Genomic DNA, 45,545 nt, shown 5'->3' with positions numbered 1-45,545 from the left:
CCGAAGGGGCGCCCTGAGATCTCAGGGCGCCCCTTCGGCGTACGCACGTCAGGAAGCCGGTCGGCCAGCAACGCGGGTGCGGAAGCGGCAGCTCCCGGCGATGTCCGCCCCGGCGGCGTCAGGCCTCTCGGCGGTGCCGGGGCCCTGTCGCCTCGTTCGCCTCGACGGCGGCCGCGCGGCTCTCCTTCTCGGCCTTCTCCTCGGCCTCCATCTCCGCGAACACGTCGATGGGCGCGGGCGCCTTCGCGAGGAAGACCCAGGTGAGCCAGACGGCGAGCAGGAAGGGCGGGATCTTCAGGGCGATCAGGACCCAGCCGAACTGGGTGGTGTCGGCCCACCAGTACAGCGGGAAGAGCACCGCGCACTTGGCGAGCAGAATCAGGCCCCAGGCCCAACTGGCCTTCGCGTACGCCTTCTTGCGGCCCGGATTGCGCTTGCGCCAGGAGAGGTTCTCCTTGAAGACCGGGCCGAGGATCAGACCGATCAGGGGGACGCCAGCGAGGGTCGTGACGATGTAGGCGATGGCCAGGCCGAGCGTGTAGAGCATGCCCGGCAGATAGAAGTCCTTGGCGTTGCCCGTCATCATCGCGAAGACCACGCCGAACGCGACGCCGAAGACGCCGCTGAAGGCGTGCTTCACGGTGTCCCGCATCACCAGGCGGACCACGACGAGCAGCACGGACACCGCGAGGGCCGCGATCGCCGCCCAGTGCAGATCCTTGTTGATCGTGAAGATGGTGACGAAGAGGAGGCCGGGCACCACGGTCTCGACCATGCCCCGCACGCCACCGAACGCCTCGAAGAGCGCGGCCTCGGTCACCGCCCTCGAATCCTGCTGGGCGTCTTCGGTCGGCTTGTCGAGCGACGTCACCGGCTACTCCCGTCCGAGCGGTCTGAGTTCGTACTTCGGATTGAACAGCACCCTACGGCCTCGGCTCATGGAGATCCGGCCCGATGCGATGAGTTTGCGCCCCGGCTCTATGCCGACTATGGAGCGCCGGCCGAGCCAGACCACGTCGAGGGCCGCCGAACCGTCGAACAGCTCGGCCTCCAGGGCCGGCACTCCGGCCCGCGGGCGCAGAGTGACCGTGCGCAACGTACCAGTGACGGTGACGATCTGTCGGTCCTGGCAGTCGCCGATGCGCGTGCATCCGGCGGTGTCGGTGTCCTCCCGCAGCTCCTCGGACTCCAGGTCCTCCTGGGACGAGGAGAGCCGGTCGAGCATGCGCCGGAACCGGCCCGCCGGCTTTTCGGAACGAGGGATCGCGCTCATATCTGAAGCGTACCGGGGTCCCCTGACACGAGCGGAACAGGTGCGCTCACCTGTGCCGTCCCCTGCTCTGATTCCCGCCCGGGCTACTTCTCGAACCGGTATCCCATGCCCGGCTCGGTCAGGAAGTGCCGCGGGTGCGAGGGGTCCGCCTCCAGCTTGCGGCGCAACTGGGCCATGTAGACCCGCAGGTAGTTCGTCTCCGTGCCGTACGAGGGCCCCCAGACCTCCTGCAGCAGCTGCTTCTGGCTGACCAGGCGGCCGCTGTTGCGCACCAGGACCTCCAGGAGGTGCCACTCCGTGGGGGTCAGGCGCACATCGCGTCCGGCGCGGTTGACCTTCTTGGCGGCCAGGTCGACGGTGAAGTCGCCGGTCTCGACGATCACGTCGTCCTCGCCGCCGCCGGTCGGCTCGGCCCGGCGCACGGCGGCCCGCAGCCGGGCCAGCAGCTCGTCCATGCCGAACGGCTTGGTCACGTAGTCGTCGGCGCCCGCGTCGAGTGCCTCGACCTTCTCGTCCGAGGAGTGCCGGGCGGAGAGCACCAGGATCGGCACCCGGGTCCAGCCGCGCAGGCCCCTGATCACCTCGACGCCGTCCATGTCGGGCAGTCCGAGGTCGAGCACGACCACGTCGGGGTGGCGGGCGGCGGCGAGCCGGAGCGCGGTGGCGCCGTCCGGGGCCGCGTCGACCTCGTACTTGCGTGCCTTCAGGTTGATCACGAGAGCACGGGTGATCTGCGGCTCGTCGTCGACCACGAGCACCCTCGTGGGCGTCTGGGGGTCATCCCCGGTTAGGCGCCGCATGGGGCCTGCCTTTCTGCTGTCGCCATGACCACGCCTTCTGCCGCCGCGGTGGCTGCGGTACCCGCCGCCGCGGAGGCGGCCGGGCCGGCTGTCGCACCGGCCGCCCTGTCAACTGTCGCAGTGGCCGGCCCGTCCGCTCCGGCTCCGGCTCCGGCTCCGGCTCCGGCTCCGGCCGGAATCTCCCCGGGTACGACGGCCCGGCCGCCCGTGTCCGCACCGGCCGGGGCCTGATCCGCCTCCCCCGCCACCACCGCCCGGCCGTCCATGCCCCTGCCGGCGAGTCCGGCGCCTTCGCCGACCGGTCCTTCCGCCGCCGCGCTCGCCGGGCTCCCACCGCGGTGCACCGCCCGGAGCGTCAGCACCATGGTGAGGCCGCCGCCGGGGGTGTCCTCGGCGTCGAGCGTGCCGCTCATGGCCTCGGCGAAACCGCGGGCGACCGCGAGCCCGAGCCCCACTCCGGCTCCGCGCGGGGCATCGCCGTAGCGCTGGAAGGGCTCGAAGATACGGTCCTTGGCGTCGTCCGGGACCCCGGGGCCGCGGTCCACCACCCGGACCTCCACGCGTTCCGCGAGGGCACTGGCGGCGACCAGGACCCGCTCGCCGGGAGGGCTGTACTTGACGGCGTTCTCGACGAGGTTGGCGACCGAGCGCTCCAGCAGGCCGGGGTCGACGGCGACCATCGGCAGGGTCTCCGGGATCTCCAGCTCCACGCTGTCCTCGGGGACCCCGCCGAGCGCCATCGGCACCACCTCGTCGAGGTCGACCTCGCGGATCAGCGGGGTGACGGTCCCGGTCTGGAGCCGGGACATGTCCAGCAGGTTGCCCACCAGGTGATCGAGCCGGTCCGCGCCGTCCTCGATGCCGGCCAGCAGCTCCGCCCGGTCCTCCTCGGACCACTCCACGTCGTCCGAACGCAGCGACGAGACGGCCGCCTTGATCCCGGCGAGGGGGGTCCGCAGGTCGTGGCTGACGGCGGCCAGCAGCGCGGTGCGGATGCGGTTGCCCTCGGCGAGCGCCCGGGCCTGGTCGGCCTCGGACTTCAGGCGCCTGCGGTCGAGCACGACGGCTGCCTGGGCGGCGAAGGCAGCAAGCACCCGCCGGTCCTCCGCGGGCAGCACCCGGCCCGACAGGGCGAGCGCCATATGGGCGCCGACGGGCACGTCCACGTCCGCGTCCTCGGGGCGGCCGACCCGCTGCCCGACGCTGCCCGCGCAGGTCCACGGGTCAACCTCGCTCGTACGCTCCAGAAGCGCCGCCGACTCCATCCCGAAGGTCTCCCGGACCCGCTCGAGAAGGGCTTCCAGGCTGGTCTCACCGCGCAGCACGCTGCCCGCGAGGAAGGACAGGATCTCGGACTCGGCGCGCAGCCGGGCCGCCTGATGGGTCCGCCGGGCCGCCACGTCCACCACCGACGCCACGGAGACGGCGACGCCGAAGAAGACCGCGATGGCGAGGATGTTCTTCGGGTCGGAGACGGTGAACCGGTGCAGCGGCGGGGCGAAGTAGTAGTTCAGCAGCAGGGAGCCGAAGGCGGCGGAGGCGAGGGCGGGCAGCAGACCGCCGAGCAGGGCTGCGGCGATCGTCAGCGACAGGAACAGCAGCATGTCGTTGGCGATGCCAAGGCCGGCGTCGATGTGCGTGAGCAGCAGGGCGAGGAGGGCGGGGCCGCCGACGCCGGTCAGCCAGCCGCCGGCGATCCGTGAGCGGCCGAGGCGTGCGCCCCGGGCGACCGGCAGCCCGCGCCCCTTGGCGACCTCTTCGTGGGTGACGATGTGCACGTCGAGGTCGGGGCCCGACTCCCGGGCGACCGTGGCGCCGACACCGGGTCCGAAGACGTACTGCCAGGCCTTGCGGCGGGAGGAGCCGAGCACGATCTGCGTGGCGTTGGCCCCGCGGGCGAAGTCGAGCAGGGCGGCCGGGATGTCGTCGCCGACGACATGGTGGAAGGTGCCGCCGAGGTCCTCGACCAGGGTGCGCTGGACGGCCAGTTCCTTCGGGGAGGCCGAGGTCAGCCCGTCGCTGCGGGCGATGTAGACGGCCAGCACCTCGCCGCCCGCGCCCTTCTCCGCGAGGCGCGCGGCCCGGCGGATCAGCGTCCGCCCTTCCGGCCCGCCGGTCAGCCCGACGACGATCCGTTCGCGCGAGCCCCAGATCTTCGAGACACGGTGTTCGCTGCGGTACTCGGTGAGATACGCGTCGACCCGGTCGGCGACCCACAGCAGCGCCAGCTCGCGCAGCGCGGTCAGGTTGCCGGGGCGGAAGTAGTTCGACAGTGCCGCGTCGACCTTGTCCGGGCGGTAGACGTTGCCGTGGGCCATGCGGCGGCGCAGTGCCTCGGGCGACATGTCGACCAGCTCGATCTGGTCCGCCCGCCGGACGACCTCGTCGGGGACGGTCTCGCGCTGCCGTACGCCGGTGATCGACTCGACGACGTCCCCGAGCGACTCCAGATGCTGGATGTTGACCGTGGAGACGACGTCGACGCCGGCGGCCAGCAGCTCCTCGACGTCCTGCCAGCGCTTGACGTTGCGCGAGCCGGGGACGTTCGTGTGGGCGAGTTCGTCCACCAGGGCGACGGCGGGGGCGCGCTCCAGTACGGCGTCCACGTCCATCTCGGTGAACCGGGAGCCCCGGTGGTCGAGTTCGCGGCGCGGGATCTGTTCCAGGCCGTGCAGCATGACCTCGGTCCGCGGCCGGTCGTGGTGCTCCACGAAGGCGACGACGCAGTCGGTGTCGCGCTCCACGCGCCGGTGCGCCTCGGAGAGCATCGCGTACGTCTTGCCGACGCCCGGTGCCGCACCGAGATAGATCCGAAGCTTGCCGCGTCCCATGGCCCCATTGTCTTCCCGTGACAGCCGCCCACGCAGCGTCGACCCTACGGCCAGCGAGCCGGACAAATGGGACGAGATGCTGGTCGGGGGATGTCCTTGACGCAACCCTGACGCCGGGCGAGCCCCCGTGGGCGCCGGAGGACCGCGCCGGCCCGGCGTGGTCAGTGCTCGACGATCTCCCCGTCGCTCAGCTCCAGCACCCGGTCGGCCAGCCCGAGCAGGGTCGCGTCGTGCGTGGCCACCAGCGCCGTCACCCGCTCGCTGCGGACGACCGCACGCAGCAGCTCCATGACGGCGATGCCGGTCTCCGCGTCGAGCTGGCCGGTGGGCTCGTCGGCGATCAGGAGTGCGGGGTTGTTGGCCAGCGCCCGGGCGATGGCCACGCGCTGCTGCTGACCGCCGGACAGCTCGCCGGGCCGCTGCGCCGCGTGGTCGGCGAGGCCGACGAGGGAGAGCAGCAGCTCGACGCGCTCCTCGCGCTCGCGCGGCTCGGTCCGGCGCAGCCGCAGCGGTACGCCGACGTTCTCGGCGGCCGTGAGGATGGGGATGAGACCGAAGGACTGGAAGACGAAGCCGATCCGGTCCCGGCGCAGTTCCAGCAGTCCGTTCTCGTCGAGCCGCGCCAGTTCGCGTCCGTCGACGCTGATGCTGCCCTCGTCCGCCGTGTCGAGGCCGCCGACGAGATTGAGGAGTGTGGTCTTGCCCGACCCGGAACGCCCTTTGAGGGCGACGAGTTCACCGCGGGGCACCTCGAAGGAGACGCCCCGCAGCGCGTGTACGGCGGCTGCTCCGGTGCCGTACGAACGATGCACGTTCTCCACGCGCACCATGGTTTCCGTGACGATCCGGTTCATGATCCTCCCCCGTCGGCCGGGCGCCAGTATCGTCACCTGGTGCCCGGCCGGGCAATGGGTCAGCTCGGGTTGTCCCCGTGCGTCAGCGTCTCCCATGCCACGAACAGGTTGTTGCTGCCGGCCGGCCGGTTCTGCTTGGTCAGCGCCTCGGTGTTGGCCATCGCGTAACCCAGCCGGTTGTGCATGGCGTTGTAGCCGACCTCGGTGACCGGCCCGAGCCCCAGGGTCAGCGAGCCGCCGCACAGCCAGCTCGGCGCCGCCTCACCCAGCTGGTACTTGGACTGGAAGCCGAGCGCCTGTCGCAGCCGCTCGCCGACGTCGGTGGTGTAGAGGTCGGTGCCCTGGATGCGGCTGGTCTCGGCGACGTGCGAGATCGCGGAGATGCCGTACCCGGTGTGGACGAAGTCCCGGCAGGTCTCCTGGGTGAGCCCGGTGACGAAGGTGGACTGCCCCTGCCAGTAACTGACGATCTTCGCCGTGGTGTTGAGGTTCTGGCTCGGCACGGTCTTCGGGACGGACCCGTCGGAGGAGAGGTAGATGTACGCGGCCGTCCGCGTCCGGAACGTCGCCATCGCCTTGTCGTACGAGGTCTTGTCCTCCAGGAAGACGGAGATGCCGATGGCGGCCTCCATCATCGACAGTTCCCAGTTCCCGTTGGAGTTGGAGCCGTTGATGATCTCGGGGAGGTAGACGTTGCGCAGCATGGTCGCGAAGCGCGCGGAGTTGGTCCAGGTGCCGGTGTACGTGTACTTGATGATCTCGGCGGCCTTGGGCCACGAGGAGCCGGCCCAGCCGGTCTGCAGCGGCGCGTTGCTGTTCGTGTGATCCTTGATCGTGGCCGACCAGGCGTCCATCAGCTCGATGGCCTTCTTCGCGTACCGGTCGTCTCGCGTGATGTACCAGGCGAGGGCGTCGGTGTACGCGGCTATCGCGTCCTCGCGCTCGTCCGTGCAGCCGTAGTTGGGGTTCGAGTACGAGCCGCACTCGACGGTGGCACGGGGCGCGGGGGTGCGCGTCAGCGAGGCGTACTTGCTCGCCAGCATCTGGTCGTACGCGCCCTTCCAGGGCTGGGTGCCCGCGAGGACCTTGGTGCGGGTGAAGTCCAGCTGGCTCTTGGAGACCGTGACCCCGGGGTGCGCGAAGGTGGCCGGGGCGGCCTCCGCCCGGTGGGTGCCGGGCCAGGCCATGAGGGCCGCGACGAGGGCGGCCGTGACGGCGGCGACGGTGGCGAACATGGCGGGGCGTGTTCTGCGGCGGTGCCTTGGGGGGGTCTCGGGCATGTGGGGGGCCATCCGTTCTCGTATGTGAACCACGCACTGAGTTCTGAACACACGCACTGGCCGGTGACCATAGGTACGGACCAGACTTCCGTCAAGACCTGAAGAAAGAGAAGCAGCTCAACTGCCGTTCATGAGGGAGAGCTTGGGCACGAGAGTGCGGGCACGCGAAAGGGCCACACCCGGTGGGGGTGCGGCCCTTCTGCTGTGACTCCGTACGACGGCTAGCGGACCTCGGTGATTTCCGGTCCGCGCTGCAGCTGCCCCATGCCGCCGGAGAAGCGGGACCCGGCCTGCTCCTCCTGCTGGACTCCCTCGGGGACCATCTGCGCGTCGTTCGGCAGCTTCAGGACGATCGGGTCGCGCGGGGCCATCGGGCCCTCACCGCGGACGACGACCGTGTCCCGGAAGATCTGCTCCAGCAGGCCCGCGGCCCCGGGCTGTACCGCACCCTGCCCGGAGATCACTCCACGCAGGAACCAGCGGGGGCCGTCCACTCCGACGAACCGCACGACCTGGAAACCGCCCGTGCCGTCCGGCAGTTGCACGGGCACCTGCGCCCGCAGCTCCCAGCCGAGCGGGCCCTCGACCTCGTCGATGACACCACCCTGCTGTGTGATGCCGGAGGCGATCTCCTCGCGGACCTCACCCCAGATGCCCTCACGCTTGGGCGCTGCGAAGGCCTGCAGCTGGATCGCGCTGTCCTTCAGGACGACCGTCGCCGCGACGATCGCGTCACCCGCGACCTCGACCCGCAGCTCCATGCCCTCGACTCCGGGCACGAAGAGACCGCCGAGGTCCACCCGGCCTTCGGCCGGATCGCGTACCTCGGAGTCGTCCCACGGGCCGTCGGGGCGGGGCTCGGGCTCGAGCCGCACACGCTCACGCTCGGCTGCTTCGTCCGTCTCAGTGTCGAACTCGTCGACGACCTGCTCGGCCTCGCCCGCCGCGTCCTCGGCGGCACTGCCCTTCTTGCGACGTCCGAACACGTCACTGTCCTTCCCGGTCGGATACGACCGATGCGTATCGATTCCCACCCGCCCCGCCGCCCACGGCGGCATGGCCGCCGGTGGACCCGAAGCCCCCTGCGGCCCGCGCCGAGTCGGGAAGCTCCGCGACTTCCTGGAAGCGGACCTTCTCGACCTGCTGGACAACCAGTTGGGCAATCCGGTCGAAGCGCTCGAACCGCACGGACTCGTGCGGGTCGAGATTCACCACGATCACCTTGATCTCCCCACGGTACCCGGCATCCACCGTCCCCGGGGCATTCACGAGGGCGACACCGCAGCGGGCGGCGAGGCCGGAGCGAGGGTGTACGAAGGCCGCGTACCCCTCCGGGAGCGCGACAGACACTCCGGTCGGCAGAACGGCTCGTTCGCCGGGCTTCAGTTCACAGCTCTCCGTGGTCCGCAGATCGGCTCCGGCGTCACCGGGATGTGCGTACTCGGGAAGCGGTACTTCGGGATCGACGCGCCGGATCAGCACGGCGATCTCCTGTCGGGCGGTCGGGCTCACGGGTTCACCTCGAAGGCGCGGGTGCGCCGAATCTGGTCCGGGTCGTCCATGGCCGCCCGGATCTCCTCGGGCCGGCCGTTGTCGATGAAGTGGTCGACCTTCACCTCGATGAAGAGGGCGTCCGCGCGGACCGCCACCTGACCCTCGGGCCCCCCGATCCGTCCGGTGGCGGTCGAGTAGATCTTGCGGCCGGCGACGGCGACCACCTCGGCCTCGAGATACAGCAGGGTGCCCACGGGCACCGGCCGTACGAAGTCGGTCTCCAGGCGGCCGGTGACGGCGATGGTGCGCAGCAGCCAGTTCAGCGAGCCGAGCGTCTCGTCGAGCGCGGTGGCGAGTACGCCGCCGTGCGCGAGGCCGGGAGCGCCCTGGTGGGCGGGGCGCACGGTGAACTCCGCCGTGATCTGGACGCCCTCCCCCGCACGTGCCTCGAGGTGCAGCCCGTGAACCTGTCCCTCACCACACCCGAAACACCGTCCGTAGTGCGCGCCGAGGAGCTCCCCGGGGGCCGGGGCGTCAGGGTGCCGCACCGGCGCGACGGCGTCGGCCGGGGGCTTCAGAGCTGCGGAAGTACCACTCACAGCCGCAGACCTTACCCGCGCGTCGGCCCTGGGCGGACACCGTGCCAAGCTTGGCTCCATGCAGCTCTCCGCCTCCCCCTACGAAGAACGACTCACCGCGCCCCGCAGCTGGTGGCTGATCTGCGTCCTGGTCGGGATCGCGATGGCGTTGATCTTTCTCCCGTTCGGCACGCTGCCGCTGCTCGGCGCGCTGGTCGGCGGCACCGCCGTCTCGGCCGTCGTGGCCAGCTCGTACGGCTCGATCCGCATCCGGGTCGTGGGTGACTCGCTGATCGCGGGCGAGGCGAGGATCCCGGTGGCGGCGCTCGGCGAGGCCGAGATCCTCGACCCGGAGGAGACCCGGGCCTGGCGCACGCACAAGGCGGACCCGCGTGCCTTCATGCTGCTGCGGGCGTACATCCCGACGGCGCTGCGCGTCCAGGTCACCGACCCGCAGGACCCGACGCCCTACCTGTACCTGTCGACGCGGGAGCCGGCCCGTCTGGCGGCGGCGCTGGAAGCGGCCCGCAGGGCGGCGTAACGCCGCTCCCGGCCCGGGTCGGTGCCCAGCCGCCGCCGGGATCAGCGCCCCAGTTCCTTGGGGATCTCCCCGGGCCGCAGCGGATCGGCCGGCTGCTCCAGGGACGGCAGTGCCGGAAGGGCGTCCCACGGCACCTGGGCCTTGCGCAGATCCTTGCGGATCCGCTCGGCGAGACGCTTGGTGTCCCGGCGGTTCATCACCGCTCCGACCGCGGCGCCGACCATGAACGGCATCAGGTTCGGCAGGTCCCGGACCATGCGCTTCATGATCTGCTGGCGCAGCTCCCGTTTCATCTGGCCGCCGAGTGCGGAGTTGATCGTCGACGGCTTGGTCACGTCGATGCCGCGCTCCCCGGACCAGGAGCCCAGATACGCCGTACTGCGTTCCTTGAGGTTCCCAGGTGGTCTCCGGCCGTAGACCTCGTGGAGTTCGGCGATGAGCTTGAGTTCGATGGCGGCGACGCCGGTGATCTCGGCCGCCAGTTCTGTGGGCATGGCGGGCGGCACGGGCAGCATCGCGGCCGCTCCGATTCCCGCTCCCACGGTCGATGTCGCGTTGGCGGCGCCCGCGACGAGTTTGTCAGCGAGCTGCTCGGGGCCCAGGCCCGGGAACTGCCTGCGGAGGGTCGCGAGGTCCCGTACGGGAATGCGCGGGGCGTTGTCGATGATGCGGTCGGCGAGATGAGCCAGGCCCGCCCTGGCCCGGCTGCCGCCCTTGCGGAAGCTGTTGGTCACCCCGTCCCGGACGACCGCGGCGCGTCGCCTGGCGGCGGGCGCAGGGGTCTCCACGGGGGTGTCAGCGCCGCCGGTGGGGGGCGCCGGTTCGAGCGAGGCTGATCCTGGTCGGGAAGAGCCCCGCTCGTCGTCACGCAGGCTGTCAGAGCCGTCTGACGGCCCTTCGTCCGCTCCCGCCTTGTGGGAGCGGCGCTTCCAAGGTGGGGTCGAGCCAGTCACGGCCGACCCTGCCTCAGTCGCAGTCGCGGCAGATCGGCTGACCGTTCTTCTCGCGGGCCAGCTGGCTGCGGTGGTGCACCAGGAAGCAGCTCATGCAGGTGAACTCGTCCTGCTGCTTGGGCAGCACCCGGACGGCCAGCTCTTCGTTCGAGAGGTCCGCTCCGGGCAGTTCCAGGCCTTCGGCGGCCTCGAACTCATCGACGTCTACCGCCGAAGTCGACTTGTCATTCCTCCGGGCCTTGAGCTCTTCAAGGCTGTCCGAGTCGACGTCGTCGTCGGTCTTGCGTGGGGTGTCGTAATCCGTTGCCATGTCGCTCTCCCCCTCTGGGTGTCTGCGGTGTCTCCAGCGCACGTAACGCGTGAGAGGCCGGACTTGTGCCCGACCCGAGGCGGAGATTTTGCCTCACATCAAGGTCTGTTACTCAATCGACACCCAACCGGACTCCTCATGAGTGATCGGCTTGGATGGCGATCGGGACCGTACACGGTCCGAATGTCGCACTTCAAAGCGGTCTCCCCGTGTACTTCCCGTGATCAGGACTCCCGAAAACCCGGATTTTCCCGGCTTTACGGCAGGTCACATGATCACGGAGAGTATATGGCCGGAAAATCGCCCTTGTGATCGATCACACAGGGATCTCCCGGACGGGTGACCCGAAAATTCCGCGCAAAGCGAACATCCTCGTGTGTCGGCGACATGGTCTCAGATAGGAAGGGTCACTCGCATCACGAGTCCACCTCCCTCGCGTGGCACGGCGGCGATGTGGCCGCCGTGAGCGCGGGCCACCGACCGCGCGATGGACAGGCCGAGGCCGACGCCCTTGTCGCTGCCCGTGCGCTCCGTACGCAGCCGCCGGAAGGGCTCGAAGAGGTTGTCGATCTCGTACGCGGGCACCACGGGCCCCGTGTTCGAGACCACCAGGACCGCGTGACCGTGCTGGATCTCCGTCGTGACCTCGACCCAGCCGTCTTCCGGCACGTTGTAGCGCACGGCGTTCTGGACGAGATTCAGGGCGATCCGCTCCAGGAGGACGCCGTTGCCCTGGACGATCGCGGGAGCGCGCTCACCGCGGATCTCCACGCCCTTCGCGTCCGCCTCCGACAGCACCTGGTCGACGGCGCGCGAGGCCACCTCGGCGAGGTCCACGGGCTTGCGCTCGACGATCTGGTTGTCGCTGCGGGCCAGCAGCAGCAGGCCCTCGACGAGCTGCTCGCTGCGCTCGTTCGTCGCCAGCAGGGTCTTGCCGAGCTGCTGGAGCTCAGCCGGCGCCGCCGGGTCGGACAGATGCACTTCGAGGAGGGTCCGGTTGATCGCGAGCGGTGTGCGCAGCTCGTGCGAGGCGTTGCCGACGAACCGCTGCTGGGCCGTGAAGGCCCGTTGCAGCCGCTCCAGCATGTCGTCGAAGGTGTCCGCCAGTTCCTTCAGCTCGTCGTCCGGGCCGTCCAGCTCGATCCGCCGCGACAGGTCCGAGCCCGCCACCGCGCGCGCGGTGCGGGTGATCCGCCCGAGCGGGGAGAGGACCCGGCCGGCCATCGCGTAGCCGAAGGCGAAGGCGATGATCGCCAGGCCCAGGAGGGCGAGGAGGGAGCGGCTGAGCAGGTTGTCGAGGGCGACCTGGCGCTGGTGGTCGATGCAGGTGCTGATCGCGGCGTTGAACTGATCGAGCGGCAGGTTGGTGGCGCCGTCGACCGCGGGGCAGGTCGTGCTGGTGACCCTGATCGTGTTGCCGTCGACGATCTTGAAGAGCGGTTCGTTTCCCGTGTTCAGCGCCTGTGCCGCGAGCAGGTAGATGATCGACAGCAGCAGAATGCCGGCGATCAGGAACATGCCTCCGTACAGCAGCGTGAGCCGTATCCGGATGGTCGGGCGCAGCCAGGGGAAGGGAGGCTCCTGCCGTCTGGGGTCCCAGGTGGGCTTGGGAGGCGCCGTGGGAGGCGCGGGTGTCGTGGCCACGGGGGCTCAGATCCGGTAGCCGGAGCCGGGCACGGTGACGATCACCGGGGGCTCGCCCAGCTTGCGGCGCAGCGTCATGACGGTCACCCGTACGACGTTGGTGAACGGGTCCGTGTTCTCGTCCCAGGCCTTCTCTAGGAGCTGCTCGGCGGAGACGACGGCACCCTCGCTGCGCAGCAGCACCTCCAGGACGGCGAACTCCTTCGGCGCGAGCTGGACCTCCTTGCCGTCGCGGAAGACCTCGCGGCGGTTCGGGTCGAGCTTGATGCCGGCGCGCTCCAGGACGGGCGGCAGCGGCACGCTCGTACGACGGCCGAGGGCGCGCACGCGCGCGGTGAGCTCGCTGAACGCGAAGGGCTTGGGAAGGTAGTCGTCGGCGCCGATCTCCAGGCCCTCGACCCGGTCGCTGACGTCTCCGGACGCGGTGAGCATCAGCACGCGCGTGGGCATGCCGAGCTCGACGATCTTGCGGCAGACGTCGTCGCCGTGCACCAGCGGGAGGTCGCGGTCGAGGACGACCACGTCGTAGTCGTTCACCCCGATGCGCTCCAGGGCGGCCGCGCCGTCGTACACGACGTCGACGGCCATGGCCTCGCGGCGCAGTCCGGTGGCCACCGCATCGGCGAGCAGCTGCTCGTCCTCGACGACGAGTACGCGCACGTCGCTGTCCTTCCTGTGTCCACCCGCGTAGCGCCCCTCGGGCACGCGCGGGCAGGGTCTGATGGGGTCCCCACGACTCGGGCGCAGGCGGGAGCGGAGGATGACGCCTCCATCCTGCCCTTTTCGGCCATAAGTCGGCTGTAAGGCGGGGGCGGCAGCCGGGAATGCCAGTTTTTCTCGGCCGGTTGAGGTTTCCACGGAAGAGAGCGGGGGGAGGACGGCTTTACACCCCGCGATCACGCTCTGTTTGTGGCACGCCACCTTGTGGCAGCCGACCGCTTTCCGCAGAGCGGGCGTGGGTGTCCGGCACCGTCGCCGCCCGGCCGGGCTGCGCTGGGCACCCCATCTGGAGACGTGATCGCCCCTTCCGAACGGCACACCCCCGTGCCACCGACCCACGACCCAGGACGAGGGGGCGCAGCATGGACGCTTTCACCGCAGGACTTCTGCAGCGCATAAGGGCGACCGAGTCCGACCTGACGCGGGCTCGCGAGACAGGCGACGACTTCCTCGCGGAGGTCGAGCAGGCCGAGCTGGACGACCTGCACCGCCTGGCCTCCGAGCACGGTGTGGAGGTCGGCGCGACTCGCGTCTGACGCGTTCGTACGAGTCGTACGAGAGCGGGGCCCCGGCATCGATCCAGTGCCGGGGCCCCGCTTCGTCGTACCGCCGTCCATCACGGCGTGCACCGCAGGTCGTGTGACGTCAGTCGTGCCAGGCGCCGAGGTCCTCCAGGCGGGCCTGGAGGGGCTCGAAGAGGCCGGGCGGGGCCGCGACGGTCAGTTCGGTGGACAGGGGCTCTCCGGGGCGGCCACCGGTCAGCGCGCCCGCCTCGCGGGCGATCAGGTCGCCCGCCGCGTAGTCCCAGGGGTTCAGTCCGCGCTCGTAGTACGCGTCCAGGCGGCCCGTCGCCACGTCGCACAGGTCGATCGCCGCCGAGCCCCCGCGGCGGATGTCCCGCACCTCGGGGACCAGCCGGCGCAGGACCTCGGCCTGCCGGGCCCGGCGCTCGGCGAGATAGCCGAAGCCCGTGCCGACCAGGGCGAGCCCGAAGGCCGGCGCGGGCCGCACGCGCGCGGGATGCCCGTTCACCTGAGCGCCCTCGCCCAGGACGGCACGGTAGGTCTCGCCGCGCAGGGGTGCGTGCACCACGCCGACGAGGGTCTCGCCGTCCTTGCGGGCCGCGATGGAAACAGCCCAACTGGGCAGCCCGTAAAGGTAGTTGACCGTCCCGTCGATCGGGTCGATCACCCACTGGACACCGCTCGTGCCCTCGACGCTCGCGCCCTCCTCGCCGATCACGCCGTCATCCGGCCTGCGGTCGGCGATGAGGCCCGTGATCAGCTTCTCCGAGGCGATGTCCATCTCCGTGACGACATCGACGGCGCTGGACTTGGTGGCGGCCACGCCGAGGTCGGCCGGGCGGCCGTCGCGCAGGAAGTCGCCCGCGCGGTGCGCGGCTTCCAGCGCGAGCTCCAGGAGCTCGGCCTTGAGCTGGTCGTTCACGGGGTCGGTCACGTCGCTCCTCATGCGTACGGGCTGTCGGCGCCCGCGGCGGCGGGCCTGGGGGCGCGGGCGGGGCAGCAGCCCACCGGACACAGGTCGTGGCTCGGGGCGAGCTCTCCGAGGGCACAGGGCGCCACCTGACGGCCGGCCTCGACGGCGGCGCGCTCCAGGACGAGATCACGGACGGCCGCGGCGAACCGCGGGTCGGCGCCCACCGTGGCCGAGCGGCGCACCGGCAGGCCCAGCTCCTCGGCCTTGGCCTTCGCCTCCGTGTCGAGGTCGTAGAGGACCTCCATGTGGTCCGAGACGAACCCGATGGGCGCCATCACGACGGCCGGGACCCCGGCGCCGTGCAGCTCCTCGAGGTGGTCGCAGATGTCGGGCTCGAGCCAGGGGATGTGCGGGGCTCCGGAGCGCGACTGGTAGACGAGCCGCCAGGGGTGCTCGATCCCGGTCTGCTCCCGTACGGCGTCCGCGATCAGCCCCGCCACGTCCAGGTGCTGCCGCACGTACGCCCCGCCGTCGCCGTGGTCCTCGACGGGCCCGGAGGTGTCCGCGGCCGCGACCGGGATGGAGTGCGTGGTGAAGGCCAGGTGGGCGCCCGCCCGGACGTCCTCGGGGAGCTCGGCCAGGGACTTCAGGACGCCGTCGACCATGGGGCGCACGAAGCCGGGGTGGTTGAAGTAGTGCCGCAGCTTGTCGGTCCTCGGCGGCTCCAGGCCCTCGGCCTCCAGGGCGGCCAACGCCTCCGCGAGGTTCTCGCGGTACTGGCGGCAGCCCGAGTAGGAGGCGTAGGCGCTGGTGGCGAGGACGAGGATGCGGCGCCTGCCGTCGGCGGCCATCTCGCGCAGGGTGTCGGTCAGATAAGGCGCCCAGTTGCGGTTGCCCCAGTACACGGGCAGGTCCAGGCCGTGCTCCGCGAAGTCCTTGCGCAGGGCGTCGAGCAGTGCGCGGTTCTGGTCGTTGATGGGGCTGACCCCGCCGAAAAGGAAGTAGTGCTGTCCCACTTCCTGCAGCCGCTCCCTGGGGATGCCGCGTCCCCGCGTCACGTTCTCCAGGAACGGGACCACGTCGTCCGGGCCCTCGGGGCCGCCGAACGAGAGCAGGAGCAGGGCGTCGTAGGGACTGGCGTCGAGCACGTCTGGCATGTCTCGATCCTGCCACCCGCCTCCGACAGCCGGGATCCCGGCCCGCGTTCGGGCGTGCGTAAGGGTTACCTGACCCGTAAGCTGTATCGGCTAGCTTCACGCCTTACCGGCCCCCCGGAGACCCCTCGTGCCCAGCCCGTACCGTGCCCTGTTCGCCGCTCCCGGCTCCAAGGGTTTCTCCACCGCGGGCTTCCTCGGACGGATGCCGCTGTCGATGATGGGCATCGGCGTGGTCACGATGATCTCCCAGCTCACCGGGCGGTACGGCCTCGCCGGCGCACTGTCGGCGGCCATGGCACTGGCCGCCGCGGTGATGGGTCCCCAGGTCTCGCGTCTGGTGGACCGCTACGGGCAGCGGCGGGTGCTGCGCCCCGTGACGCTCTTCGCGCTCGTCGCGGCCGCGGGCCTGCTGATCGCCGCGCACTACGAGTGGCCCGACTGGGTGCTGTTCGTCTGCTCGGCCGGCATCGGCTGCGTGCCCAGCATCGGCGCGATGATCAGGGCGCGCTGGGCGGCCCTCTACCGGGGCACTCCGCAGCTGCACACCGCGTACTCCTTCGAGTCCGTGGTCGACGAGGTCTGCTTCATCTTCGGGCCGATCATCTCCATCGGGCTGTCCACGGCCTGGTTCCCGGAGGCGGGCCCGCTGCTCGCCGCCTGCTTCCTCGCGACCGGCGTCTTCTGGCTGACGTCCCAGCGCGGCACCGAGCCCGTGCCGCATCCGCACGAGCACCACTCCCGCGGCTCGGCGCTGCGCTCGGCCGGGCTCCAGGTCCTGGTGGCCACCTTCGTGGCGACCGGGGCGATCTTCGGCGCGGTCGACGTGGTCACCGTGGCCTTCGCCGAGGAGCAGGGCCACAAGGGCGCGGCGAGTGTCGTCCTCGCGCTGTACGCGGCGGGTTCCTGCGCGGCGGGAGCCGTGTTCGGGCTGCTGCGCTTCTCCGGGGCGCCGGAACGCCGGTGGCTGCTGGGCATATGCGCGATGGCCGTGAGTATGATCCCCCTCCTACTGGTCGGAAACTTGCCGTTCCTGGCCGTGGCGCTGTTCGTTGCGGGCCTGTCCATCGCACCCACGATGATCACGACGATGTCCCTCATCGAACAGCACGTTCCACGCGCGAAACTGACCGAGGGAATGACCTGGGTGAGCACCGGACTCGCGGTCGGGGTCGCGCTCGGCTCCTCCGTGTCCGGCTGGGTGATCGACGCCGCCGGGGCGAAGGCCGGGTACGGGGTTCCGGCGGTGTCCGGAGCCGTCGCGGTCGCGGTGGGTTTCCTCGGGTATCGCCGGCTCAACAGGCCGGTTCCGCAGCGGGGAGGGACCCATGAGCAGCACAGCGAGCGGGAAGAACGCCACGTGGCGTAACTGGGCCGGGAACGTCACCGCCCGTCCGGTGCGGGAGGTCGCTCCCGCCTCCGTCGAGGAGCTCTCCGCGGCCGTGCGCCGGGCCGCCGAGGAGGGCCTGAAGGTGAAGGCCGTCGGCACCGGGCACTCGTTCACCGCGGCCGCGGCGACCGACGGCGTCCTGATCCGCCCCCAGCTGCTGACCGGCATCCGTGGGATCGACCGCGAGGCCGGCACCGTCACCGTCGAGGCGGGCACACCGCTCAAGCGCCTCAATCTGGCTCTCGCCCGGGAGGGTCTGTCGCTCACGAACATGGGCGACATCATGGAGCAGACGGTGTCGGGCGCGACCAGCACCGGGACCCATGGCACGGGGCGCGACTCGGCCTCGATCGCCGCGCAGATCAAGGGACTTGAGCTGGTCACCGCGGACGGCTCGGTGCTCACCTGCTCCGAGAAGGAGAACCCCGAGGTCTTCGCGGCGGCCCGGATAGGCATCGGCGCCCTGGGGATCATCACCGCGATCACCCTCTCCGTAGAGCCCATTTTTCTGCTCACGGCGCGCGAGGAGCCGATGACCTTCGACAAGGTCACCGCCGACTTCGACGAACTCTTCGCGGAGAACGAGCACTTCGAGTTCTACTGGTTCCCGCACACCGGCAACTGCAACACCAAGCGCAACAACCGCAGCGCCGGCCCCGAGAAGCCGGTGGGGCAGCTCAGCGGCTGGATCGAGGACGAGTTCCTCTCCAACGGCGTCTTCCACGTGGCCAATCTGTTCGGCCGGGCCGTGCCCGCGGCCATCCCGGCGATCGCGTCGGTCTCCAGCCGCGCCCTGTCCGCGCGGACGTACACCGACATCCCCTACAAGGTCTTCACTTCGCCGCGCCGGGTGCGCTTCGTGGAGATGGAGTACGCCGTCCCGCGCGAGGCCCTCGTCGAGACGCTGCGCGAGCTGCGGACGATGGTCGACCGCTCGGCCCTGCGGGTCAGCTTCCCCGTGGAGGTCCGCACGGCGCCCGCCGACGACATCACGCTCTCCACGGCGTCCGGCCGGGAGAGTGCGTACATCGCCGTGCACATGTTCAAGGGCACCCCCTATCAGGCGTACTTCACCGCCGCGGAGCGGATCTTCACGGCGCATGGCGGACGGCCGCACTGGGGCAAGGTGCACACGCGCGACGCGGAGTACTTCTCCGAGGTCTATCCGCGCTTCGGCGAGTTCACTGCCCTGAGGGATCGACTCGACCCGGATCGGCGCTTTGGGAACGACTACTTGCGTCGGGTCCTGGGGTCGTAGGCGCGCCGGGCGAGGGTGGCGGCGTCGGGGCGCCGTCGCTTCCCTGGCTGTCCGTGGGACCGGGCGTCGGTGCCGGGCTCTGCGCCTTCCCGCCGTCACCGCTCCACGGGGAGTCGCTCTCCGACGGCGTGGGGCCCTTGTCCGCTGACGGCGTCGGCGAGGGTTCCGGGGAAGGCGCGTCACCGGACGAGGGCGCCTTGTTGTGGCCGGACAGGGCGTCGCCCACAGTGGTGCTGCCGCCCCCGCTGAAGCTGTTGCCCGATGCCAGTTCGTACGTGGTGATGCCGGCCATGGTGACGCCGAAGACGAGGGCCGCGGCGAGCACCGGCCGCTTCCAGCTCCTGACCCGCGCCCGGTAGACCGTTCCCGCACCGAAGCCCGCATCGAACCGCGGATCGAACCGCTCGTCGAACTCGGGCGCGGGAGTCCCCACTTGGTCCCCCCGCAGCGGTTTCGGTCTGGCGGGCACCGTCACATCACGGATCTGTTCGCCGGTCCGCCGGAAGAAGTGCTGGAAGACCGTGCCCCCGCAGGTGGCGATCGCACTCACCACTCCTGCGCCGAGGATCGTCCCGTACACCCCGAAGTAGGAGGCGAGTTTGGCCGCCATCACCGCGGCCACGGCGCTTCCCGCGACCTGCGGGACGCTCAGGTCCACCCGCTTCCTCTTCGGCTCCTCCGCGGTTTCGGACTTCTCACCCATTCCCGAACCTTGCCTGCCTTTCCCGCACTTGATCGGCCAGCTGCACGAGAAAAGGACGTATGGGCGAAACCATAAGTTCCGTTTCTGGCGATTTCGTGAAGTACGCCACGTTTCAAGGTCACGAGGGGCGCACATCGGGCGGCCAACTCCCACCCCCCATGAGAAGTTGAGCGGCGCGGCGATCCACGCACATGGCCCGAATGGAGTACTGTTGCGAGCCCTGGGTCCGGACTCCCGCCAGGGTGTCCGGGGCCTTGCAGGACCGCCGGGAGGGGGCTCGTTGCACAGGGTGATGGAGTTCGTCACTTAGCGTTGCGAATAGGTAACCGTGCCATAACGGCGATCCCGGGCCTGTGCCCGACACGCCGGGCAACTCGGCAAGGTTGTGGCAGGCTGCACCCGGGCAGGCCACACTCGACTAGCGGAAGCAGCGACGCACGTGACGTCGGCAGGCACCACCCGGGAGGTCCCCATGCCCGAACTGCGTGTCGTGGCCGTCTCTAACGACGGCACACGGCTGGTGCTGAAGGCTGCGGACAGCACGGAGTACACGCTTCCGATTGACGAACGTCTCCGCGCCGCCGTGCGCGGCGACCGTCCCCGCCTCGGCCAGATCGAGATCGAGGTGGAGAGCCATCTCCGCCCCCGAGACATTCAGGCGCGTATACGCGCCGGCGCCTCCGCGGAGGAGGTCGCACAGCTCGCCGGCATCCCCGTCGACCGCGTACGCCGCTTCGAGGGTCCGGTACTGGCCGAGCGCGCCTTCATGGCCGAGCGGGCCCGGAAGACTCCCGTCCGCCGCCCCGGTGAGAACGCCGGACCCCAGCTCGGTGAGGCGGTCCAGGAGCGGCTGCTGATCCGCGGCGCGGAGAAGGACACCGTCCAGTGGGACTCGTGGCGCCGCGACGACGGCACCTGGGAAGTGCTGCTGGTCTACCGGGTCGCGGGTGAGCCCCACTCGGCGAGCTGGACGTACGACCCGCCCCGGCGGCTCGTCCAGGCCGTCGACGACGAGGCACGCTCGCTGATCGGTGAGTCCGAGGACCTCGCGGCGCCCGAACCGAGCTTCCCGTTCGTGCCGCGGATCGCCCGGTTGCCGCGCGACCGTCCGCTGGACCGCGCCCTGGACCGGCAGATGGAGCGTCCGAGCCTGCCGGCGCCGTCGGCCGAGCCCGTCGAGGAGACCGCGGCCGAGCGTGATTCGCTCACCAGTCTCCTGGAGGCGGTGCCCAGCTTCCGCGGGGACATGGTGGTGCCCGAGCGTCCCTCGACCACGGAGCGGCCTGTCGCGGAGGAGCCCCCGGCTCCGGAGCCCGAGGCGGAGGAGCCGGTGGCTCCCGCGGCCTCGGCCGGCGCCGGTTCGGCGTACGCGGACGTCCTCATGCCGCGCTCGGTCGGCAGCCATCGCGACCGTCTCGTCGGTGCCACCGACCGCCAGGCCGAGGCCGACGGTGTCCGGCCGGGCCGCCGGGCAGCGGTCCCGAGCTGGGACGAGATCGTCTTCGGTACACGTCGGAAGAAGCAGGATTAGTCACCGGTCCCACTCGTCCGAGGGCTGAGGACCAGCGACACAGGGTACAGGGAAGGGGCCCGCGCCCGGTTGGGTGCGGGCCCCTTCGCTGCGTCCGCTTCTCTGTGTCCGCTTCTCTGCGTCCGCTTCTCTGTGTCCGCTTCTCTGCGTCCGCGGCCGATCGAGTACGGCCCCTGTCTGTGTCCACGCCGGACGAGTCCGGGCCGCTCCCCAGGCGCCCGAGAGCGACCAAGTACGGCCCCGCGTCCGGTCCGTGACCGCCAGGGGAGGTCGGCCGCCGGAACTACTGCGGTTCCGCTCCCACCGCCACCGGACGACCGGCGTCCCGGGACCACTCCGACCAGGAACCCACGTAGAGCGCCGCCGGAATGCCCGCGACGTCCAGCGCGAGGATCTGCTGGGCGGCCGAGACGCCCGAACCGCAGTAGACACCGACCTCGATGTCGCCCGTCGCGCCAAGGGACTTGAAGCGTTCGGCCAATTCGGCGGCGGGTCGCAGGCGGCCGTTTTCGGCCACGTTCTCGGCGGTCGGCGCCGAGACCGCGCCCGGGATATGGCCCGCGACCGGGTCGATCGGCTCGACCTCACCGCGGTAGCGCTCGCCGGCCCGGGCGTCGAGGAGCAGGCCGGTGCGGGCCAGGGCCGCGGCTCCGTCCGCGTCGAGCAGCGGCAGTGCGCCCGGTGCCGGCACGAAGGTCCCCGGCACCGGGTCCGGCACCTCCGACGTCAACGCACCGCCCCAGGCGGCCAGCCCGCCGTCAAGCACACGCACCGACGGATGCCCCGTCCAGCGCAACAGCCACCAGGCCCGCGCGGAGGCCCACCCGAGGCCCCCGTCGTACACAACGACATCGCGGTCCGGCGAGACCCCGGCTGCCCTCATCGCGGCTCCGAACACCTCCAGGTCGGGCAGCGGATGCCGCCCTCCGGCACCCGGCGCACCTGCCAGTTCGGATTCCAGATCGATGAAAACGGCGCCGGGGAGATGTGCCTTCTCGTACTCGGGCCGCAGATTCGGGCTGCCCAGCTGATAGCGCACGTCGAGGAGCACCGGAGGGTGCGGACCGGCCAACTCGCCGACGAGTTCGGATGTGGAGATGATGGCGTTCATGGCCACCATCCTTACGCACGGGGTGGCCCCGTCGTCCAGGTCCGGCTACTCTGCTCCGCCGGGCAGCCCCGATCACGAGGCGTATGGGATCGGGCACATGCTGTACAGCTGATGGCCACCGGACGGCAACGGCGCGGAAACGGATGGGAAACCGCAAATCGGGCATCCTCCCGCGGTAGAAGGGCCTCCGGCGGCGCGGCCGGAGCGCGCGGTGCGACCGGTGGTGCCAACATCGGCACGGGGCGTGCACGCGCGTGGCTGCGGTACGCGCATGCGTAGGCGGAAGTCGACCGGCCACCGTGAGGGGCCGAGAAGAGAGTGACGATGACCGAGGCACGGGGGTCCGCGGGCCGCCTGAACGGCACCACGCACGCTGGGCGCACGCCCGGCACACCGTGCTGGGTGAGCCTGATGGTGCACGGGATGGCGGCGACCCAGGACTTCTACGGAGCGCTGTTCGGCTGGGAGTTCCAGCCCGGCCCGCAGCAGCTCGGCCCGTATGCGCGGGCGCTCCTCGACGGCCACGAGGTGGCGGGCATCGGTCAGCTGCCGCCCGACCGGCATCTGCCCATCGCCTGGACTCCGTACCTCGCCACGGACGACGTGAACCAGACGGCCGAGACCGTACGGCACTCCGGCGGCACCGTCGGTGTCGGCCCCCTCGACGCCGCCGACGCCGGCCGCCTCGCCATCGCATCCGACCCGACGGGCGCCGTGTTCGGCATCTGGCAGGCGTCGGAACATCTGGGCACCGGGATCACCGGGGTGCCCGGCACGCCCGCCTGGAACGAGCTCCTGACCCGCGACTCCGGGAGCGTCGGCAAGTTCTACCAGGGGGTCTTCGGCTACGAGCTGGAGCCGGTCGCGTCCGCCGGCCTCGACTACGTCACCCTGTACATCGACGGACGGCCGGTCGCGGGCATTCACGGTGTCGGCAGCGACCTGCCCCGTGACCGCGGTGCGCACTGGCTGACGTACTTCGAGGTCGCCGACACCGATGACGCCGTCGCGCGCGTCGCCGGCCTGGGCGGCCGGCTCCTGAAGCCCGCGCACGATTCGCCGCACGGCCGCATGGCCACGGTCGCGGACCCGGAGGGCGCCGTCTTCTCACTGGTCCACAAGGCGGCCTGAGCCCGTCCCGCTCGCAGAAGCCTGCGCGGGGGCGGATCCTGAAGTCATCCGCAGGCTCCGCACATCGTCGCGAAGCACCTCGAGTTCATCGGGAGGAGCTATGCGTCGTTCGACCGTTTCCTGGGCGGCCGCTCTGCTCACCGCGCCCGTCCTTGCCCTGCTTCCGGCAGGGGTGACCGCTTCCGCGGTGCCCGCCGGCAGCGCTCACGCCGTCGCCGTTCGGGGCGGCGCCTCCGACGGCAAGGTCGGGGACACGGTGCGCCTCACCGGCTTCAAGAAGGGCGAGGCACTGGACGTGACCGTCATCAAGGTCGTCGACCCGGCCCGCGCGGAGGACGCGTATCTGGTGCCGAGCGCGGGCAAGCATCTGGCCGCCGTCCAGTTCCGTCTCAAGAACACCGGCACCGCGCTCTACAAGGACTCGCCGTCGAACGGCGCGACCGTCGTCGACAAGCAAGGGCAGCGGTTCAACTCGTCGCTCTTCCCGACGCGCGCAGGCGCCGAGTTCCCGGCGACCGTGACGGTCCGCCCGGGCGGTACGGCGCTGGGGTTCATCTCCTTCGAGGTGCCGAACGGAACGAAGATCGTCGCTGTCCAGTTCGCCATGGACAGCGGGTTCGCCGACGACGTCGGGGAGTGGTCCGTGCCCTGACGTCAGGCGGGACCGATCGGCAGGACGTCCGGGGAGAGCGCGCTCGCGTGAGCCGTCGCGGCCGTCATACGGCGACGGTGGTGGCGGCGGCAGAGCACCTCGTAGCCGACGGCGTCGGACTGGTTGACGTCACCGACGACCACCTGAGCCCCCTCGACGACCATCTCGCCGCCTATCGTGCGGGCGTTGTGCGTGGCGCGCGCCCCGCACCAGCACAGGGCCTCGACCTGGAGGACCTCGACCCGGTCGGCGAGCTCGACGAGGCGCTGGGAACCGGGGAAGAGCTTCGAGCGGAAGTCGGTGGTGATGCCGAAGGCGAAGACGTCGATGCCCAGGTCGTCCACGATGCGGGCCAGTTGGTCGATCTGCCCCGGCGCCAGGAACTGTGCCTCGTCCGCGATCACGTAGTCCGCGCGGCCGCCCTGCGAGAGCTGGTCGACCACATACGCGTACACGTCCTGGTCGTGCTCCACCTCCACGGCGTCCGTGACCAGGCCGAGGCGGGAGGAGAGCTTGCCCTCGCCCGCTCGGTCGTCCCGGGTGAAGATCAGGCCCTGCAGCCCTCGCGCGGAGCGGTTGTGCTCGATCTGGAGAGCCAGCGTCGACTTCCCGCAGTCCATGGTTCCGGAGAAGAACACCAGCTCGGGCATGCGAGTTGAGCACCTTTCGGCGGGCGGAAGCTGGGGGCTTCACGGGCGTGGCGGATCTTCCGGGGCGGACGGAAACGTCAGGAGCGTACTTGGAGGAGCGGGACCAGCTGCTCGACGGGGGTCATCGAGCCGTGGTTGCCGACCATCGCCGACTCCTTCGGCTCCCGCTCGGAGGCGATGATCAGGACGTCGTCCCGGGCCGCCGCGACCACGTCGCCGATCCGCCCGTACACCCGCTCGTCGATGTGCGGACCGAACCAGCCCGCCGCGATCGCCTCGTCGCGCGAGGCGATCCAGAACTGCTCGCCGAGCACCTCGCGCCAGCAGGTCAGGACGTCCGCCTCGGCACCGGGAACGGCGTAGACATGGCGGGCGCGGCCCTCGCCGCCCAGCAGGGCGACGCCGGCGCGCAGCTCCCAGTCCTCGTCGAAGTCGATGCGGTGCTGCTCGTCGAACGGGATGTCGATCATGCCGTGGTCCGCGGTGACGTACAGGGCCGTCCGCGGGGGCAGCTGTTCCGCCAGGCGCTGGACCAGGCGGTCGACATACATCAGCTGGCCGCGCCAGGGGTCCGAGTCCACGCCGAAGCCGTGGCCCTTGCCGTCCACCTCGGCGTAGTAGGTGTAGACGAGGGAGCGGTCGCCCGCGGCCAGTTGCTCGGCCGCGAAGTCCATCCGGTCCTCGCCGGTCAGCCGGCCGTGGAACGTGCCACCGCTGAGGGCGACCTTCGTCAGCGGGGTGTTCTGGAAGCCGGGCGACGAGACCTGGGCGGTGTGCACACCGGCCGCGTCCGCCAGCTGGAAGACCGTGGGATACGGCTGCCAGACATGCGGATCCGTCCAGGGCTTCCAGCGGAGCTGGTTCATCAGGGCGCCGGTCGCCGGGTTGCGCACGGTGTAGCCGGGCAGGCCGTGCGCGCCGGGCGGCAGGCCGGTGCCGACCGAGGCGAGGGAGGTCGCGGTGGTGGCCGGGTAGCCCGCGGTGATCGGGCGGCCGGTGCCCCCTCGGGAGGACGCCAGCAGCGAGGTCATGAAGGGAGCTTCGTCCGGGTGTGCCCTCAGCTGCTCCCAGCCGAGGCCGTCGATCAGGAAGACGCAGTTCCGGTCGGCCTCGGTCAGTTCCGGTATGGCGGCGGTCATGCCCGGTACGGCCATGCCCGCGGCGAGCGTGGGCAGCAGGTCGGCCAGCGAACCCGAGCCGTACTCGGGGACGGGGGCGGAGCCGACGGCGAGTGGCTCCGGGTCGTCCCAGGCGGGAATGAGAGGGGCGGGCGCGGAACGCCCTCGGTCATGGGCGGCGGGAGACGGGTGGGACATCAGCGCGTGATGTCCGCGGTCGCCTCGGAGAGACACTGCGCGAAGGCGAGCGCCTGGCGCACCGTCTCCGGACCGTCCCCCGCCTCACTGACGCGGAGGCTGAGGTCGTCCGCCGTCGAGTTGCCCGTGTAGCCGTGGTCCGCCTCGCAGTTGGGGTCGCCGCAGGCGGCGGGCTCCAGATCGATGCGGGAGACGGCGCCCCAGCCGATGGTCAGGACGACCTCGCGGGGCAGCGTGCCCGGCGTGTACGACTCGGGGTTGGCCACGACACGGCTGAGGACGACCGACGAGATCCGGCTGAGCTTCACGGACTCGGTCGACGTCGTCGCGTACGGAGTCGGCGAGGTGGTGTCCGCGGCCTGCTCGTCGGTGTGGCTCACGATGAAGCGGTTGGCGGTCAGGACCAGGACCGTGACATGCCGGCGCACTTCGTTCGCGTCGAACGTCGTCTCCTGGTGGACCAGGAACGACCGGACGGCGTCGCCGCCGACGGCGGCCTCCACCGCCTCGGCCACGAGGGCCGGGTAGTAGCCGCTGCGCTCGATCGCCGCTCGCAGCCCCTGGGTCGTCGTACTGGTCTTGGCCATGACGTCCATCCTACGGTGGTGCACTGACTGCGAGGCACCGCTCGCGAGTGTCTGTCGGGCTCGGAATCGACCGGGTGTCCACGCCGAGCCCCGCGGCCGTCCGGGCCGGGCGGGATCAGATGACGGGCAGCGTGCGCGGCCCGAGGTCGTCGCGGGCCGGCGGGCGCGCGAGCCGAACGGTGGCGCCGAGCGCGCTCAGGCCCTGCGCGGCGACGACCACGGGCTCCAGGGAGACGCCGACGACCTCCGGGTGGTCGTCGACCAGGCGCGACAGGCGCAGCAGCAGCTCTTCGAGCGCGGCCGTGTCGACCGGCGCCGAGCCCCGCCAGCCGAACAGGAGCGGCGCGGTCCGGATCGACCGCACCAGGGAGGTCGCGTCCCGGTCCGTGACCGGGATCAGGCGGTGCGCGACGTCCCCGAGCAGCTGCGAGGCGGCTCCGGCGAGCCCGAACGAGAGGACGGCGCCGGCCGCCGGGTCGATGACGGCACGTACGACCGTGTCGACACCGCGCGGGGCCATGCTCTGCACGACCGGCCGCAGCTCCTCCGGTGTGCCGAACAGCTCGGTCAACTCGGTGTACGTGCGCCGCAGTTGCTCCTCGTCCGCCAGATCCAGCCGGACGCCGCCGAGGTCGGCGCGGTGGCGCAGGTGCGGGGCGGTGGCCTTGAGGGCCACCGGGTAGCCGAGGGTGCGCGCGGCCGCGGCGGCCTCGTCGGGCGTGGGCGCGGGCAGCGCACGGCGTACGTCGATGCCGTACCGCCCGAGCAGGGCGCAGGCGTCCGCCTCGCCGAGCGTCAGCCCCTCCTCGCTCGCGAGCAGCCCGTCGATCAGCTCGGCGGCGCCCTTCTCGTCGATGTCCTCGTACTCGGGGACCTTGCCGGGCTCCGCGACCTCGCGCCGCCACTGCGCGTAGTTCACCGCTTCGGCGAGGGCACGGACGGCCCGCTCGGCGGCGGGGTAGGCGGGGATGAGACGGGATCCGGCGGCTTCGGGGGCACGGAGGGCCTCGGCCGCCGGGGCACGGAGGGCCTCGGGCGGTGGAGGCGTGGTCCCCGGAGGTGCGGCTGCCGAGGGGGGTCGCTGCGGCGGCGTGGTCTCAGGAGGTGCCGCTGCCGCGGGGGGCCGCTGCGGTACGTCCTCGGCCGGCGCATCCGCTGTTTCCACCGGCGCCCTGGGTGCGGTGCTGGCCGCGGCGGACAGCGCCTCGGCGAGCCCGCCGAGCTCGACGTGGACCACCAGGACCGGTTTCGCCGGAGCCGCCGCGGCGGCCGAACGCAGGGCCTCGGCCAGGGCTTCGTCGGCCGCCGACTCCTCCCCCACCGCCGGGATGGCGGTCACGACCACGGCGTCGCACGTGTCGTCGGCGAGCGCCCGCGCCAGCGCGCGGTGGAAGTCCCCGGCCGAGGCCGCCGTCGTCAGATCCAGCGGGGGAAGCGGCCGCAGCCCCTGGGCCAGGCACGCGTCGTAGGTGAGCAGCCCCAACGATTCCGAGTTGCCCAGGATGGCCACCCGGGGGCCGCGCGGGAGGGGCTGGCGGGCGAGCAGGAGGCCCGCGTCGACGAGCTCGGTGATCGTGTCCACCCGGATCACGCCGGCCTGCCGCAGCAGTGCGGAGACGGTCGCGTGCGGCAGCCGCGTGGCCCGTACGGCATGTCCCTGGGGGGTGGCCGCGTGCCGGGCGCCCTGCACCACGACCAGTGGCTTCGCCGCCGCGGTCCGCCGGGCGAGGCGGGTGAACTTGCGCGGGTTGCCGATGGATTCGAGGTACATCAGGGCGACATCGGTGTCCGGGTCGTCGTACCAGTACTGGAGTACGTCGTTGCCGGACACGTCCGCGCGGTTGCCGGACGAGACGAAGGTGGACACACCGGTCACGCCCGTGACCCCGCCGCCGCGCCGCTGCAACCGGGACAGCAGCGCGATCCCGATCGCGCCCGACTGCGCGAACAGGCCGATCCGGCCGGGCGGCGGCATCTCCGGTGCGAGCGAGGCGTTGAGCCGCACGTCGGGTGCGGTGTTGATGATCCCGAACGCGTTCGGCCCGATGATGCGCATGCCGTACGTCCGCGCCTGGCGCACCAGCTCGCGCTGGCGCTCGCGCCCCTCGGGACCGCTTTCCGCGTACCCGGCGGAGACGACCACGAGGCCCTGCACCCCGTGCTCACCGCACTCCGCGACGACCTCGGGAACGAGCGGTGCGGGCACGGCGACGACGGCGAGGTCGACGGGTTCGGCGATGTCACGGACGGAGCGGTGCGCAGGGACCCCGGCGAGCTCCTTCTCCTCAAGGGCCCTGTTCACCGCGTACAGACGCCCGGTGAAACCGGCGGCGCGGAGATTGTCGAGGACGCTGCGGCCCACCCCGCCGGGCGTGCGGCCCGCGCCGATCACGGCCACCGAGCCCGGCGCGAGCAGCCGCTGCACGGACCGCGCCTCGGCGCGCTGCTCCCGGGCCCACTGCACCGCACGCGAGCGGTCCGTCGGCTCCAGGTCGAACTCCAGCCGGACGACGCCGTCCTCGAAGCTGCGCTTCTGGGTGTAGCCGGCGTCCGTGAACACCTTGATCATCTTGTTGTTGGCGGGCAGCACCTCGGCGGCGAACCGCCGGATGCCGCGCTCCCGGGCCACCGCCCCGATGTGTTCGAGGAGGGTGGAGGCGACGCCGCGTCCCTGGTGGGCGTCCTGCACGAGGAAGGCGACCTCGGCCTCGTCGGCCGGAGCCGAGGCGGGCCGGCCGTCCGCGCTGATGCGGTCGAACCGTACGGTGCCGATGAACTCGCCGCCGATCGTGGCCGCGAGGCCCACCCGGTCCACGAAGTCGTGGTGCGTGAAGCGGTGGACGTCCTTGGCGGACAGCCGGGGGTAGGGCGCGAAGAAGCGGTAGTACTTCGACTCGTCCGAGACCTGCTCGTAGAAGCTGACCAGGCGGTCTGCGTCGTCGACGGTGATGGGCCGGACGCGCGCCGTACCGCCGTCGCGCAGCACCACGTCGGCCTCCCAGTGGGCGGGGTACTCGTGCCGGGCCGACGAGGTCTGCATGCGCCCCAGACTACGGCTCGCGTACGACAACAGCGCGGGGCAGGCTTGGGGGTGCCGCACACCCCCCGGGGGCACCGGCGGGGTGTGCGGCACAGACATCCTGGGGGTATCCCGGGGAGTCGAAGGTCCGCCCGGTGCCGGGTCCAAGGCCCGCTCCGGGCACGCTTCACGGTATGGGACACTGGTCTAGACAACCCTGAAAAACCTGAAGGGCAGCATCGCATGGCTGAGCGCCGCGTCAACGTCGGCTGGGCCGAGGGCCTCCACGCCCGCCCCGCCTCCATCTTCGTCCGGGCGGCCACGGCCTCCGGCGTCCCCGTGACGATCGCCAAGGCGGACGGCAACCCCGTCAACGCCGCGTCGATGCTCGCGGTCCTCGGCCTGGGCGCCCAGGGCGGCGAGGAGATCGTCCTGGCCTCCGACGCGGAGGGTGCGGACGCCGCGCTCGACCGTCTGGCCAAGCTGGTCTCCGAGGGGCTCGACGAGCTTCCCGAGACCGTCTGAGCACGCCCGGCTTCGCACCGGGGCCGGGCCGGCCCCGGTGGAAACGGCCGCGCGCAGTCGGGGCTCCTCGCAAAATGGTGGCGCCCACCGACGCCCCATAAGAGATTGTCCCGAACGCCATCGAAGGGCCCGTCCGGTATTCCGGTCGAGCCCTTCGGCCTTTTCATTCTGCGGGCAGCAAAAATAATCCCCCGCGAATTACCCCTATTTGTATACGGCCTTTTTGTTAATGCCGCAGGCCCGTCATGTTTACGGGATGTTGCGAAGTCCTCACACGGTCCGGGCGGTCGCCGGCCTCCCCGCGCCCGGGGAAACGAAGCCGGTGCGCCGCGCTCGCCCGCTCGGTGTGCAGCGCGGTGATCGCCCGTGCCCGCTCGCTGTCGCCCCGCGCGACGGCGTCCACGATCCCGCCGTGCTCCGCCCAGGACTCCGCCGGGTTGGCGGGCGCCTCCACCGCGTACATCCAGGCGATCTTGTGCCGCAGCTGGGCGAGGGTGGACGTCAGCGCGGGGCTGCCGGACGCCTGCGCGAGCGTTTCGTGGAACCAGCCCCCCAGGGAGCGCAGATCATCGCTGTGGCCCCTCCTGGCCCGCTCCTGGCCCAGTCTGACCAGGCCCCGCAACACCTTGAGGTGCGCTTCCGTGCGGCGCTGCGCGGCCCGGGCGGCGCCCAGCGGCTCGAGGAGCATCCGCATCTCCAGCAGGTCCGCGGCCTCCTGCTCGGTCGGCTCCGCGACGCACGCGCCCGCGTGCCGCCGGGTGACGACGAAGCCCTCGGCCTCCAGGGTGCGCAGCGCCTCGCGCACGGGGACGCGGGAGACGCCGTAGCGCCGCGCGAGCAGTTCTTCGGTGAGTCGGCCGCCCCGCTCGTAGACACCCGCGACGATGTCGTCACGGATCGCCGTGCATACCGAGTGCGCCGGAATGCGCATGAGCGGACCTCCGCCTTAATCCTCGCGAAACGCCGTCGATTGGCGCATGTTCAGTGACTCTATTGCAGAGAGACGGAATTTCCGATGGCGGACCGGAATCCATGGATATTTTTTGGACAGAGGACCGTTCGAAACGGCGAAGGCCCCGGCTCTATGAGCCGGGGCCTTCGAAGTCCATACGCGGTTGACCGGGCGCACGCGTGCGTGCGCCCCGCGGGCCTGTGTCAGACGTTCACGCCGTGCGAGCGGAGGTAGGCGACGGGGTCCATGTCCGAGCCGTACTCGGCCGTCGTGCGGGCCTCGAAGTGGAGGTGGGGCCCGGTGGTGTTGCCGGTCGAGCCGGAGAGGGCTATCTGCTGGCCCGGGGTGACCGTCTGCCCCACGGAGACACCGATGGACGACAGGTGGCCGTACATGGTGTACGTACCGTCATGCATCTTGATGACGATCTGGTTGCCGTACGCGCCGCCCCAGCCGGCCGTCACGACGGTGCCGGAGCCCACGGCGTGGACGGCGGTGCCGGATGCGGCGTGGAAGTCCACACCGGTGTGGCTGCCGGAGGACCAGAGGCTGCCGCCGGTCTTGTAGCCCGTGGAGACGTACGAGCCGGTGATGGGCGAGACGAAGGTGTTGAGGCGCTTGCGCTCGGCGGCACGGGCGGCACGGGCCTTGGCCTCTCGCTCCTTCTCGGCCTTCTCCGCGGCGCGCTTGCGGGCGGCCTCCTCGGCCTTCTTCAGGGCGGCGGCCTGGTCGGCGGCCTGCTGCTGGGCGGCGGCCTGCGCGTCGATCTGGTCGGCGACCGAGTCGCCGATGGTGATGGCCTGGGTCAGCCCGGTCTGTTCTACGGAAGTGTCCGCGGCGAGTGCCGGAGCGGCCAGGGTTCCGATGACACCGGTGGTGGTGAGCACAGCGACGCCAGCGGCATTCTTGGTCGTGCGGGTGAGCCGGCTCGGACGACGGTGCTTCCCGGTGGCACGGGTGAACGCCATGAAGGGGCTGGTCCTTTCCTTCCTTCTCGCCTACCGGGTTAGCTGACGGGTTCGGAGCAGGAAGGTCTCCTACGGGACCCTTCCAGGAAGGGCGCCCGATTCACCCCAGGGACTTCGATGGGTCCCCGGCTCCCCTGGCTCGCGCCGTACGGGGACTCGGCGATGACTGTCCGGTGCCGCGGGCGCGGCGCACTGCCTGACGAACAGCCGGACTGACGCTAAACGGGACATCTTTCAATCGACAAACGGAACACGGCTTTTGTAGTGCACGCCACAGGGCAGACGCATGATCACCCCATCAATACGGACATATTGAGGGCGCGTCCGGGTACGTCGGATCCGAAGTGCGGACAAAGAGGGGCCCAGGCGACTCTTCAGTCACCTGGGCCCCACCGGGAGTTGTCGCTCTACTCCGCGGTCACGACGCTCACTTCACCGATCCCGAGGGCGCGGACGGGCTCCGCGATCTGTGCCGCGTCACCGACGAGAACGGTCACCAGCCGGTCCACCGGGAAGGCACTCACGGCGGCAGCGGTGGCCTCCACCGTGCCCGTGGCGGCGAGCTGCTGGTACAGCGTCGACTGGTAGTCGTCCGGCAGGTGCTGCTCGACCTGGTCCGCGAGCGTGCTCGCCACGGCCGCGGCCGTCTCGAACTTGAGGGGCGCGACACCCACCAGGTTCTGCACGGCGACATCGCGCTCGGCGTCCGTCAGGCCCTCCGCCGCGAGGGTGCGCAGCACCTTCCAGAGGTCGTCCAGCGCCGGGCCGGTGTTGGGCGTGTCCACGGAGCCGCTGATGGCGAGCATCGCGGCGCCCGTGCCGTCGGGAGCGGACCGCAGCACCTGGCCGAACGCCCGCACGCCGTAGGTGTATCCCTTCTCCTCGCGCAGGACGCGGTCCAGGCGCGAGGTGAGGGTGCCGCCGAGGCAGTACGTGCCGAGCACCTGGGCGGGCCACACGCGGTCGTGCCGGTCGGCTCCGACGCGGCCGATGAGCAGCTGCGTCTGGACGGCACCGGGCCGGTCGACGATGATCACGCGGCCCCGGTCGTCGGCGGTCACCGGCGGCACCGGGCGCGGTTCGGCGGTCGAGCCGGTCCAGGCGCCGAGTGTGTCGGCGAGCAGCGCGTCGAGATCGACCCCCGTGAGGTCGCCGACGACCACGGCGGTGGCCGTGGCAGGGCGAACGTGCTTCTCGTAGAAGGCGCGTACGGCCGCCGAGTCGATGGCCTGCACGGTCTCCTCGGTGCCCTGGCGCGGGCGCGACATGCGGGAGGTGACCGGGAACAGCTCCTTGGAGAGTTCCTTGGCGGCGCGGCGGGCCGGGTTGGCGGTCTCGTGCGGGATCTCGTCCAGCCGGTTGCGGACCAGGCGCTCGATCTCGCTGTCGTCGAACGCCGGTGCCCTCAGGGCGTCGGCGAGCAGCCCGAGGGCCTTCGGCAGGCGCGACACGGGGACTTCGAGGGAGAGGCGCACCCCGGGGTGGTCGGCGTGCGAGTCGAGGGTGGCGCCGCAGCGCTCCAGCTCGGCGGCGAACTCCTCGGCGGAGTGCTTGTCGGTGCCCTCGGAGAAGGCCCGGGCCATGATCGTGCCCACACCGTCGAGTCCGGCCGGCTCGGCCTCCAGGGGCGCGTCGACGAGTACCTCGACGGCGACGACCTGCTGACCGGGGCGGTGGCAGCGCAGCACCGTCAGGCCGTTGTCGAGCGCGCCGCGACCGGGGGCCGGGAACGCCCACGGCCTGGCCTCGCCGGCCTGGGGCTGCGGGTGGAACTCCATGCTCGCGAGCTCGGTCACTTCGCCGACTCCTCGTCCTCGTCGGTGGCTTCGGCGGCCGCTGCGGCTTCCGCCTCTTCGGCGGAAACCGGCTCGTACACGAGCACCGCGCGGTTGTCGGGGCGCAGCCGGGCCTTGGCGATCTCCTGCACCTCTTCGGGGGTGATGGCGAGCACGCGCTGTACGGCGGTCAGGGCGAGCTGGGGGTCACCGAACAGGACGGCGTACCGGCACAGTTCGTCGGCGCGGCCCGCGACCGTGCCCAGCCGGTCCAGCCACTCGCGCTCCAACTGGGCCTGGGCGCGCTCCATCTCCTCGGCCGTGGGGCCCTCCGCGGCGAACCGGGCGAGCTCCTCGTCGACCGCGGCCTCGATGACCGGGACCTCCACGTCACCGGACGTCTTCACGTCGAGCCACCCCAGAGAGGGCGCCCCGGCGAGCCGCAGCAGGCCGAACCCGGCCGCGACGGCCGTACGGTCGCGGCGTACGAGCCGGTTGTAGAGGCGGGACGACTCGCCGCCGCCGATCACCGTCAGCGCGAGGTCCGCCGCGTCGCACGCGCGCGTGCCGTCCTCCGGAAGGCGGTAGGCGGCCATCAGCGCACGCGCCGGGACCTCCTCCTCGAGGACCTCGCGCAGCTGCTCGCCGATGACCTCCGGCAGGGAGCCGTCGCGGGGCGCGGGCTTGCCGTCGTGCCCGGCGATGGAGCCGAAGTACTTCTCGATCCAGACGAGGGTCTGCTCCGGGTCGATGTCCCCGACGACCGACAGGACCGCGTTGTTGGGCGCGTAGTAGGTGCGGAAGAACGCGCGGGCGTCCTCCAGGGTGGCCGCGTCCAGATCCGCCATCGACCCGATCGGGGTGTGGTGGTAGGGGTGGCCCTCCGGGTAGGCGAGGGCGGTCAGCTTCTCGAAGGCCGTGCCGTAGGGGACGTTGTCGTAGCGCTGCCTGCGCTCGTTCTTGACGACGTCCCGCTGGTTCTCCATCGACTCCTCGTCGAGCGCGGTGAGGAGCGAGCCCATGCGGTCGGCCTCCAGCCAGAGCGCGAGCTCCAGCTGGTGCGTGGGCATGGTCTCGAAGTAGTTCGTGCGCTCGAAGCTGGTCGTCCCGTTCAGCGAGCCGCCGGCGCCCTGGACCAGCTCGAAGTGGCCGTTGCCCTTCACCTGGCCCGAACCCTGGAACATCAGGTGCTCGAAGAGGTGAGCGAGCCCCGTACGCCCCTTGACCTCGTGGCGCGAGCCGACGTCGTACCAGAGGCACACCGCCGCGACCGGGGTCAGGTGGTCCTCGGAGAGCACCACGCGCAGGCCGTTGGCCAGGCGGTGCTCGGTCGCTGTCAGGCCTCCGGAGCCTGCCTCAGCTGTGGCCGTGTGACCCATGGGCATGTACGTCCCTTCGATCGCGGAAACTGCAGAATTCCTGCCGGTCCTGCCACTGTATGCAAGCGTGCAGACGGCTGGCGAAGTTCCCGCACCTCGTACGCCGAGAGCGAGACCTCCGTAAGCCGGGAACAGGACGCCCGAAAGGGCCGTAGGGCGACGGGAACCGGGGCTGCGGACGCGCCGTGACGACGTGCGCACGAGCCGGCCCGGAGCGTGAACGGACGGGTCGTGGTCCGCGTTGTCAGTGGAGCGGTCCACAATGGTGCGCGTCAGATCCCGTTCATGTTGGTGAAGGAGCCGCAGCAGCGATGGCCCGCCGCAGCACGAAGACCCCGCCGCCCGACGACTTCGAGGAGAGGATCCTCGACATCGACGTCGTCGACGAGATGCAGGGCTCCTTCCTCGAGTACGCGTACTCGGTCATCTACTCCCGGGCCCTGCCGGACGCCCGTGACGGCCTCAAGCCCGTGCACCGCCGCATCGTCTACCAGATGAACGAGATGGGCCTGCGCCCCGACCGCGGCTATGTGAAGTGCGCCCGCGTCGTCGGCGAGGTCATGGGCAAGCTCCACCCGCACGGAGACGCGTCGATCTACGACGCCCTGGTGCGCCTGGCCCAGCCCTTCTCGATGCGGCTGCCCCTGGTCGACGGCCACGGCAACTTCGGCTCGCTGGGCAACGACGACCCGCCCGCCGCCATGCGGTACACCGAGTGCCGGATGGCCGACGCGACCTCCCTGATGACGGAGTCGATCGAAGAGAACACGGTCGACTTCTCGCCGAACTACGACGGCCAGGAGCAGGAGCCGGGCGTCCTGCCCGCCGCATACCCGAACCTCCTGGTCAACGGCTCGTCCGGCATCGCCGTCGGCATGGCCACGAACATGCCGCCGCACAACCTCGGCGAGATCATCGCGGCCGCCCGCCACCTGATCCGCCACCCGGGCGCCGACCTGGACACGCTGATGAAGTACGTCCCCGGCCCCGACCTGCCCACCGGCGGCCGCATCGTCGGCCTCTCCGGGATCCGGGACGCGTACGAGTCGGGCCGCGGCACCTTCAAGATCCGCGCCACGGTGTCAGTGGACAACGTGTCGGCGCGCCGCAAGGGCCTGATCGTCACCGAACTGCCCTTCGCCGTCGGCCCGGAGAAGGTGATCGCGAAGATCAAGGACCTGGTCGGCGCGAAGAAGCTGCAGGGCATCGCCGACGTCAAGGACCTCACCGACCGTGCGCACGGCCTGCGCCTGGTCATCGAGATCAAGAACGGCTTCGTGCCGGAAGCGGTCCTGGAGCAGCTCTACAAGCTGACGCCGATGGAGGAGTCCTTCGGTATCAACAACGTGGCTCTGGTGGACGGTCAGCCGCTCACCCTCGGCCTCAAGGAGCTGCTGGAGGTCTATCTCGACCACCGCTTCGAGGTCGTGCGCCGCCGCAGCGAGTTCCGCCGCGGCAAGAAGCGCGACCGGCTGCATCTCGTCGAGGGCCTCCTGGTCGCCCTCATCGACATCGACGAGGTCATCCGGCTGATCCGGTCCAGCGAGAACTCCGCGCAGGCCAAGGAGCGCCTGATCGAGCGCTTCTCGCTCAGCGACGTGCAGACGCAGTACATCCTGGACACGCCGCTGCGCCGGCTGACCAAGTTCGACCGCATCGAGCTGGAGTCGGAGCGCGACCGGCTGAACGGCGAGATCGACGAGCTGACCGGCATCCTCGACTCGGACGCCGAGCTGCGCAAGCTGGTCTCCGGCGAACTGGCCGCGGTGGCCAAGAAGTTCGGCACCGACCGGCGCACGGTGCTCCTGCAGTCCGCCGGCGCCCCCGCCGCGACCGTTCCGCTCCAGGTCGCGGACGACCCGTGCCGGGTCCTGCTGTCCTCGACGGGTCTGCTCGCCCGTACGGCGAACGGCGACCCCTTCGGAGAGGACGCGGACGACCGGCGCGCCAAGCACGACGTGATCATCTCCTCGGTGCCGGCCACGGCCCGCGGCGAGATCGGCGCGGTCATCTCCTCCGGCCGCCTGTTGCGGCTGAACGTGATCGACCTCCCGCAGCTGCCGGAGACGGCCTCGGTGCCGAACCTCTCCGGGGGTGCGCCGATCTCGGAGTTCCTGTCCTCCCTGGAGGCGGGCGAGACGGTGATCTGTCTGACGACGCTCGACGAGTCCTCGCCGGGCCTCGCGATCGGCACGGAGCAGGGCGTCGTCAAGCGGGTGGTCCCCGACTATCCCTCCAACAAGGAGGAGCTCGAGGTCATCTCGCTGAAGGACGGCGACCGCATCGTCGGCGCCGTCGAGCTGCGGACCGGCGAGGAGGACCTGGTCTTCATCACCGACGACGCGCAACTGCTGCGCTACCAGGCTTCGCAGGTCCGCCCGCAGGGCCGCCCCGCCGGCGGCATGGCGGGCATCAAGCTCACCGACGGTGCCAAGGTGATCTCGTTCACCGCGGTCGACCCGGCGGTCGACGCCGTCGTGTTCACGGTGGCGGGCTCGCGCGGCACCCTGGACGACTCGGTCCAGACGACCGCCAAGCTGACCCCCTTCGACCAGTATCCGCGCAAGGGCCGCGCCACGGGTGGCGTGCGCTGCCAGCGGTTCCTGAAGGGCGAGGACTGCCTGTCGCTGGGCTGGGCAGGCCCCACCCCGGCCCGTGCCGCGCAGAAGAACGGCACGCCGGCCGAGCTGCCGGAGATGGACCCGCGCCGCGACGGATCGGGCGTGTCGCTGGCGAAAACCGTGTCGGTGGTAGCGGGACCGGTGTAGGGCAGCCGGCTTCCAGGACTACGGGAGCCGGTTCCATGGTCAGGTCCGGCGCGGGTCACGGCTTCCAGGCCTTCGGGAGCCGGTTCCGCGGTCAGGTCCGGCTCGCGGGTCAGCCGGCTTCCAGGCCTTCCGGACCGGGCTCCATGGTCAGGTCCGGCTCGCGGGTCAGCCGGCTTCCAGGCCTTCCGGACCGGGCTCCATGGTCAGGTCCGGCTCGCCGGTCAGTCCGTGTCTACGTCCTCGGGATCCGGCTCCGCGACCAGGTCCAGGTCCAGGTCCGGATCCGGGTCCAGGTTCGGATCCTCGAAGGCTTCCGGATCCGGCTGCTGTACGTAGCGGAGGACGCCCCACATGCTGTGTTCGTCGGCATGCGGGGCGTCCTCCTTGCACGCCTCCAGCTCCTTGCCGAGCGCCCCGGTGTCGATGCCGGAGCCGATGAGGACGAGCTGGGTGAGGCGTTCGCCGTCACCGCCCCAGGGCTCCGGGCGGAAGCGCAGGAACCGTCCGACGGCATGCACGGCGTACCGGTTGCCGCTGTCGTGGGCGCCGAAGTCGACGTACCCCTTGATGCGGTACAGCCCCTCGGGCCTGCTGTCGAGGAAGGTCATCAACCGCCGTGGGTCGAGCGGGACTTCGGAGGTGAAGGAGAGCGATTCGTAGGCGGAGTGCAGATGGCCCGAGTGGTCCCCGTGCTCCTCGGCATCGTCCCCATGATCATGATCGTGATCATGATCGTGATCATGCAGATCGTCGAAGGACAGCTGCCCGACGCGCTCCTCGCTCGGCCTGCGGTCGAAGAGGAACTCGGGGTCGATACGGCCGTAGGCGGCGGGGACGACAGCCGCTCGGTCGGCAAGGTCCCGGACGACGCCGAGCACGCGCTCGCCGTCGTCGGCCCGGTCAATCTTGTTGACGACGACGAGATCGGCGAGCGCCAGATGCCGGTCGATCTCGGGATGCTTCTCGCGCGTACCGTCGAACTCGGCGGCGTCCACGACCTCGACGAGCCCGCCGTACACGATCCGCGGCTGCTCGCTGGCGAGCACCATCCGCACGAGCTCCTGGGGCTCGGCCAGCCCGCTCGCCTCGATGACGATGACGTCGATACGGGCGGAGGGCCGGGCGAGCCGCTCCAGATAGATGTCGAGCTCACTCGCGTCGACGGCGCAGCACAGACACCCGTTGCCCAGCGACACGGTGGAGTCCCCGAGCGCCCCCGCCACGGCCATCGCGTCGATCTCGATGTCCCCGAAGTCGTTGACGATCGCCCCGATCCGGCTGCCTCCGCCGCGGTGCAGAAGATGGTTGAGGAGAGTGGTCTTGCCGGAACCCAGGAAGCCGGCGAGGACGATGACCGGGATGTTCTCGGGCGGTGTCTGCCCGACCGGGATCCGCTGCGGACTGGACTGGCTCAACGGACGACCTCTCTCACACCGACGCGTGCACCGGCTCACGGACCGGCGCTCGAACGGGCCCGGCACACGCACCGGATCTCGTACGGGGAATGACTGCCGCACCAGGATACGAGTGGGAGGAAACGCCTCGAAGTGAACGATTGTTAGCGGCGCTCACGGGGCACACGTTGGACATGGCGCCGGGACGCGCGACCCGCATTTCCCTCCGTGCGCCTCCTCTCCGCCTCCCTGCCGATCAGAGCCGCTCGGCAAAACTGGGAGACGGCAAGCGCGCCGCCCACCGCTCGCCGGTCCGCTCCCTGTCGCCCCGCACCCGACGACCGGCGGACGGTCGCCTGATTCGGGGGTTGACATGGTCACACAGAACTTTGGGATACGGAGGCTTGGCTCCGCCACCAGGGCCAGGCTGGCACTCGCTGCTCACGTCGTCGCGGAGCGGAGCGCGCGGCAACGCAGACGAGCCGTCCTCGCCGAGCAACACCGGCTCCACTTCGACCTGTTGTGCAAAGCGATGGCGGATCCCGCACTGGCAGCCGTCCTGGACACCTACGAGACCGACATCCCGTCCGAGCGGCAGCGCCAGTACCTGTTCGCGAACGCGCTCTACGTCAACGCGCTGCATTTCCACCGCATCGGGGCGCTCAACCTGCCGGAACTGTATGGACACTTGCGGGTGATGTGCCGGAACGAGATCTTCCGCGAGTACTGGGCGGCTACGCGTCACCACCGGGAGAGCCTGCCCGGCTCGTCGGAAGAGGCCGAGCTCGGGAAACTGATGGACGATCTCGTCCAGAACATGAATGACCTGGTCCAGGACCAGGACGACGGGGAACTCGACGTTTGGTGGGTGATCGGGCAACCGCCGGAGGAGTGAATCCCCTGCAGTGCTCGCGTCTTGAACAAAGAGAGGCTGAAGGCGTTGTAATCTACCCGCAAGCTGCGCGGGTAAACGCCTTACGCAGGCGCGTAGGGCTGCCCTCCCCACCGGGATCGGCGGTCCCTTCATGAGCTTCCCTGGGCCCACTCATGAGCTCGATGGACGCAGGAGAGGTCATCAACCAGCGCAGCGTCCGGCGCACGCGTCGGCCCGTCCCTCGATCGACCAAGGAACGCTGTGAAGATCGTGCGTCGAGTCGGCGCTTCACCCCGGGAGCGCGGCAGCGCGACGGGCCAGACCTGCCCCGACATCTTCGAACTGAGCGACGGCAACTTCGCCGTCATCGGCACCGAAGCCACCAGTGCTCTTGATCATGAACTGCCCCCGGACGCCGCGCGAGCGGACTATGAACGCATTGTCGTCATCAGCCGGGAAACGCTGGTCCGGGCCAAAGCCGACATTCCTGACGCCTGACTCCTCCGCCGCCCCCAGCCTGGCGCCCGCCTTTCCGGGCACCGGGCTGGGAGTTCAGGCCCTCTCAGGCACCGGGCTGGGAGTTCAGGCCCTCTCAGGCACTGGGAGTTCAGGCCCTCTCAGGCACCGGGCTCGGCGTGCAGGCCCTCTCAGGCACCGGGCTCGGCGTTCAAGTCTCGGCAAGCGCCGGGCGGGGGTTCAAGTCCTGACGGTCACCGCCGGCAGCGTTCAAGCCTCCGCAAGGGCTGGGCTGGGCTGGGCGTTCAAGCCCCCGCAGGCACCGGGCTGGGCGTTCAAGCCCTGGCGGGCACCGTCGGCGGCGTTCAGGCCCCTGCAGGCACCGCCTGCGGCGCTGGCGCACCGATATACCGCGCCGCCGGCCGGATGATCTTCGAATCCTGCGCCTGCTCAAGGATGTTGGCGCTCCAGCCGACCACGCGGGCCGCCGCGAAGGTCGGAGTGAACATCTCGCGGGGCAGCCCGCACAGTTCCATGACGACCCCCGCGTAGAACTCCACGTTCGTGTGCAGTTCGCGGCCGGGCTTGAGCTCGGCGAGGATCGCTTCCACCCGGCTTTCGACCTCGACCGCCAGGTCGACCAGCGGGCCGCCGAACTGCTCGGCGATGTCGCGAAGCATCCGGGAGCGGGGGTCCTCGGTGCGGTAGACGGGGTGGCCGAACCCCATGATGCGATCGCCGGCTAGCACGCGTTCCCGGATCCAGGGGTCGATGCGATCGCGCGCACCGATCGCGTCCAGGGTGTCGAGGGCACGGCTCGGGGCGCCTCCATGAAGCGGACCCGACAGAGCGCCCACCGCACCCACGAGGCATGCCACCACGTCGGCCCCCGTCGACGCGATCACCCGCGCCGTGAAGGTTGACGCATTGAATCCATGGTCAATCGTTGAGATGAGGTATCGCTCGATCGCCCTGGCCCGCGCCTCCTCCGGCTCCGAACCCGTCAGCATGTAGAGGTAGTTCGCCGCATACGGCAGGTCGTCGCGCGGCTCGACCGGGTCGAGCCCCTGCCCGAGCCGGTACAGCGCGGTGAGCAGCGTCGGTACGGCCGCGGACGCGGCGAGGGTGTCGGCGCGGCGCCGGTCGGCGCCGACGTCGTAGACGGGCCGGAACCCCAGAGCCGCACCGAGCAGCGACAACGCCGTGCGCATCCCGGCGAGAGGCCCGCTCCGGTCGCTCGCGGCGGCGATACCGGGCAACGCCGCCCGCACCTCGTCGGGCAGCCGGCGCAACGCCGCCGTCCTCGCCGTGAACGCCGCCCGCTGCGCGGCGTCCGGCAGCTCGCCGTGCACGAAGAGGTGCCAGACGTCCTCGAACCCCCGGCTCTGCGCGAGCTCGACGGCCGAGTACTGGCGGTAGTGGTAGAAGCCCTCCCGCCCCCTCACATCACCCAGCGCGGTGTCGGTGACGACGACACCGGCGAGACCTCGCGGTACTTCGACAGGAGCGAGCGACGCAGCCGCGGCGGCCCGGGTGTTCGACATGTTTCCTCCCTGGACTTGATTCGACTGTCCATGCTTGACTCGATCGCTGTCAATATTGATTGAATCAATATGAATCAATGCCTCGATGCACGGATACGGTGACGCCATGAGGGATCAAGAACCGGCGCCCCACGCCCACGACGCGGGCCGGCGGCTCACCACCAAAGAGACCGCCGAACTGCTCGGCGTGAAGCCCGAGACCGTCTACGCGTACGTCAGCCGCGGCCAGCTCAGCAGCCAACGCGACCCGGGCGGCCGCGGCAGCACCTTCGACGCCGCGGAAGTGGAGGCAGTCGCGCGACGCAACAAGCGGGATCCGAGCGGGAGTTCAGCGGCGGGCGGTGAACTCTCCGTCCGCACCCGCATCACACTGATCGACACGGACCGGTATTACTTCCGCGGTGTCGACGCGACCGAACTCGCCGCACGCCACTCCTACGAAGAGATCGCCGAGTGGCTGTGGACCGGACACCTGCGCCCCGGCATCACGTTCACCGCCCCCGAGGCCTCCGTCACCGTGGCGCGCCGCGCTGTCGACGCGCTGCCGGAACACAGCAGCCCGACCGACCGGCTGCGGGTCGCCGCGATCGCCGCCGCGGCCGCGGACCCCCTGCGTTTCGACCTCTCGGAGAGCGCGGTGCTCGGCACCGCACGCACCTTGATCCCCACCTTGGTTGCCGCGCTTCCGCCCCTGCGGTACGACCATCGCGACGAGGGCCCGCTGCCCCGGCGGCTCTGGGGGCGGCTCACCGGACGCGTACCCGACGAGGCATCACTGCGCGCCTTGGACACGGCACTTGGACTGCTCGTCGATCACGACCTGGCCGCCTCGACCCTCGCGGTCCGGGTCGCCGCCTCGGCTCGGGCGCACGCCTACGCGGCCGTGTCAGCGGGCCTCGGCGTACTCGAGGGTCCCCTGCACGGGGCGGCCAGCGGCCTCGCGCACCGGCTGCTCCTGGACGTCCTGGACCGTGGCACCGCGGTCCCGGTGATCGCCGACGAACTGCGTGCGGGCCGCCGCATCCCCGGGCTCGGTCACCGGCTCTACCTGGGCGAGGACCCCCGCGCACGTGCCCTGTTCGCGCTCCTGGAGGACGTACCGCACGCCGCGCCCGCCCTGGCCGCGGCCCAGGACATCGTGGCCACCACCGCCCGCCACACCCCCCTGCACGCCAACGTCGACCTCGCCCTGGCCGTGCTCACCGTCGCCTCCGGCATGCCCGCCACCGCCGGGGAGACCGTCTTCGCCGTCGCTCGCACGGCGGGCTGGATCGCGCACACACTGGAGGAGTACGGGGAGCGGCCCTTGCGGATGCGACCGAGCGGGCTGTACGTGGGGGCGCGGCCGCCGCAGCGTCTGCCGGAGTGAGCGCTTCGTGCTCCGGCGCTCGGTGCGCCGCGTACGCCCAGCGTACGGTGTGCACGCTCCGCGCGCGCCGAGCACGCGGGCACTCTGGTCTCGCCTCGCGCCCCCCTCACGATCTGCACGCTCGGCGCGTCAGCGGACGCACCGGCGCGTCGCGCGCTGGGCACGCCGGCGCTCTCAGGCTCCACCGCACACCAATGCGCGCCGCGCACGCCCCACGACCCGCACCCCTGGCCCCGCCCCCCACGCCTCGCGCGCAGCACCCGAACGCGCTCCCACCCCCCGGCCGGAAGTCGCCCTGGGCGAAGTCAGGTTAGGCTCACCTCTGTGAGTACGTGCACGACCGCGTCCCGGGAGCTCGACGAGCCCCTCGCGGGGACCGCGGCCACCGCGAGGACATGGCTGCTGCTCGAGCAGCCCGGGCCCTGGGGTGCCAAGGCGCTCACTTCGAGCCACCTGGACCCCGTGCTCGGCCGTGCCCTCGAAGCTGCCGCGAAGGGCACCGACGTACGTATCGCCCTCATCCGGCGCCCCGGCCGCCACGCGGACTTCGGTACGCCCGCCGAGCGACAGGTGTATGCGGCCCACACCGTTCCTGGAAACGTATGGCTGCAGGGCGCCATGACGTCCCGCCCGGAGGAACTGCTGAGCCTCGACTTCGCGGCGCTCGGCCGGGGCGACCACCACTCCTTCGGCACGGTGCTCCATGGCCGGCCTCACACGGGCGATCCGCTCGCCCTCGTCTGCACCAACGGCAAGCGCGACCGCTGCTGTGCCCTGCTGGGCCGCCCGCTCGCGGACGAGCTGGCCGCATCCGGCGTACAGGGGGCGTGGGAGGTCACGCATCTCGGCGGTCACCGTTTCTCGCCCACGCTGCTCGTCCTGCCGTTCGGATACGCGTACGGCCGCGCGGAGGCCCATCACGTCAAGGAGGTCCTCCAGGGGGTGCGGGAGGGGCGGGTCGTCGTCGACGGGTGCCGGGGCAGCTCCGCCTGGGAGCGGCCCGGTCAGGCGGCCGAGCTGGCGGTGCGCACGGCGACGGGTGAGTACGCGGCGGACGCGCTCTCGGTGACCAGTACGAACGGTGCGGCGCCGCGCTGGGAGGTGACGGTCGCCCACGGCGACGGCCGGCTCTGGCGTGTCATCGTCGCGCAGGGCGCCTCCCTGCCGCCCCGCCAGGAGAGCTGCGGCTCGGCGCTCGGTTCGCCGGCCCGGATGGACGTGGTGGCCGTACGTGAGCTGTCCCGGGCGGCCCTCACCGCCCCTCGCTGACGTCCCCGGACGTCCCCGGCAGCTCCACTCCGCTCAGCTGTCACAAGCGGCCCCGCAGCACGCCGGCGCGCCCCGTCGTCCCCGCCCGAGCCCGGTCGGCCAGGACCACCACCTCACCGGCCGAGGTCGCCCGCCGGTCAGGACCGGCGTACGCGTCTCCGAGAGATCCATGCCACACCCCCTACGGAGTCGCCCCGTCGCCGCCGTACCGTCGTAGGCATGAGTCCCACTCCCCCTGCACGACGACTGCGCCTCGGTCTGCCCCGGCGGATGTTCTCGCAGGTGCTGTTGATGCAGGTGGCGATCGCGGCCGGGGTCGCCGTGCTGGCGACCGGGCTGTTCCTCGCGCCGCTCAGTGATCAGCTGGACGACCAGGCGATGCGCCGGGCGCTCGCGATCGCGCAGACCACCGCGGCACAGCCGCAGCTGGCCGAGGACCTGCAGTCGACCACGCCGTCGGCCGACGGGCCCGTGCAGCGGGAGGCCGAGCGGATCCGGCAGGCCAGCGGCGCCGAGTACGTCGTCGTGATGAACATGAAGGGCGTGCGCTGGTCGCACACCGACCCGGCCCAGATCGGCGAGGTCGTCTCCACCGACCCCCGCCAGGCCCTGGCCGGCAAGGACGTCATGGAGATCGACACGGGCACGCTGGGCCGCTCGGCACGCGGCAAGGTGCCGCTGCGTGATGCCGACGGCGACATCGTGGGCGCGGTCTCGGTCGGGATCGAGTACGACAGCGTCCGTGCCCGGCTGATCCACGCGATTCCCGGCCTCTTCGCGTACGCGGGCGGGGCCCTGGCAGTCGGCGCCCTGGCCGCGTATCTGATCTCCCGCAGGGTGCAACGGCAGACCCGTGACCTGGCCTTTTCCGATATCTCGGCGCTCCTTGCGGAGCGCGAGGCCATGCTGCACGGCATCCGGGAGGGTGTCGTCGCCCTGGACCGCGTCGGCCGGGTGCGGCTGCTGAACGACGAGGCGCAGCGCCTGCTGGGGCTCGACGCGGAGGCCATCGGACAGCCGCTCGACGACACGCTCGGACCGGGCCGGACGACGGA

41 protein-coding genes and 1 riboswitch (1 of these 42 cut by a window edge) are annotated in these 45,545 nt (G+C 71.1%); of the genes, 14 read left to right on the top strand and 27 right to left on the bottom strand.

Annotation, left to right across the window (positions count from 1 at the left end; all coding sequences use genetic code 11):
• Positions 1 to 118: 118 nt before the first annotated feature.
• The 9 genes from ACFVYF_RS32470 to ACFVYF_RS32430 form a co-directional block, all read right to left on the bottom strand.
• On the bottom strand, positions 119 to 871 hold the full coding sequence (locus tag ACFVYF_RS32470; RefSeq protein WP_389461165.1) for a DUF3159 domain-containing protein: 753 nt from the start codon (positions 869 to 871) through the stop codon (positions 119 to 121).
• Between the two features lie 3 nt (positions 872 to 874).
• On the bottom strand, positions 875 to 1,273 hold the full coding sequence (locus ACFVYF_RS32465; RefSeq protein ID WP_389461163.1) for an OB-fold nucleic acid binding domain-containing protein: 399 nt from the start codon (positions 1,271 to 1,273) through the stop codon (positions 875 to 877).
• Between the two features lie 83 nt (positions 1,274 to 1,356).
• Entirely contained in the window at positions 1,357 to 2,073 is a 717-nt protein-coding gene (locus tag ACFVYF_RS32460) for a response regulator (RefSeq protein ID WP_389461162.1), read from the bottom strand.
• Complete coding sequence (locus tag ACFVYF_RS32455; protein WP_389461160.1) at positions 2,061 to 4,904, bottom strand: ATP-binding protein; 2,844 nt, start codon at positions 4,902 to 4,904, stop codon at positions 2,061 to 2,063. Before ACFVYF_RS32455 ends, ACFVYF_RS32460 begins: the two co-directional genes overlap by 13 nt.
• Positions 4,905 to 5,065: 161 nt before the next feature.
• Complete coding sequence (locus tag ACFVYF_RS32450; RefSeq protein WP_389461159.1) at positions 5,066 to 5,758, bottom strand: ABC transporter ATP-binding protein; 693 nt, start codon at positions 5,756 to 5,758, stop codon at positions 5,066 to 5,068.
• Positions 5,759 to 5,817: 59 nt separating this feature from the next.
• Positions 5,818 to 7,038 carry an alginate lyase family protein gene (locus tag ACFVYF_RS32445; RefSeq protein ID WP_389461157.1) on the bottom strand — a complete coding sequence of 407 codons (1,221 nt, stop codon included), beginning with the start codon at positions 7,036 to 7,038 and terminating at the stop codon, positions 5,818 to 5,820.
• 221 nt (positions 7,039 to 7,259) lie between these two features.
• A complete protein-coding gene (locus tag ACFVYF_RS32440; RefSeq protein WP_389461155.1) occupies positions 7,260 to 8,024 on the bottom strand; it encodes a DUF3710 domain-containing protein in 765 nt (254 codons plus the stop codon).
• A 1-nt stretch (position 8,025) separates the two neighbouring features.
• Positions 8,026 to 8,550 carry a dUTP diphosphatase gene (dut, locus tag ACFVYF_RS32435; RefSeq protein ID WP_389461153.1) on the bottom strand — a complete coding sequence of 175 codons (525 nt, stop codon included), beginning with the start codon at positions 8,548 to 8,550 and terminating at the stop codon, positions 8,026 to 8,028.
• Entirely contained in the window at positions 8,547 to 9,131 is a 585-nt protein-coding gene (locus ACFVYF_RS32430; RefSeq protein WP_389461151.1) for a PaaI family thioesterase, read from the bottom strand. The genes dut and ACFVYF_RS32430 overlap by 4 nt, the downstream gene beginning before the upstream one ends.
• 58 nt (positions 9,132 to 9,189) lie before the next feature.
• Between ACFVYF_RS32430 and ACFVYF_RS32425 the strand changes: the two genes are divergently transcribed.
• Entirely contained in the window at positions 9,190 to 9,651 is a 462-nt protein-coding gene (locus ACFVYF_RS32425; RefSeq protein WP_389461150.1) for a DUF3093 domain-containing protein, read from the top strand.
• A gap of 41 nt (positions 9,652 to 9,692) precedes the next feature.
• Here ACFVYF_RS32425 and ACFVYF_RS32420 read toward each other — a convergent pair whose 3' ends face one another.
• The 4 genes from ACFVYF_RS32420 to ACFVYF_RS32405 all read right to left on the bottom strand — a co-directional run bounded on the left by ACFVYF_RS32420 (position 9,693) and on the right by ACFVYF_RS32405 (position 13,218).
• Positions 9,693 to 10,604 (bottom strand): hypothetical protein, encoded by a 912-nt coding sequence (locus tag ACFVYF_RS32420; protein ID WP_389461148.1) that lies wholly within the window; start codon positions 10,602 to 10,604, stop codon positions 9,693 to 9,695.
• A gap of 13 nt (positions 10,605 to 10,617) precedes the next feature.
• Positions 10,618 to 10,914, bottom strand: coding sequence for a DUF4193 domain-containing protein (locus ACFVYF_RS32415; RefSeq protein WP_005481602.1), 297 nt, complete (start codon positions 10,912 to 10,914; stop codon positions 10,618 to 10,620).
• 393 nt (positions 10,915 to 11,307) lie between these two features.
• A complete protein-coding gene (locus tag ACFVYF_RS32410) occupies positions 11,308 to 12,558 on the bottom strand; it encodes a sensor histidine kinase (RefSeq protein WP_389461147.1) in 1,251 nt (416 codons plus the stop codon).
• 6 nt (positions 12,559 to 12,564) lie between these two features.
• Positions 12,565 to 13,218, bottom strand: a complete 654-nt coding sequence (locus ACFVYF_RS32405; protein WP_010983842.1) for a response regulator transcription factor — start codon at positions 13,216 to 13,218, stop codon at positions 12,565 to 12,567.
• 422 nt (positions 13,219 to 13,640) lie between these two features.
• Between ACFVYF_RS32405 and ACFVYF_RS32400 the strand changes: the two genes are divergently transcribed.
• Complete coding sequence (locus ACFVYF_RS32400) at positions 13,641 to 13,814, top strand: hypothetical protein (RefSeq protein WP_389461146.1); 174 nt, start codon at positions 13,641 to 13,643, stop codon at positions 13,812 to 13,814.
• Positions 13,815 to 13,923: 109 nt separating this feature from the next.
• Here ACFVYF_RS32400 and ACFVYF_RS32395 read toward each other — a convergent pair whose 3' ends face one another.
• Together ACFVYF_RS32395 and ACFVYF_RS32390 are read right to left on the bottom strand one after the other, a co-directional pair.
• A complete protein-coding gene (locus ACFVYF_RS32395) occupies positions 13,924 to 14,748 on the bottom strand; it encodes an inositol monophosphatase family protein (RefSeq protein WP_389461145.1) in 825 nt (274 codons plus the stop codon).
• A complete protein-coding gene (locus tag ACFVYF_RS32390) occupies positions 14,745 to 15,872 on the bottom strand; it encodes a ferrochelatase (RefSeq protein WP_389461144.1) in 1,128 nt (375 codons plus the stop codon). Before ACFVYF_RS32390 ends, ACFVYF_RS32395 begins: the two co-directional genes overlap by 4 nt.
• Positions 15,873 to 15,999: 127 nt before the next feature.
• On the opposite strand from ACFVYF_RS32390, the gene ACFVYF_RS32385 reads away from it, so the two are divergent.
• Positions 16,000 to 17,238, top strand: coding sequence for an MFS transporter (locus tag ACFVYF_RS32385; protein ID WP_389461143.1), 1,239 nt, complete (start codon positions 16,000 to 16,002; stop codon positions 17,236 to 17,238).
• On the top strand, positions 17,198 to 18,517 hold the full coding sequence (locus ACFVYF_RS32380; protein WP_389461142.1) for a D-arabinono-1,4-lactone oxidase: 1,320 nt from the start codon (positions 17,198 to 17,200) through the stop codon (positions 18,515 to 18,517). The genes ACFVYF_RS32385 and ACFVYF_RS32380 overlap by 41 nt, the downstream gene beginning before the upstream one ends.
• On the opposite strand, the gene ACFVYF_RS32375 is transcribed toward ACFVYF_RS32380, so the two are convergent.
• Positions 18,441 to 19,220, bottom strand: coding sequence for a hypothetical protein (locus ACFVYF_RS32375; RefSeq protein ID WP_389461141.1), 780 nt, complete (start codon positions 19,218 to 19,220; stop codon positions 18,441 to 18,443). The genes ACFVYF_RS32380 and ACFVYF_RS32375 overlap by 77 nt on opposite strands.
• Positions 19,221 to 19,692: 472 nt before the next feature.
• Here ACFVYF_RS32375 and sepH point away from each other — a divergent pair, with 472 nt between their 5' ends.
• A complete protein-coding gene (gene sepH / locus ACFVYF_RS32370; protein ID WP_389461140.1) occupies positions 19,693 to 20,751 on the top strand; it encodes a septation protein SepH in 1,059 nt (352 codons plus the stop codon).
• A 283-nt stretch (positions 20,752 to 21,034) separates the two neighbouring features.
• Here the strand turns inward: sepH and ACFVYF_RS32365 are convergent, their stop codons facing one another.
• Positions 21,035 to 21,862: a sulfurtransferase gene (locus ACFVYF_RS32365; protein WP_389461139.1), complete on the bottom strand. Its 828-nt coding sequence runs from the start codon at positions 21,860 to 21,862 to the stop codon at positions 21,035 to 21,037.
• 324 nt (positions 21,863 to 22,186) lie between these two features.
• On the opposite strand from ACFVYF_RS32365, the gene ACFVYF_RS32360 reads away from it, so the two are divergent.
• Both ACFVYF_RS32360 and ACFVYF_RS32355 read left to right on the top strand, forming a co-directional pair.
• Positions 22,187 to 22,993, top strand: coding sequence for a VOC family protein (locus ACFVYF_RS32360; protein ID WP_389461138.1), 807 nt, complete (start codon positions 22,187 to 22,189; stop codon positions 22,991 to 22,993).
• Positions 22,994 to 23,093: 100 nt separating this feature from the next.
• Complete coding sequence (locus ACFVYF_RS32355; RefSeq protein ID WP_389461136.1) at positions 23,094 to 23,645, top strand: DUF4352 domain-containing protein; 552 nt, start codon at positions 23,094 to 23,096, stop codon at positions 23,643 to 23,645.
• Between the two features lie 2 nt (positions 23,646 to 23,647).
• Here the strand turns inward: ACFVYF_RS32355 and ACFVYF_RS32350 are convergent, their stop codons facing one another.
• From ACFVYF_RS32350 to ACFVYF_RS32335, 4 genes are all read right to left on the bottom strand, one after another.
• Positions 23,648 to 24,295, bottom strand: a complete 648-nt coding sequence (locus ACFVYF_RS32350; RefSeq protein WP_389461134.1) for a thymidine kinase — start codon at positions 24,293 to 24,295, stop codon at positions 23,648 to 23,650.
• Between the two features lie 77 nt (positions 24,296 to 24,372).
• Complete coding sequence (locus tag ACFVYF_RS32345) at positions 24,373 to 25,611, bottom strand: alkaline phosphatase family protein (RefSeq protein WP_389461133.1); 1,239 nt, start codon at positions 25,609 to 25,611, stop codon at positions 24,373 to 24,375.
• On the bottom strand, positions 25,611 to 26,198 hold the full coding sequence (locus ACFVYF_RS32340; RefSeq protein WP_389461131.1) for a DUF5998 family protein: 588 nt from the start codon (positions 26,196 to 26,198) through the stop codon (positions 25,611 to 25,613). The genes ACFVYF_RS32345 and ACFVYF_RS32340 overlap by 1 nt, the downstream gene beginning before the upstream one ends.
• Before the next feature lie 115 nt (positions 26,199 to 26,313).
• Positions 26,314 to 29,238 (bottom strand): GNAT family N-acetyltransferase, encoded by a 2,925-nt coding sequence (locus ACFVYF_RS32335; protein WP_389461129.1) that lies wholly within the window; start codon positions 29,236 to 29,238, stop codon positions 26,314 to 26,316.
• A gap of 222 nt (positions 29,239 to 29,460) precedes the next feature.
• Between ACFVYF_RS32335 and ACFVYF_RS32330 the strand changes: the two genes are divergently transcribed.
• On the top strand, positions 29,461 to 29,742 hold the full coding sequence (locus ACFVYF_RS32330) for an HPr family phosphocarrier protein (protein WP_389461127.1): 282 nt from the start codon (positions 29,461 to 29,463) through the stop codon (positions 29,740 to 29,742).
• A gap of 226 nt (positions 29,743 to 29,968) precedes the next feature.
• Here ACFVYF_RS32330 and ACFVYF_RS32325 read toward each other — a convergent pair whose 3' ends face one another.
• The 4 genes from ACFVYF_RS32325 to ACFVYF_RS32310 form a co-directional block, all read right to left on the bottom strand.
• Complete coding sequence (locus tag ACFVYF_RS32325; RefSeq protein WP_389461125.1) at positions 29,969 to 30,673, bottom strand: GntR family transcriptional regulator; 705 nt, start codon at positions 30,671 to 30,673, stop codon at positions 29,969 to 29,971.
• Between the two features lie 224 nt (positions 30,674 to 30,897).
• Positions 30,898 to 31,662, bottom strand: a complete 765-nt coding sequence (locus ACFVYF_RS32320) for a M23 family metallopeptidase (protein ID WP_389461123.1) — start codon at positions 31,660 to 31,662, stop codon at positions 30,898 to 30,900.
• 12 nt (positions 31,663 to 31,674) lie between these two features.
• A riboswitch (cyclic di-AMP (ydaO/yuaA leader) is annotated at positions 31,675 to 31,834 on the bottom strand.
• 235 nt (positions 31,835 to 32,069) lie between these two features.
• Complete coding sequence (locus tag ACFVYF_RS32315; RefSeq protein ID WP_389461121.1) at positions 32,070 to 33,458, bottom strand: M16 family metallopeptidase; 1,389 nt, start codon at positions 33,456 to 33,458, stop codon at positions 32,070 to 32,072.
• A complete protein-coding gene (locus ACFVYF_RS32310; protein ID WP_389461119.1) occupies positions 33,455 to 34,822 on the bottom strand; it encodes a M16 family metallopeptidase in 1,368 nt (455 codons plus the stop codon). Before ACFVYF_RS32310 ends, ACFVYF_RS32315 begins: the two co-directional genes overlap by 4 nt.
• A gap of 305 nt (positions 34,823 to 35,127) precedes the next feature.
• Here ACFVYF_RS32310 and ACFVYF_RS32305 point away from each other — a divergent pair, with 305 nt between their 5' ends.
• Positions 35,128 to 37,584 (top strand): DNA topoisomerase (ATP-hydrolyzing) subunit A, encoded by a 2,457-nt coding sequence (locus tag ACFVYF_RS32305; protein ID WP_389461118.1) that lies wholly within the window; start codon positions 35,128 to 35,130, stop codon positions 37,582 to 37,584.
• Between the two features lie 221 nt (positions 37,585 to 37,805).
• On the opposite strand, the gene ACFVYF_RS32300 is transcribed toward ACFVYF_RS32305, so the two are convergent.
• Complete coding sequence (locus ACFVYF_RS32300) at positions 37,806 to 38,999, bottom strand: CobW family GTP-binding protein (protein WP_389461116.1); 1,194 nt, start codon at positions 38,997 to 38,999, stop codon at positions 37,806 to 37,808.
• 352 nt (positions 39,000 to 39,351) lie between these two features.
• Between ACFVYF_RS32300 and ACFVYF_RS32295 the strand changes: the two genes are divergently transcribed.
• Positions 39,352 to 39,873, top strand: coding sequence for a DUF6082 family protein (locus tag ACFVYF_RS32295; RefSeq protein ID WP_389461115.1), 522 nt, complete (start codon positions 39,352 to 39,354; stop codon positions 39,871 to 39,873).
• 240 nt (positions 39,874 to 40,113) lie between these two features.
• Positions 40,114 to 40,350, top strand: coding sequence for a hypothetical protein (locus tag ACFVYF_RS32290; RefSeq protein WP_389461113.1), 237 nt, complete (start codon positions 40,114 to 40,116; stop codon positions 40,348 to 40,350).
• Between the two features lie 323 nt (positions 40,351 to 40,673).
• Here the strand turns inward: ACFVYF_RS32290 and ACFVYF_RS32285 are convergent, their stop codons facing one another.
• The gene (locus ACFVYF_RS32285; protein WP_389461111.1) at positions 40,674 to 41,852 is read right to left on the bottom strand and encodes a citrate synthase; all 1,179 of its coding nucleotides are present in this window, start codon (positions 41,850 to 41,852) and stop codon (positions 40,674 to 40,676) included.
• 106 nt (positions 41,853 to 41,958) lie between these two features.
• Between ACFVYF_RS32285 and ACFVYF_RS32280 the strand changes: the two genes are divergently transcribed.
• The 3 genes from ACFVYF_RS32280 to ACFVYF_RS32270 all read left to right on the top strand — a co-directional run.
• Complete coding sequence (locus ACFVYF_RS32280) at positions 41,959 to 43,221, top strand: citrate synthase (RefSeq protein ID WP_389461109.1); 1,263 nt, start codon at positions 41,959 to 41,961, stop codon at positions 43,219 to 43,221.
• Between the two features lie 324 nt (positions 43,222 to 43,545).
• The gene (locus tag ACFVYF_RS32275) at positions 43,546 to 44,490 is read left to right on the top strand and encodes a sucrase ferredoxin (protein WP_389461107.1); all 945 of its coding nucleotides are present in this window, start codon (positions 43,546 to 43,548) and stop codon (positions 44,488 to 44,490) included.
• 219 nt (positions 44,491 to 44,709) lie between these two features.
• A protein-coding gene (locus ACFVYF_RS32270; RefSeq protein WP_389461105.1) for an ATP-binding protein crosses the window boundary here: on the top strand, positions 44,710 to 45,545 show its 5' portion. The gene runs 1,072 nt beyond the window's last position; the window shows 836 of its 1,908 coding nt (coding positions 1–836); it begins with the start codon at positions 44,710 to 44,712; its stop codon lies beyond the right edge, outside the window.

It is taken from the genome of Streptomyces sp. NPDC058274, assembly GCF_042881375.1.
Classification (GTDB): Bacteria; Actinomycetota; Actinomycetes; order Streptomycetales; family Streptomycetaceae; genus Streptomyces.
This window is presented reverse-complemented; position numbering and strand designations above follow the sequence as displayed.

Bases quoted from the DNA above. Each gene is read 5' to 3' on its own strand.
- ACFVYF_RS32465 (WP_389461163.1), bottom strand. From the start codon at position 1,273: ATGAGCGCGATCCCTCGTTCCGAAAAGCCGGCGGGCCGGTTCCGGCGC.
- ACFVYF_RS32460 (WP_389461162.1), bottom strand. From the start codon at position 2,073: ATGCGGCGCCTAACCGGGGATGACCCCCAGACGCCCACGAGGGTGCTC.
- ACFVYF_RS32455 (WP_389461160.1), bottom strand. From the start codon at position 4,904: ATGGGACGCGGCAAGCTTCGGATCTATCTCGGTGCGGCACCGGGCGTC.
- ACFVYF_RS32450 (WP_389461159.1), bottom strand. From the start codon at position 5,758: ATGAACCGGATCGTCACGGAAACCATGGTGCGCGTGGAGAACGTGCAT.
- ACFVYF_RS32445 (WP_389461157.1), bottom strand. From the start codon at position 7,038: ATGCCCGAGACCCCCCCAAGGCACCGCCGCAGAACACGCCCCGCCATG.
- ACFVYF_RS32425 (WP_389461150.1), top strand. From the start codon at position 9,190: ATGCAGCTCTCCGCCTCCCCCTACGAAGAACGACTCACCGCGCCCCGC.
- ACFVYF_RS32415 (WP_005481602.1), bottom strand. From the start codon at position 10,914: ATGGCAACGGATTACGACACCCCACGCAAGACCGACGACGACGTCGAC.
- ACFVYF_RS32400 (WP_389461146.1), top strand. From the start codon at position 13,641: ATGGACGCTTTCACCGCAGGACTTCTGCAGCGCATAAGGGCGACCGAG.
- ACFVYF_RS32395 (WP_389461145.1), bottom strand. From the start codon at position 14,748: ATGAGGAGCGACGTGACCGACCCCGTGAACGACCAGCTCAAGGCCGAG.
- ACFVYF_RS32390 (WP_389461144.1), bottom strand. From the start codon at position 15,872: ATGCCAGACGTGCTCGACGCCAGTCCCTACGACGCCCTGCTCCTGCTC.
- ACFVYF_RS32380 (WP_389461142.1), top strand. From the start codon at position 17,198: ATGAGCAGCACAGCGAGCGGGAAGAACGCCACGTGGCGTAACTGGGCC.
- ACFVYF_RS32375 (WP_389461141.1), bottom strand. From the start codon at position 19,220: ATGGGTGAGAAGTCCGAAACCGCGGAGGAGCCGAAGAGGAAGCGGGTG.
- sepH (WP_389461140.1), top strand. From the start codon at position 19,693: ATGCCCGAACTGCGTGTCGTGGCCGTCTCTAACGACGGCACACGGCTG.
- ACFVYF_RS32365 (WP_389461139.1), bottom strand. From the start codon at position 21,862: ATGAACGCCATCATCTCCACATCCGAACTCGTCGGCGAGTTGGCCGGT.
- ACFVYF_RS32360 (WP_389461138.1), top strand. From the start codon at position 22,187: ATGACCGAGGCACGGGGGTCCGCGGGCCGCCTGAACGGCACCACGCAC.
- ACFVYF_RS32355 (WP_389461136.1), top strand. From the start codon at position 23,094: ATGCGTCGTTCGACCGTTTCCTGGGCGGCCGCTCTGCTCACCGCGCCC.
- ACFVYF_RS32350 (WP_389461134.1), bottom strand. From the start codon at position 24,295: ATGCCCGAGCTGGTGTTCTTCTCCGGAACCATGGACTGCGGGAAGTCG.
- ACFVYF_RS32345 (WP_389461133.1), bottom strand. From the start codon at position 25,611: ATGTCCCACCCGTCTCCCGCCGCCCATGACCGAGGGCGTTCCGCGCCC.
- ACFVYF_RS32340 (WP_389461131.1), bottom strand. From the start codon at position 26,198: ATGGCCAAGACCAGTACGACGACCCAGGGGCTGCGAGCGGCGATCGAG.
- ACFVYF_RS32335 (WP_389461129.1), bottom strand. From the start codon at position 29,238: ATGCAGACCTCGTCGGCCCGGCACGAGTACCCCGCCCACTGGGAGGCC.
- ACFVYF_RS32330 (WP_389461127.1), top strand. From the start codon at position 29,461: ATGGCTGAGCGCCGCGTCAACGTCGGCTGGGCCGAGGGCCTCCACGCC.
- ACFVYF_RS32325 (WP_389461125.1), bottom strand. From the start codon at position 30,673: ATGCGCATTCCGGCGCACTCGGTATGCACGGCGATCCGTGACGACATC.
- ACFVYF_RS32320 (WP_389461123.1), bottom strand. From the start codon at position 31,662: ATGGCGTTCACCCGTGCCACCGGGAAGCACCGTCGTCCGAGCCGGCTC.
- ACFVYF_RS32310 (WP_389461119.1), bottom strand. From the start codon at position 34,822: ATGCCCATGGGTCACACGGCCACAGCTGAGGCAGGCTCCGGAGGCCTG.
- ACFVYF_RS32305 (WP_389461118.1), top strand. From the start codon at position 35,128: ATGGCCCGCCGCAGCACGAAGACCCCGCCGCCCGACGACTTCGAGGAG.
- ACFVYF_RS32295 (WP_389461115.1), top strand. From the start codon at position 39,352: ATGGTCACACAGAACTTTGGGATACGGAGGCTTGGCTCCGCCACCAGG.
- ACFVYF_RS32285 (WP_389461111.1), bottom strand. From the start codon at position 41,852: ATGTCGAACACCCGGGCCGCCGCGGCTGCGTCGCTCGCTCCTGTCGAA.
- ACFVYF_RS32280 (WP_389461109.1), top strand. From the start codon at position 41,959: ATGAGGGATCAAGAACCGGCGCCCCACGCCCACGACGCGGGCCGGCGG.